At 40.7% G+C, this 57,671-nt stretch carries 54 protein-coding genes (2 of these 54 cut by a window edge); 23 read left to right on the top strand and 31 right to left on the bottom strand.

Features of this window, described 5'->3' with window-relative positions; translation table 11 throughout:
• From cysG to HYG93_RS08145, 14 genes are all read right to left on the bottom strand, one after another.
• On the bottom strand, nt 1-650 hold the 5' end (the start) of the coding sequence (gene cysG / locus HYG93_RS08210) for a siroheme synthase CysG (RefSeq protein ID WP_106984334.1). The gene continues 742 nt to the left of window position 1, outside the view; the window shows 650 of its 1,392 coding nt (coding positions 1-650); its start codon is at nt 648-650; the stop codon falls past the left edge of the window.
• A 34-nt stretch (nt 651-684) separates the two neighbouring features.
• On the bottom strand, nt 685-1,320 hold the full coding sequence (locus tag HYG93_RS08205; RefSeq protein ID WP_106984335.1) for an ATP-binding cassette domain-containing protein: 636 nt from the start codon (nt 1,318-1,320) through the stop codon (nt 685-687).
• A gap of 1 nt (nt 1,321) precedes the next feature.
• Nucleotides 1,322-2,005 carry a molybdate ABC transporter permease subunit gene (gene modB / locus HYG93_RS08200; RefSeq protein WP_106984336.1) on the bottom strand — a complete coding sequence of 228 codons (684 nt, stop codon included), beginning with the start codon at nt 2,003-2,005 and terminating at the stop codon, nt 1,322-1,324.
• A gap of 16 nt (nt 2,006-2,021) precedes the next feature.
• Nucleotides 2,022-2,777: a molybdate ABC transporter substrate-binding protein gene (gene modA, locus HYG93_RS08195; RefSeq protein ID WP_106984337.1), complete on the bottom strand. Its 756-nt coding sequence runs from the start codon at nt 2,775-2,777 to the stop codon at nt 2,022-2,024.
• A gap of 56 nt (nt 2,778-2,833) precedes the next feature.
• The gene (locus HYG93_RS08190) at nt 2,834-4,075 is read right to left on the bottom strand and encodes a molybdopterin molybdotransferase MoeA (protein WP_106984338.1); all 1,242 of its coding nucleotides are present in this window, start codon (nt 4,073-4,075) and stop codon (nt 2,834-2,836) included.
• Nucleotides 4,072-4,995: a bifunctional molybdenum cofactor biosynthesis protein MoaC/MoaB gene (moaCB, locus tag HYG93_RS08185; RefSeq protein WP_178962284.1), complete on the bottom strand. Its 924-nt coding sequence runs from the start codon at nt 4,993-4,995 to the stop codon at nt 4,072-4,074. The genes HYG93_RS08190 and moaCB overlap by 4 nt, the downstream gene beginning before the upstream one ends.
• 49 nt (nt 4,996-5,044) lie before the next feature.
• Nucleotides 5,045-5,617 carry a molybdenum cofactor biosynthesis protein MoaE gene (locus HYG93_RS08180; protein WP_106984340.1) on the bottom strand — a complete coding sequence of 191 codons (573 nt, stop codon included), beginning with the start codon at nt 5,615-5,617 and terminating at the stop codon, nt 5,045-5,047.
• A 5-nt stretch (nt 5,618-5,622) separates the two neighbouring features.
• The gene (locus HYG93_RS08175; protein WP_106984341.1) at nt 5,623-5,874 is read right to left on the bottom strand and encodes a MoaD/ThiS family protein; all 252 of its coding nucleotides are present in this window, start codon (nt 5,872-5,874) and stop codon (nt 5,623-5,625) included.
• A 4-nt stretch (nt 5,875-5,878) separates the two neighbouring features.
• Nucleotides 5,879-6,904, bottom strand: coding sequence for a GTP 3',8-cyclase MoaA (moaA, locus tag HYG93_RS08170; protein WP_106984342.1), 1,026 nt, complete (start codon nt 6,902-6,904; stop codon nt 5,879-5,881).
• Nucleotides 6,905-7,237: 333 nt separating this feature from the next.
• On the bottom strand, nt 7,238-7,864 hold the full coding sequence (locus HYG93_RS08165; protein WP_106984343.1) for a molybdenum cofactor guanylyltransferase: 627 nt from the start codon (nt 7,862-7,864) through the stop codon (nt 7,238-7,240).
• Nucleotides 7,861-10,641, bottom strand: a complete 2,781-nt coding sequence (locus HYG93_RS08160) for a nitrate reductase (RefSeq protein ID WP_106984431.1) — start codon at nt 10,639-10,641, stop codon at nt 7,861-7,863. Before HYG93_RS08160 ends, HYG93_RS08165 begins: the two co-directional genes overlap by 4 nt.
• A 212-nt stretch (nt 10,642-10,853) precedes the next feature.
• The gene (gene nirD, locus HYG93_RS08155; RefSeq protein WP_106984344.1) at nt 10,854-12,464 is read right to left on the bottom strand and encodes a nitrite reductase small subunit NirD; all 1,611 of its coding nucleotides are present in this window, start codon (nt 12,462-12,464) and stop codon (nt 10,854-10,856) included.
• 81 nt (nt 12,465-12,545) lie between these two features.
• Nucleotides 12,546-15,092: a nitrite reductase large subunit NirB gene (gene nirB / locus HYG93_RS08150; protein ID WP_106984345.1), complete on the bottom strand. Its 2,547-nt coding sequence runs from the start codon at nt 15,090-15,092 to the stop codon at nt 12,546-12,548.
• Between the two features lie 66 nt (nt 15,093-15,158).
• On the bottom strand, nt 15,159-16,508 hold the full coding sequence (locus HYG93_RS08145) for an MFS transporter (RefSeq protein ID WP_120365557.1): 1,350 nt from the start codon (nt 16,506-16,508) through the stop codon (nt 15,159-15,161).
• 443 nt (nt 16,509-16,951) lie between these two features.
• Between HYG93_RS08145 and HYG93_RS08140 the strand changes: the two genes are divergently transcribed.
• The 3 genes from HYG93_RS08140 (at nt 16,952) to HYG93_RS08130 (ending at nt 19,675) form a co-directional block, all read left to right on the top strand.
• Nucleotides 16,952-17,539, top strand: coding sequence for an ANTAR domain-containing response regulator (locus tag HYG93_RS08140; RefSeq protein WP_106984347.1), 588 nt, complete (start codon nt 16,952-16,954; stop codon nt 17,537-17,539).
• A gap of 9 nt (nt 17,540-17,548) precedes the next feature.
• Entirely contained in the window at nt 17,549-18,541 is a 993-nt protein-coding gene (locus tag HYG93_RS08135) for an ABC transporter substrate-binding protein (RefSeq protein WP_120365558.1), read from the top strand.
• 210 nt (nt 18,542-18,751) lie between these two features.
• Nucleotides 18,752-19,675 (top strand): LysR family transcriptional regulator, encoded by a 924-nt coding sequence (locus HYG93_RS08130; RefSeq protein WP_120365559.1) that lies wholly within the window; start codon nt 18,752-18,754, stop codon nt 19,673-19,675.
• Between the two features lie 110 nt (nt 19,676-19,785).
• On the opposite strand, the gene hpxO is transcribed toward HYG93_RS08130, so the two are convergent.
• Entirely contained in the window at nt 19,786-20,943 is a 1,158-nt protein-coding gene (gene hpxO, locus HYG93_RS08125; protein WP_106984350.1) for an FAD-dependent urate hydroxylase HpxO, read from the bottom strand.
• 208 nt (nt 20,944-21,151) lie between these two features.
• Here hpxO and alc point away from each other — a divergent pair, with 208 nt between their 5' ends.
• The gene (gene alc, locus HYG93_RS08120; protein ID WP_120365560.1) at nt 21,152-22,159 is read left to right on the top strand and encodes an allantoicase; all 1,008 of its coding nucleotides are present in this window, start codon (nt 21,152-21,154) and stop codon (nt 22,157-22,159) included.
• 12 nt (nt 22,160-22,171) lie between these two features.
• The gene (locus HYG93_RS08115) at nt 22,172-22,681 is read left to right on the top strand and encodes an ureidoglycolate lyase (protein ID WP_120365561.1); all 510 of its coding nucleotides are present in this window, start codon (nt 22,172-22,174) and stop codon (nt 22,679-22,681) included.
• Between the two features lie 215 nt (nt 22,682-22,896).
• On the opposite strand, the gene HYG93_RS08110 is transcribed toward HYG93_RS08115, so the two are convergent.
• From HYG93_RS08110 to HYG93_RS08090, 5 genes are all read right to left on the bottom strand, one after another.
• Complete coding sequence (locus HYG93_RS08110) at nt 22,897-24,258, bottom strand: nucleobase:cation symporter-2 family protein (RefSeq protein WP_120365562.1); 1,362 nt, start codon at nt 24,256-24,258, stop codon at nt 22,897-22,899.
• A 47-nt stretch (nt 24,259-24,305) separates the two neighbouring features.
• Entirely contained in the window at nt 24,306-24,626 is a 321-nt protein-coding gene (gene uraH, locus HYG93_RS08105; protein WP_120365563.1) for a hydroxyisourate hydrolase, read from the bottom strand.
• Nucleotides 24,623-25,126, bottom strand: a complete 504-nt coding sequence (gene uraD, locus HYG93_RS08100; protein ID WP_120365564.1) for a 2-oxo-4-hydroxy-4-carboxy-5-ureidoimidazoline decarboxylase — start codon at nt 25,124-25,126, stop codon at nt 24,623-24,625. Before uraD ends, uraH begins: the two co-directional genes overlap by 4 nt.
• 140 nt (nt 25,127-25,266) lie before the next feature.
• On the bottom strand, nt 25,267-26,232 hold the full coding sequence (puuE, locus tag HYG93_RS08095) for an allantoinase PuuE (protein WP_120365565.1): 966 nt from the start codon (nt 26,230-26,232) through the stop codon (nt 25,267-25,269).
• Nucleotides 26,233-26,463: 231 nt separating this feature from the next.
• A complete protein-coding gene (locus HYG93_RS08090) occupies nt 26,464-27,366 on the bottom strand; it encodes a LysR family transcriptional regulator (protein ID WP_120365566.1) in 903 nt (300 codons plus the stop codon).
• 104 nt (nt 27,367-27,470) lie between these two features.
• Here HYG93_RS08090 and HYG93_RS08085 point away from each other — a divergent pair, with 104 nt between their 5' ends.
• From HYG93_RS08085 to yddG, 3 genes are all read left to right on the top strand, one after another.
• Nucleotides 27,471-27,899, top strand: a complete 429-nt coding sequence (locus tag HYG93_RS08085) for a CidA/LrgA family protein (RefSeq protein ID WP_120363731.1) — start codon at nt 27,471-27,473, stop codon at nt 27,897-27,899.
• Between the two features lie 10 nt (nt 27,900-27,909).
• On the top strand, nt 27,910-28,602 hold the full coding sequence (locus HYG93_RS08080; RefSeq protein ID WP_120365567.1) for an LrgB family protein: 693 nt from the start codon (nt 27,910-27,912) through the stop codon (nt 28,600-28,602).
• A gap of 204 nt (nt 28,603-28,806) precedes the next feature.
• Nucleotides 28,807-29,739 carry an aromatic amino acid DMT transporter YddG gene (gene yddG, locus HYG93_RS08075; protein WP_178962282.1) on the top strand — a complete coding sequence of 311 codons (933 nt, stop codon included), beginning with the start codon at nt 28,807-28,809 and terminating at the stop codon, nt 29,737-29,739.
• Nucleotides 29,740-29,821: 82 nt separating this feature from the next.
• Here yddG and HYG93_RS08070 read toward each other — a convergent pair whose 3' ends face one another.
• Complete coding sequence (locus HYG93_RS08070) at nt 29,822-31,519, bottom strand: NAD-dependent malic enzyme (RefSeq protein ID WP_120365569.1); 1,698 nt, start codon at nt 31,517-31,519, stop codon at nt 29,822-29,824.
• A 648-nt stretch (nt 31,520-32,167) separates the two neighbouring features.
• Between HYG93_RS08070 and HYG93_RS08065 the strand changes: the two genes are divergently transcribed.
• Nucleotides 32,168-32,605: a DUF2147 domain-containing protein gene (locus HYG93_RS08065; protein WP_106984432.1), complete on the top strand. Its 438-nt coding sequence runs from the start codon at nt 32,168-32,170 to the stop codon at nt 32,603-32,605.
• Between the two features lie 95 nt (nt 32,606-32,700).
• Here the strand turns inward: HYG93_RS08065 and HYG93_RS08060 are convergent, their stop codons facing one another.
• From HYG93_RS08060 to HYG93_RS08050, 3 genes are read right to left on the bottom strand one after another with little or no spacing between them, the layout of a single operon-like run.
• Nucleotides 32,701-34,194 carry an NADPH cytochrome P450 oxidoreductase family protein gene (locus HYG93_RS08060; protein WP_120365570.1) on the bottom strand — a complete coding sequence of 498 codons (1,494 nt, stop codon included), beginning with the start codon at nt 34,192-34,194 and terminating at the stop codon, nt 32,701-32,703.
• Nucleotides 34,195-34,204: 10 nt separating this feature from the next.
• A complete protein-coding gene (locus tag HYG93_RS08055; RefSeq protein ID WP_120363727.1) occupies nt 34,205-34,795 on the bottom strand; it encodes a PepSY-associated TM helix domain-containing protein in 591 nt (196 codons plus the stop codon).
• A gap of 27 nt (nt 34,796-34,822) precedes the next feature.
• A complete protein-coding gene (locus tag HYG93_RS08050; protein WP_120365571.1) occupies nt 34,823-36,379 on the bottom strand; it encodes a DUF2271 domain-containing protein in 1,557 nt (518 codons plus the stop codon).
• A gap of 105 nt (nt 36,380-36,484) precedes the next feature.
• Between HYG93_RS08050 and HYG93_RS08045 the strand changes: the two genes are divergently transcribed.
• Nucleotides 36,485-37,378 (top strand): DUF4198 domain-containing protein, encoded by an 894-nt coding sequence (locus HYG93_RS08045; protein ID WP_120363725.1) that lies wholly within the window; start codon nt 36,485-36,487, stop codon nt 37,376-37,378.
• Nucleotides 37,379-37,566: 188 nt separating this feature from the next.
• Here the strand turns inward: HYG93_RS08045 and HYG93_RS08040 are convergent, their stop codons facing one another.
• From HYG93_RS08040 to HYG93_RS08025, 4 genes are all read right to left on the bottom strand, one after another.
• On the bottom strand, nt 37,567-38,454 hold the full coding sequence (locus HYG93_RS08040) for a DMT family transporter (protein WP_106984366.1): 888 nt from the start codon (nt 38,452-38,454) through the stop codon (nt 37,567-37,569).
• A 197-nt stretch (nt 38,455-38,651) separates the two neighbouring features.
• Nucleotides 38,652-39,023, bottom strand: a complete 372-nt coding sequence (locus HYG93_RS08035; RefSeq protein WP_137287928.1) for a hypothetical protein — start codon at nt 39,021-39,023, stop codon at nt 38,652-38,654.
• Between the two features lie 237 nt (nt 39,024-39,260).
• Entirely contained in the window at nt 39,261-40,889 is a 1,629-nt protein-coding gene (locus tag HYG93_RS08030) for a long-chain-fatty-acid--CoA ligase (RefSeq protein WP_120365572.1), read from the bottom strand.
• 368 nt (nt 40,890-41,257) lie between these two features.
• The gene (locus tag HYG93_RS08025) at nt 41,258-41,416 is read right to left on the bottom strand and encodes a hypothetical protein (RefSeq protein WP_165382470.1); all 159 of its coding nucleotides are present in this window, start codon (nt 41,414-41,416) and stop codon (nt 41,258-41,260) included.
• A gap of 182 nt (nt 41,417-41,598) precedes the next feature.
• On the opposite strand from HYG93_RS08025, the gene HYG93_RS08020 reads away from it, so the two are divergent.
• A complete protein-coding gene (locus tag HYG93_RS08020) occupies nt 41,599-43,014 on the top strand; it encodes a PLP-dependent aminotransferase family protein (protein WP_120365573.1) in 1,416 nt (471 codons plus the stop codon).
• A 101-nt stretch (nt 43,015-43,115) separates the two neighbouring features.
• Here HYG93_RS08020 and HYG93_RS08015 read toward each other — a convergent pair whose 3' ends face one another.
• The 3 genes from HYG93_RS08015 to HYG93_RS08005 form a co-directional block, all read right to left on the bottom strand.
• Nucleotides 43,116-44,408 carry a DcaP family trimeric outer membrane transporter gene (locus HYG93_RS08015; protein WP_171406600.1) on the bottom strand — a complete coding sequence of 431 codons (1,293 nt, stop codon included), beginning with the start codon at nt 44,406-44,408 and terminating at the stop codon, nt 43,116-43,118.
• Between the two features lie 123 nt (nt 44,409-44,531).
• Nucleotides 44,532-45,902: an MFS transporter gene (locus HYG93_RS08010; RefSeq protein WP_120365575.1), complete on the bottom strand. Its 1,371-nt coding sequence runs from the start codon at nt 45,900-45,902 to the stop codon at nt 44,532-44,534.
• A gap of 330 nt (nt 45,903-46,232) precedes the next feature.
• Nucleotides 46,233-47,147 carry a LysR family transcriptional regulator gene (locus HYG93_RS08005; protein ID WP_106984373.1) on the bottom strand — a complete coding sequence of 305 codons (915 nt, stop codon included), beginning with the start codon at nt 47,145-47,147 and terminating at the stop codon, nt 46,233-46,235.
• 115 nt (nt 47,148-47,262) lie between these two features.
• On the opposite strand from HYG93_RS08005, the gene HYG93_RS08000 reads away from it, so the two are divergent.
• From HYG93_RS08000 to pcaD, 12 genes are all read left to right on the top strand, one after another.
• A complete protein-coding gene (locus HYG93_RS08000) occupies nt 47,263-48,372 on the top strand; it encodes a muconate/chloromuconate family cycloisomerase (protein ID WP_106984374.1) in 1,110 nt (369 codons plus the stop codon).
• Between the two features lie 20 nt (nt 48,373-48,392).
• Nucleotides 48,393-48,683: a muconolactone Delta-isomerase gene (gene catC / locus HYG93_RS07995; RefSeq protein WP_106984375.1), complete on the top strand. Its 291-nt coding sequence runs from the start codon at nt 48,393-48,395 to the stop codon at nt 48,681-48,683.
• A gap of 110 nt (nt 48,684-48,793) precedes the next feature.
• On the top strand, nt 48,794-49,714 hold the full coding sequence (gene catA, locus HYG93_RS07990) for a catechol 1,2-dioxygenase (RefSeq protein ID WP_120365576.1): 921 nt from the start codon (nt 48,794-48,796) through the stop codon (nt 49,712-49,714).
• A 93-nt stretch (nt 49,715-49,807) separates the two neighbouring features.
• On the top strand, nt 49,808-51,205 hold the full coding sequence (gene benA / locus HYG93_RS07985; RefSeq protein ID WP_120365577.1) for a benzoate 1,2-dioxygenase large subunit: 1,398 nt from the start codon (nt 49,808-49,810) through the stop codon (nt 51,203-51,205).
• The gene (benB, locus tag HYG93_RS07980; RefSeq protein WP_120365578.1) at nt 51,202-51,711 is read left to right on the top strand and encodes a benzoate 1,2-dioxygenase small subunit; all 510 of its coding nucleotides are present in this window, start codon (nt 51,202-51,204) and stop codon (nt 51,709-51,711) included. The genes benA and benB overlap by 4 nt, the downstream gene beginning before the upstream one ends.
• An 86-nt stretch (nt 51,712-51,797) precedes the next feature.
• Nucleotides 51,798-52,814, top strand: a complete 1,017-nt coding sequence (benC, locus tag HYG93_RS07975) for a benzoate 1,2-dioxygenase electron transfer component BenC (protein WP_120365579.1) — start codon at nt 51,798-51,800, stop codon at nt 52,812-52,814.
• Nucleotides 52,815-52,853: 39 nt separating this feature from the next.
• Nucleotides 52,854-53,639: a benzoate diol dehydrogenase BenD gene (gene benD, locus HYG93_RS07970; protein WP_120365580.1), complete on the top strand. Its 786-nt coding sequence runs from the start codon at nt 52,854-52,856 to the stop codon at nt 53,637-53,639.
• Nucleotides 53,640-53,686: 47 nt separating this feature from the next.
• Nucleotides 53,687-54,919, top strand: coding sequence for a benzoate/H(+) symporter BenE (gene benE, locus HYG93_RS07965; RefSeq protein WP_120365601.1), 1,233 nt, complete (start codon nt 53,687-53,689; stop codon nt 54,917-54,919).
• A 13-nt stretch (nt 54,920-54,932) separates the two neighbouring features.
• Entirely contained in the window at nt 54,933-55,604 is a 672-nt protein-coding gene (locus HYG93_RS07960; protein WP_120365581.1) for a 3-oxoacid CoA-transferase subunit A, read from the top strand.
• Nucleotides 55,605-55,618: 14 nt separating this feature from the next.
• On the top strand, nt 55,619-56,269 hold the full coding sequence (locus HYG93_RS07955) for a 3-oxoacid CoA-transferase subunit B (RefSeq protein ID WP_120363714.1): 651 nt from the start codon (nt 55,619-55,621) through the stop codon (nt 56,267-56,269).
• Between the two features lie 126 nt (nt 56,270-56,395).
• Nucleotides 56,396-57,601: a 3-oxoadipyl-CoA thiolase gene (gene pcaF, locus HYG93_RS07950; protein ID WP_120365582.1), complete on the top strand. Its 1,206-nt coding sequence runs from the start codon at nt 56,396-56,398 to the stop codon at nt 57,599-57,601.
• 48 nt (nt 57,602-57,649) lie between these two features.
• Nucleotides 57,650-57,671: the beginning of a 3-oxoadipate enol-lactonase gene (gene pcaD / locus HYG93_RS07945; RefSeq protein WP_106984384.1), read on the top strand. 761 nt of this gene lie beyond the right edge of the window; only the first 22 of its 783 coding nucleotides appear in the window; it begins with the start codon at nt 57,650-57,652; the stop codon falls past the right edge of the window.

Raw genomic sequence — 57,671 nt, 5'->3', positions numbered from 1 at the left:
TCCCCTTTCGGTTTTTGCCAATGTTTTAAAGCTTCAGTAATCAGTTGATCTGCTTGAGCAATATTGCCACTAAAAACCTGTTCTCGTAGAGGACTAGCATACAAGTTTTCCCAAAAGATACGGCGTTCATCTGCGGTGTTTATTTTATCTTTTACAGCACTACGCCATTTTCCAGAAAATTCTGCTAAACGCCCAAGCTCATGCGGTATTGTTGATTCAAGTTGAGTGCGTATTTGTCGGGTGAGTACTGGGGAAGTCCCATTACTGGCCACTGCAATCATTAAAGGTGAGCGATCAATAATTGCAGGTAACATAAAGCGACAATGTGGAACGTCATCCACGCTGTTAACCAACACATTTTGGCATTCACTTAAGGCATATATTTCTGCATTTAATGCATGCAAGTTCGTGGCAGCAATCACCAACCGATATTCTGTAAGCGCAATATCGGCTTGAAATTCACGGGCAATATATTGACCTTTAGACGCGACTACTAATGCCAATAAATCATCATGTATCGTTGGTGCAATTACTGTAATAATTGCCCCTGCTTTCACCAAAAGTTGTGCCTTACGGTATGCAATGGCTCCGCCACCGACAATTAAACAAGGTTGATGTTGCAGTTTGAGTGAAATTGGTAAAAAGTCCATGTGTATCTGTCCAATTTTGAAATATTGATGTGTCTTAAGTTATTTTTCCGTGATCCATATACATCACCTGTGCATCCAAATAGCTGAGTTCTTCTAAATGGTGTGTGACATAAATTATTGGCAAGTTCGTTTGCGCTTTAATATTTTTTAAAAACGGTAAAATTTGGTCTTTTAATTTACGGTCTAAACCTGTTAAAGGCTCATCAAGCAAAAGTAAATCTGGTGAAGATAGTAGCGCTCGTCCGATTGAAATTCGCTGTGCTTCTCCGCCAGAGAGCTGATTGACACGACGCTTAAGGAGTGGCTTTATTTCGAGGAGTTCAACCACTTCATCAAAACTAAATTTGCATTCGGCAGTATTTTGAAAACGTAGTGAATATTGTAAATTTTGCATTACGTTAAGGTGCGGAAAGAGACACGCTTTTTGAAAAATTAACGCAATACGGCGTTGGTGCATGGGCACATGTAATTGGGTCTGTGCATCATCTAACAGATGTTCATTCAATTGAATAAAGCCCTCTTTGGGCTGTAATAATCCCACTATATTTTTTAAGAAAGTTGATTTTCCACTTCCCGACGGCCCCGAAATGCCCAGCAGTTGTGTTTGCATGTCTATTTGAGCGTGTAGATCAAAATTTGCATATTGAAAATGGAAGTCACATCGAAGCATGCTAGGCTCCTAACTTTCGTTGAAAGCGTTGTAAAATATAATAATTTGCAATTAAGGCAGACATGGCAATACAAACAGAAAGCACCACTAAACGCATGGCAGCTTGCTCACCATTGGGCTGTTGAATAAGTGAATAAATGGCAATTGGTATGGTGCGTGTTTCATCTGGAATATTGCCCACAAAGGTAATTGTTGCACCAAATTCACCTAAGCTACGGCTAAATCCTAAAATGCTACCCATCAAAATACCTGGTAAGGCCAAAGCCAAGCTAATGCTTTGAAAGACTTGTCTTGGATTTGCCCCTAAAGAACCTGCGACTTGCTCTAATTCTTGGTTGATCATTTGAAAAGACAAACGAATAGGTTGCACAATTAAAGGAAATGCAACAATCATGGAGGCCAAAACAGCACCCTTCCAGTTAAAGACCAACTGAATCCCCCAGTGCTGAAGCAGTTGCCCAACCCAGCCATTTGCACCAAATACAATCAGCAACATATAACCCAGCACCACAGGGGGTAAAACCATTGGTAACTGCAGTAAAGCTTCGACTAAAAATTTGCAATAAAAGTCATGCCGAGCAAGTACCCAAGCCAAGGCTATGGCAAAAGGCAGACAAAAAAGCGTTGCACACATAGCCACTTTGGCCGATAAATATAAGGCGCTCCACTCTTCAGGACTTAGCATTACATCACCCTAGCCTTTAGCGCTTAAAACCGTATTGTTTAAAAATGTGTTTTGCGGTTTCTTGTGTTTTTAAATAGTGATAAAACGCTACAGCATCTTTGTTTTGCATACCTTGTAGGGTTAAAGCGACAGGATACTCAATCGGATGGTGGCTATTCGCTGGAAACACACTGAGTATTTTCACTTTCTTGCTAATCATGGCATCTGTTCGATAGACAATACCCACGGTACATTCCCCACGCTCTACAAATGCCAATGCAGAACGTACATCATCTGTACCCACAATTCGGCCAGCCAAACTATTGAGCCAATTTAATTTAATTAAACTCTGTTTGGTATATTTGCCAACTGGCACAGATTCCATTTGACCTGTACATAGATGTCCCTGAAATGATTGTGCAAAGGCAAACTCTGGTACAGTTTTTATTTTGAGCGTACTTGTGCGGGGGCCAATTAAAACCAAATCATTAGATAAGAGCGTGTGAATGGAGTTTGCCTGTATTTTCTGTTTTTTGAGTAAATAACTCATCCAGTCTTGGTCTGCAGAAAAATAAATATCGCTGGGTGCACCTGCTTCAATTTGCTTGGCTAATGCAGAAGATGCCCCAAACACAGGAACAATTTTCACATCACTGTGCTTGGCTTGATACTGTGTTGCAATATCTGTAATTGCATTACTTAAACTTGCAGCAGCATATATTTTTACAGTTTCAGCGTGTGTGATATTCGACAGTACACACAACCCTATGATGAGAGTAGAAGGTAAACGCATTGGTAATTCCTATAGGATGAGTGAGCCCTTATACATAGCCATGATGTATTTAGAAATTAAATAAAAATGCCATTTAGACATTGCCCAATCTGTATGCTCTGGTTGGCAGGTACACGTACCAAACAATTGGCATACATTAGATTGCTTAACATATGTGATTGTTGCTTTGTTAAATTGCTTAAACGAAGGATGCCTTGTTCAAATTGAACAGACATACGTAAAAAACGTTCACGTGCATCAGGTTTTAGCGCATGGGTCATTTGCCCACTAAACCAGTTCGGTTGTTGTTGTTGATTTTGTAGCGCATTGAGTAAAGTGGATGCATAAATTTGCATGCCTACATAAACTGCAGCAGGGTTTCCAGGTAGACCGAGCAAGTAGCAATGATGCAAATTGCGCTCTGTATATTGCGCAAAAAACATGGGTTTGCCAGGTTTTTGCTTAATTTTCCAAAAGATTTGTTCAAAACCAACCTTTAGGGCCACAGGACGGACAAAGTCATAATCACCTACTGATACACCACCAGTCGTAATGATCAGGTCATATTGGTTTTTAAGTTGGTCGAATAAAGCTGAAACCGCGCCTTCATCGTCTGCTACATGAAATATGCTGACCTTTTGATTACGTGCTTTAAACCATGCTTGAATGAGCGGTGCATTGGCATCAAAGATTTTACCCGTAGCTAAATCGCTGGCCTCCATTGCAATTTCATCACCTGTAATCACCATTGCAACTTTCGGATAACGATAAACCTGTACATGCCTAACTCCCGCCATGCTTAAGGCTGCGATAGCACCGACGCTCAGCTGTTGACCGTGCTCTGCCAATCGCTGACCTTGTGCAATTTCTTCACCTATATCTCGAATATCGGTATGTGTGGCTAAATCATGGCTTAGCACAATTTTATCTGCATAGGCTTGTACAATTTCTTGCCGTGCAACAGTCGTTGTGTGCTGTGGAATTGCTGCACCCGTAAATATTCTTACAGCTTGACCTTCACGCAGGGAAATATTTGCCAATTGACCTGCGCGTAGTTCACCGACTAGTTCAAATTCTGTGTGTGCATGTACATCGCCTGTCGCACAAATTGCATAGCCATCGACAGCACTTTGTGAAAACATGGGTAAATTAAGACTTGAATATACAGCTTCCGCGAGAAAATGGTTTAAGGCATCAGAAAGAGCGACCGTTTCTGTACCTAGGCTTTGTACATTCTTAAAAATAAGTGCCAAGGCTTGATCAATTGAAATTAATCCAGCTTCCGCACCACAGGCTAAATGTCCGACCGATTGATTCATTGATATCCTCCTGCATGAGGGATATTTTTTTGCACATCAAATAAGTGAACCAAGGCGGGTAAAATGGCAATTAAAGATTCTTTAGTACCTTGACGGCTCCCTGGTAAGGTAATGACAAGGCTTTGATCAATATAGCCTGCAATACCTCGACTTAAAGCCGCATAAGGCGTCCGCTTTTGTCCAAAACTTCGCGAAGCCTCCATTAAGCCGGGAATTTCACGCTGTAACAGAGGCTGAAGTGTTTCTACAGTTAAATCTTTCGGACCTAAGCCTGTACCACCCACAGTTAAAATTAGCGGATATTGCGCTTTATGCTGTTCAACCAAAGCCAAAAGTTGTTCAGGACTATCTGATATAACTTGATAGCTGATGTTGCTAAAATTTGCTTCTTCTAAAATTTCTAAAACATTCTGCCCCGCCGTATCTGGCTTTTTACCTGCAGCAACAGTATCTGAAAGCACAATAATAGATGCGGACAAAGCTTCTTTAAGCACACGACTAAAGTGAGATTTTCCACCTTTTTTCTTCTGCAGCTTTACCTGATCCAAACATAAGTCTTCTGGTTCACAGTGCGGTTTGAGCATGTCATATAAAGTCAAACCTGCAAGGCTTACCGCAGTCAAGGCTTCCATTTCAACCCCAGTTGGGCCAATGGTTTCGACCACTGCACTAATTTCGACATGCGCTTCAAATAGTTGATATTCGACATCTGCACGGTAAATGGGCAATGGATGACACAACGGAATTAGTTCATCAGTACGTTTTGCCCCTAAAATACCTGCAATCCGTGCAGTTTTTAGCGCATCGCCTTTTTCGGTATTGCCATTTCTTAATAATTCAATGCAATGTGCCGGTGCATGAAGTATCCCTGTGGCAATTGCAGTGCGATAGCTTTCAGCTTTCATCCCGACATTTTTCATTGCATTTCCTCAATCTAGTTTTTTAAATATATTTAAAATTTTTATAAATTTATAAAGGCCATTGATAGAAAACGGGCACTTTGGCTGGTTCATCAATATCTTGGCTTAAATGGTGTTCATCATGCTGATGTGAGCAGTGTGTATGTGTCGCTGCGATTAAAGATCCTGTATGCGCGTTGGGGTCATGGTCTTTACGAATACAGCAACCTTCTACATATTGGCTACTGCCATCCATATAGAATTCTTCTTTCCACACGGGCACTTCATGCTTTACACGTTCTACTGCTTCTTCACAGGCTTGAAAAGCTTCACGACGATGCGCTGCATAGGCCATGGCAATAATTGCTGTATCGCCTATATTTAAAGCCCCAACTCGATGAACCACTCTGACATAAGACACGCCGTATTTTGTTTGAATGTCATGCTCAATTTGGCGAATCATTTTTTCGGCAACAGGTGCATAAGCGGTATATTTCAATGCTTTTACCGCTTTGCCCTCATGGTGATTACGTACAGTTCCAATAAATACTCCCACACCACCACATTCTGGAAAAGCATGGATTGTATCAAATAGCGCTTGGCTAAATAATTCACTTTGAATACGCGAAAAATCTTTGAGCATGAGTTTTAACCTCCTGCGACAGGTGACAACAACACAACAGTGCTATTTTTCGTTAAATGGTGTTGTCTAGAGATAATGTCTTCGCCGATTGCACAGGCACAGCGCTCTAGCATTGCTTCAACTTGCGGACAGGTCTGCACAATCATATTTAAGACCTCAGCAACTGTTGCATTCAAATCACACTCAAAAGTTAGCCCTTGAGGAAGTTGTTTTTCGATTGCACCAAAAGCTTCTATACAGATGTTTATGCTATGCATCGGCTTAGCCTCCAATCATGTGCATGCTAATTTTACGAAGACCGCTTGGCTGATTTTGTGCCATTAAGCTATGAAAGCCTTGTTCTTTTTGCCAAATATAAGAGGCCAATTTACTATTTAAAAGTGTGTCATTTTGCTGAGGGTAAAAACTTAATGACTCGATATCCTGCTTTAAATTCAACCCTTGCACTGAAAATAAACAATTATAAAATTCGCCTTGCGCATTTAGTCTCAAACGGTCACAGCGACCACAAAAGGAGTTTGTAATGGTGGAAATAATCCCCAAAGCTTGACCATTCACTAAGTATTGACGCGCAGGCTGTGCGCCTTGTCCTTCTAAAATCTGTACGTTAAATTGGCGGCTTAAGATTTCTAATATGTATTGTTCGGACACGACCTCTTGTTGAGTCCATTTTTTATCGCCATCTAAGGGCATAAACTCAATAAAACGTAATTCAACGTGTTGTTGCAAGGCCCATTGCACTAAAGGAATAATTTGATTGCTATTAAAACTCTGCATCAGCACAGTATTAATTTTGAGCTTCAATCCTACTTTTTTTGCTTCAGCAATGCCTTCTAGCACTGGAGTAATTTTTCTTTGCGTGAGCTGTGTAAATTGTGTTGCGTCTAAGCTATCTAAACTAATATTTAAGTCATCTAAGCCTGCTTGTTTTAAGGCCTGTGCATATTGCTTTAAATAATGACCATTAGTGGTCATAGAGATTCGTTTTAAACCCAAAGTTCTTAGTGCTTGTAGTTGTTGTACAAAATGAACAACTCCCTGACGCATGAGTGGTTCACCACCAGTAATACGAATTTGCTCAATACCGCGTTGTACCATAAATTTGCAAAATGCGTATAAAGCTTCAAAGCTGAGTAAATTATGTTTCTGCATCCATTCAGGGTGCTCAGGCATGCAATACACACATTTAAAATTACACCGATCTGTCACCGATATACGCAATTTACGCTTGTACCGCCCAAATTGATCTTGGAACGGAGTCGCTTGTAATTTTGTGATGCTATGCATACGTCTAATCCATTGCATTCAAATGCGCTGTAGATGAACAGCTCATTTGAGATGCCCTATTTTCTTGCAAGTTATTTAGCAAAAAGTGTTCCAACTTTGAGCGTTGTTTCTAAATTTTAAAAAATAAATTTTTATTGTTTAAAAACAGGGATATATTTTTGTAATTTTTGAAATGAGTACACTTCAAAACACTTTTGAAACAATGTCCCTTTTATTTTTAGCTACACACTATTCACATTAGTCATTACATGAGGGTGAGTACTTAAATATCGTAATTACAATCAAGCAGATTGCACAGAAAATGTGCGTAATTTAATCACGTGTATTTAATGTTTATAAAAAATTGAGCTGCTGATGTTGTTGTAACTCATCAAATGAATTAATGCTGTGAAAAAATAGTGCATGATTTTTAAAACGTGCCAATTGCATGTGCATTTCTGCAAAACAATGCTTTAAACTGCGCTGATTTTGTTCTAAATGCATGCATATTTTAGGCAAACTGCTACGTTTTAATAAGCAAAATGGAAATAATGCCTTGCCGTTAATTTCAACAACCGCAACTTCGCATAAAGGATGGCGTTGCATGGCCTGATGTAAGCGTGAAATGACTTTTTTAGGAATATAAGTCACATCACAGGGTACAAATAATACATAGTCAGCTTGTACGTATTGCCATGCACTTTTCATTCCCATCAAAGGCCCATGAAATCCAGCTTCATCATCTTTAAAAAACTGAATGGATGGAATTAAGCGCTCATAAATCGAATGATCGCGATGACTATTGACCCAAACTTGACCAACACGACTTTTTAAATGTTGATGAATTTTGATTAATTGAATTTCATCGTCAAATTTATGTAAGAGTTTATTAATCCCGTTCATGCGTCGGGCTTGACCTCCAGCCAAAATAACTAAGTCCGTTTGCGGGTATGTAACCTGTTTAAATATTTTCTTTTTCATTCTGCATACTCCATCTGACAGGCTTTAATGAGCCCTCGAATTTCTGCTAAACATGAACCACAGTTACCGCCTGCTTTTAAACAAGCTGTGACTTTTTTTTCATGACTAATGTTTTTTTCTTTGATGGTTTCGATAATGGTATTTTTGCCGACTTTGAAACAGCTGCACACCAAAGGCCCAGCACTGTTATTCATACTCATTGGCTGTCCTGCAAGTAAGGCCTTACGGTGCATGGCGCTTAAACGCTCACGTTTAAATAATCCCGCAACCCAATCACGATCAGGCAGCAATCCTTTAGGCGCAATATATAAACTTGCAATCAGATGACCGTCTTGCAGAACCACAGAATGGCTTAAATGTGCCGTTTGATCCTCTAAATTCAGCCATTCAAATGATTCGTCAGTAAATGGCAGCAAGTTTTTCAACTGCTGTGCCGTAGTACTGAATTTTTGACGGTCTGCAAGTTCATAGCGCGTTGCTTTTGCTGTGGTGACTTTAGTCCACCAAATTGTGTTTTGAATGGTAGATTGCACAATGTGTTCAAAGCCCTGACGCACGTACAGCACGCCTTGCCACTGTGTATAGAATGGCTGCACAAAAACAGGTGTATGTTTAAACTCAGGTTCGCCTGAAAGCGCATCAACCACTGGGTTAACCACTTTACCAATTCTCGCATCGGACGCTACCTGATCATTCCAATGAATAGGCGCAAAAACTTGCCCACGGCGTATATTGCTGCTGACTTGCGCACGTAAGATGCACAGCCCCCAATTGGATTTAACTTCAACCAATTCGCCATCTTTAACACCAAACTTCAAGGCATCTTGCGGATGAATTTCACAATATGGCTCTGCACGATGCGTACTTAGGTTTGCCGATAAACCTGTACGGCTCATGGTATGCCATTGGTCGCGAATACGGCCAGTGTTTAAAATTAAAGGATATTCGCCGCAAACTTGATATACAGGGTTAATTGCCGCTGTCGCCACAAATTTAGCTTTGGCATCCGCATGGCTGAATTGGCCTTGGGCAAACAAACGGCTAACAGCATCATCGGCTTGATCAGCTTGCCATACAGGCCACTGAGTCGGTACAAATTGGTTATAGTCTTCTAAGCTTAATTCAGTTAAACCGTGCAAGTTAAAATAACGGAATTGTTCTGCTGCATCTCTTTGCGACAAAGGCGCATTTTTATAAGCAGATAATTTCGCATGTTCTATAAAGATTTCATGAGCATTGTTAAAGTTAAACCCTGAAAAGCCCATTTTTTTCGCCACTTGCGCGACTGCCCACCAGTCTGCTTTTGCTTCCGCTGGCGCATCTAAAAAAGCCGATTGGCGTGAGATACGGCGTTCAGAATTGGTTACTGTGCCGTCTTTTTCACCCCAGCCCAATGCTGGCAGCAACACATCTGCATATTGTGTGGTATCTGTGTCTTTACAAATATCAGAGACAACTACAAATTCACATTGCTCAAGCGCGCGTTTGACTTGATCTGCATCTGGCAAACTCACGACAGGATTTGTCGCCATAATCCAAATGGCTTTGATTTTCCCGCTTTCGACAGCTTGAAATAAATCTACTGCTTTTAACCCAGCCTTGTTGGCAATAAATGGACTTTGCCAAAACTCTTGCACAAGTGTCTGATGCGCTGTGTTATCGACATCTAAGTGCGCAGCCAGCATATTGGCTAAGCCACCAACCTCGCGGCCGCCCATTGCATTGGGCTGACCTGTCATAGAAAATGGCGCTGCGCCTAATTTTCCGATTTTTCCAGTCAGCAAATGGCAATTAATAATACTGTTGGCTTTATCTACACCGCGCGAAGACTGATTCACCCCCATTGAAAATAGCGTCATAACTTTGTCAGTTTGAGCAAATTTTTCAAAAAACAGCTGTAATTTTTCTAAAGAAATACCTGTACGTTCTGCAACAGCTTCAATAGATGCTTCTGATTCACTTTGTTGCAAAGCCTGAGCTAAACCTTGTGTATGATTCGCTATAAACTCAAGATCACTATAATTATTTTTAACTAAGTACTGAAGTAAGCCGTTAAACAATGCAATGTCTTGACCAGGTAAAATTGGCAAGTGCAAATCTGCAGCTTCACATGTACTGGTAAAACGCGGATCAATCACGACAACAAATAAATCGCGTTCTTCTTTAGCTTTCATAATGCGTTGATACAGTACAGGATGGCACCAAGCAGTATTTGAACCCACCAAAACAACCATGTCAGTGTGTTCAAAGTCTTCATAGCTTGCAGGCACAAGATCTTCACCAAAAGCACGTTTATGTGCAGCAACTGCAGATGACATGCAAAGACGAGAATTGGTATCAATATTTGCTGTACCTAAATAGCCTTTTACAAACTTATTGACCGAATAATAATCTTCAGTCAGCAGCTGGCCAGACACATAAAATGCGATACTTTCGCGACCGTATTGATCAATGCATTGTTGGAATTTATTTGCAATTGCATCAATAGACTCATCCCATGTACTCACTTTACGCTCAGTTTTACGCCCCAGCATTGGGTAAAGCACACGAGTTTCTAAGCCGAGCGTATCTGCTAAGTTGCTACCCTTAATACACAGCTTGCCGTAATTTGACGGATGATTCGCATCACCTTTAGTAATTACTGTTTTACCTTGTGCTGTTTCATTTACTTCAGCAGTTATACCGCAGCCTACGCCGCAGTAAGGGCAAGTTGTTTGCGTTGTTTTAATTTTGTTTTCTGTGGAGCTTGGTAGTTCCACCATCGGGATACTATTCACTTCTGCTGGCTCCTTATTCACAAGTCTAACGAGGTGTTGCAATAATTTTTAATAATAGACTTCTTAATCATATCTATTTCAAATAAACACTTAATTCACAAAGGAAATTCCCTCTCCTTTTTAAGGATGAGGAACATAGTTCCGCAAGTGGGAGAGGATTTATATGAAAATCTCCCTCATCCTCTTAAGGAACATACAAAAATAGAGACGCATCACCCTGCTTTCTTTAATGCAAAATTCTTACCAAACAATAGTTTGTTTCGGATTGAACTAATTGGTGTTTCATCGGCAATCAATTCTGCATACCACGCACCGTCTTCTGTGTCACCAAAAAGAACTGCGCCAATGACTTTATCTTTTTGAATAATAATGCGTTTATAAATTTGACGCTTTTCATCATTCAAAATGATGTCTTCAAAATCATCCTGCGGTTCAAAGTTGCCAGCTGAAAATACGTCACATCCGCTTACTTTTAATTGTGTAGGCACTGTTGGCGCTTTAAAAGTTAAACTGCCATGTTCAGCCAAATGTGATGCACAAATGAAAGCCTGTCCCCAAAGCGGTTCAACCAGACCAAATGTTTGACTGCGGTGTTCAATACATTCCCCAACGGCATATATACTTGGGTCAAAGGTTTGCATGGTGTCATTCACCATTACACCGCGTCCGCAGCGAAGCCCTGCACTTTGTGCCAGTGCAATATTTGGGCGAATACCGACAGCAAATACTACGAGATCTGCATCTAATACCGTGCCATCCTGCAAACGTAATTGTGTCACATGACCATCTTGCCCTATTAACTCTTGGGTATTCGCTGCGGTCAAAATACGAATGCCTTTTTGCTCAATCGCTGATTTCAGCATCAGGCTGGCTTTTTCATCCAGCTGACGGTCCATAATACGATCCATCAAATGCAGTACCGTAACGTTCATGCCACGCTGTTTCAGACCATAAGCTGCTTCTAGCCCTAATAAACCGCCGCCAATCACCACTGCATTTTTCTTGGTTTTGCAGTAGTCCAGCATTTTGTTGACATCATAAATATCACGGAAGCTTAAAACGCCTTTTAAGTCAGTACCCGGTATTGGCGGAATAAACGGTTTAGAGCCTGTCGCTAAAATCAGACGGTCATAATCGATGACCAAGCCTTTTTCTGTGTAAACCTGCTTACGCGGACGGTCTATGCGTACCGCAGCATCACCTGCAACAAAACGGATGTTTTTACCTTCATACCATGCATGAGGATGCAGCATAATATCTTCAATCGTCTTATCGCCAGATAGCACTGGCGAAAGCATAATACGGTTGTAGTTCCCCCATGGTTCTTCACCAATGACCGTAATTTCATAACGATCAGGTGCCATGTCCAGCAAATCTTCTAAGCAGCGCATACCGGCTAAACCATTACCAACCAATACCAATTTCATCAGCTGGGACGATGGCGCATTGTTGGTAATATAAGTTTTTTGAGCAGTTGGGCTGATCAGTACACGGCCATTTTCAATTTTGCTTGGAAAAACCAGTAATTTTTGGTCTTTGTCTTCTAAGCAGCGGCCTGTAGCAAGGCTAAAATGCTGTTTATAAATAGGTGATGCAACAACACGTTCACCTTGCAAGTCACCAATGATACCGCGTGACATGACATAAGCTTGGCTAAACGGGTCTTGATTGCTCAGCGCATAAACCCGCTTTTCAGCACCTACTCGGAAAATCGCAATTTGCTGATCGCCAATTAAAGCACCTACACCTGTATTTGGCGTAATGTCATCCAAGGCACAAACATCAAACCATTCTAAATCATTCATTTCTTTTAAAATTGTCATATTCTTTATCCTTCCTGAACTTTTATTCCAAACCTTTAGAAATAGCTGTGAATGAAATAAAAGTTCCAATACCTAAATTTGTTATGCTTCTACTACTGGGATACGGTTTACATCACGCTCAGATTCTGTTTTTGGGCGAATCTGACCGCGTACAGAAGCAAACTGAATATGCGGGTCTTGCTGTGCTTCAGCCTTAGCATTAATGAAGGTTTTAAAGCGTTTACGTACCTCTGGGTCTTCCACTGCTGTACGCCATTCATCTTGGTAAGTACCAACCACATGGTTCATACGGCGCTCAAGTTCAGAAGCTAAGCCAAGTGAGTCATTCACAACGACATCTTTCAGATAGTCCAAGCCGCCTTCCATATTGTCACGCCATACCGAAGTACGCTGTAAACGGTCTGCAGTCTGAATGTAGAACATAAAGAAACGGTCGATATACTTAATCAAAGTTTGAGTATCTAAGTCTGAAGCCAACAATTCTGCATGACGCGGTTTCATACCGCCGTTACCGCAGACATATAAATTCCAGCCTTTTTCTGTCGCAATGACTCCGACATCTTTACTTTGCGCTTCAGCACATTCACGTGTGCAGCCTGATACTGCCATTTTCAATTTATGCGGTGAACGCAGGCCTTTGTAGCGGTTTTCTAGGAAGATCGCCAAACCTACTGAGTCGTCTACGCCATAGCGGCACCAAGTACTGCCGACACAAGATTTCACTGTACGCAATGATTTACCGTATGCATGACCAGACTCAAAACCAGCAGCAATCAATTTTTCCCAAATTTCAGGCAGCTGATGCACTTGTGCACCAAACATATCAACACGCTGACCGCCTGTCAGTTTGGTATATAGACCATATTCTTTCGCAATTTGACCAACAGCAATTAAACCATCAGGAGTAACTTCACCGCCCGCCATACGCGGCACGACTGAATAAGAGCCGTCTTTTTGTATGTTGCCTAGGTAGTAGTCATTACTGTCTTGCAAGCCTGCATGGCTTGGTTTAAGTACAAAGTCATTCCAGCAAGACGCTAAAATATTGGCAGCTGTCGGTTTGCAGATATCACAGCCCAAACCATGACCATGCTGCTGAATTAAATCATCAAAGGTTTTAATTTCATTCACACGTACCAAGTGATACAGCTCTTGGCGAGAGTAAGCAAAATGTTCACAAATATGGTTATTTACAGTCACACCTTGACGCTGCAGCTCAGACTTAAGCACTTGCGTCACCAATGGTGCACAGCCGCCACATGCAGTTGCAGCTTTCGTACATTTTTTAAGTGCGCCTAAAGAAGTCGAACCATCCGCAATTGCAGAACAGATATCCGCTTTAGATACGTTGTTGCATGAGCAAATCGTTGCGCTGTCTGGCAGCAGATCTACACCGCTACCGCCCGCTTTACCTGAAGCTTCTGCAAAGCCCGGCATAATCAGGCTTTCTGGGCTTTCTGGTACATCCAGATCATTCAGCATCATTTGCAAAAGATCGTTATATTCTTTTGCACAGCCCACTAGAACCGCACCTAGCAGTTTAGTTTTTTCAGCATTCACCACAATCTTTTTATAGACTTGCGCCGCTTCGTCTGCATAAAAATAGCTTAAAGCATTTGGTGTCATTGCATGCGCATCACCAACTGATGCAACATCCACACCCATCAGTTTCAACTTGGTGCTCATGTCTGCACCAGCAAATGCGTTACAGCTTTCATCCATAACGTGCTTTGCAGCTATACGCGCCATGTCATAGCCCGGTGCAACTAAGCCATAAATTTTATTCTGCCAAAGCGCACATTCACCAATGGCATAAATGTCTGGGTTTGAGGTTTGGCAATGATCATTAATCACAATACCGCCACGCTCGCCTATGGCTAAACCGCTTTGACGCGCTAATTCATCACGTGGACGAATACCAGCAGAAAATAAAATGATGTCGGTTTCAAGTTCAGAACCATCACCAAACTTCATCACGTGTTTAGCTTCCGCGCCATCTTCAATACAAGATGTTGCTTTTTGGATATGTACTTTTACACCTAAATTTTCAATTTTAGTACGCAGTACTTTGCCGCCTAAATCATCAATTTGCACTGCCATTAAACGTGGTGCAAATTCCACAACATGCGTTTCTAAGTTTAAATCACGCAGCGCTTTCGCTGCTTCTAACCCCAACAAACCACCACCAATCACCACACCTGATTTTGCATTCAAGCTTGCAGCACGGATAGCATCTAGGTCGTCAATGGTACGGTACACAAAACAGTTTTCGCGTTCATTGCCTGGAATTGGCGGTACAAAAGCGTATGAACCTGTAGCCAGTACTAATTTGTCATAAGAAAGAATATCACCATGATTCGTCGTTACCGTTTTATTGCGCTGATCAATTTCAACTGCTTTGGTGCTTAGGCGTAAATCAATACCGTATGCATCAGCAAAGTCACTACGGCAAAGGGTTAAGTCTTTTACAGATTTTCCGCTGAAATATTCAGTTAAGTGCACACGGTCGTAAGCTAGACGCGGCTCTTCAGCTAAAATGGTTAATTCAACATCATCACCTGCGTGTTCCAGTACAGATTCAATAAACTTGTGGCCTACCATGCCATGACCAATCATGATGATTTTCATATTCTTTCTCCGCAATATTTTCTTTTGCGCAGCCTAAGCCTCTTTGCGCTTAGGCTGCCATTTGTATTAGTTTTGAGCTTCAGCTAGATTTCGTTCATTCACAGCTTGTTCAAACAGACGCTGTTCTTTTTCTTTATGCTCTACAGAGAAGCGGATCATCAGCACACAGCTTGCAGCAATAACCACTAGACCGCCCAACACCATAAGCGTGGTTTGAATATCCAACATGCCTTTAAGCAAGAATCCTGCAGCTACCGCACCAACGTTACCGCCTGCGCCGATAATGCCTGCCACGCCGCCTAAAGCATCACGGTCAATGAATGGCACCAAGGCATAGGTTGCGCCGCACGCCATATGGGTGAAGAGTGCGAATACTGTCATGGCAAGAATGGCGAATATTGGTGTGCTCATTTGCGAGAACAGAATTAAAAATAGGCCTTCAAGTAGAATCATGGCAAACAGAACTTTGGTACGTCCGTCTAAGCCTTTTTTAGTTGCTACCTTGTCTGAAACAATGCCACCGAGCGCACGGGCAAACAGTGCCAAAAGTCCGAAAATACCTGCAGCCATGCCTGCTTCTTTTAAACCAAATTGGAAGTTGTCGACGTAATACAGCGCAATAATGTTGTGAATAAAGATTTCGATGCCAAAGCAAGCGGCATAGGCGCCAAATAAAATCCATACGCGATAGTTACGTGCAGCGTGCATGAGAATGGCCACACCGCCTTTTTTATCTGAACCAACCGCTACACCTTGTTCACGTAGTTCTTTAAAGTCACCTTGTGGGCAGTCTTGGGTAAATTTCCAGTACATTGCACCCACGATCAGCATCATCACACCAGGTACAATCAGTGCAATACGCCAGCCCATCGCTTGCTCTACACCAAACATAACGAGTGCACCAAGCAGTAATGGCATTAAAGCTTGTGTTGCACCACCGCCTGCATTACCCCAGCCTGCGGTTGCCGCATTGGCTGTACCCACCACATTAGGCGCAAACATAATGCTTGTATGGTATTGCGTGATGACAAAGCTTGCGCCGATCGCACCGATCAGCAAGCGGAAAAATAGAAAGGATTCATAACTATTTGCAGAGGCCACGCCAAAGACAGGGATACTGCCGATGATTAATAATGCTGTATAAGTTTTACGTGGACCGTATTTATCACATAAAGGCCCAACGATCAGACGGACTAAAATCGTGATTGCAACTGCGGCAATATTGATATTGGCAATTTGATCTTTCGTGAGGTGAAATTCGCCTGCAATCACTGGCATCAAAGGCGCACAGGCAAACCAAGCAAAGAAACAAACAAAGAATGCGAGCCAACTCATGTGGAAGGCCCGCATTGCTGATGAAGAAAAATTAAATAGACTTATTTTTGTGGCTTTTTTGGCATTTAAATTTGAAGACATAGCTTCCAACTCCTGAACTGAACGTATACAAGTTGCTGATATGTAGTGACATAGCAGAAACGATCAGAACGGACATCGTTGGCCGTCTTACAAATTTTATTTAAGTCGTCTTTGACTTTCTTGAGTATATGCACTCATCATGCCAAGTTTGGCTTTGTAATTTTAAGTTACTGTTAAATATTAATTTATTTTTAACTGTGTGTGTAAGTGTTTTGATAAAACTTAATTACAATATGTAATTTTGCATTTTCCCCAAAATTAACATTTGCTTAAATAGCTTAATCTTGATGCATCATTGCATTATAAAGGTGCAGGCATGTATAAGCTGTGGCATAAAAGCTTTGAAAATTCATATAATTTTCAGTTTGTACTGACTTTTATCACTTGGCATTTAAATTGCTTGTCTTATTAAATTTCATTTCAGGACGGCCCTGAGTTTTTGCATGCCAAAACTAAAAATAGCACTCATCGATGATGATGTAGAACGTGCATCTTTTATTAAGTCCTCTTTAATCGAACATAGTTTCGAAGTTGTGGCTTGCCTGATGATTGATCATTTGAATACTACAGATCTACAGACCTTACATGCCGATGTCATTCTTTTAGATATGGATCACCCACAGCGTGACATTATTGAAAGTTGCGTAAGTCAGTTTGATTTACCCACTGTGCTTTTTACCAAAAATTCGCATAAGGACACCATTAAAAATGCCATTGAAGCTGGTGTAACGGCTTATATTGTAGATGGCATTGATCCTGTAAAATTAGACAGCATTTTAGAAATTTCGATTGAGCAATTTAAAAAGCATAAAAAACTACTCAAAGATTTAAATGAAACAAAATGCAAATTAGCAGACCGTAAAGACATTGAAAAAGCCAAAGTGATGCTGATGCAAATCCATCACATTGAAGAAGATAAAGCATTTGCTTTGCTCAGAAAAAATGCCATGAGCCAACGTATGACCATGGGTGAAATGGCACGTCGATTAATCGATGCGCAGGCCTTACTTCAAACTCAATTTAAAGACTAAAGATCGACCATGAATGATTTAGAAAAAACGGATATTCAGCTCGGCTATATACCTTTACTGGATTGCACTGCAATACTTTGGGCACAGCATCAGGGCTATTTTAGCGAGCAAGGTCTCGAAGTAACTTTGGTTAAAGAAGCATCATGGGCCAGTCTACGTGATCGTATGGCATTTGGCTTATTGGATGTGACACATTGTTTGTCGGCCATGCTTCCTGCAGCTGCAACAGGAGATGATCATTTAGGTATTCCGCTACAAACTTCACTGGTGTTAAGTACAACACGTGCTTTTATTAGTTTAAGTCAGCAGTTGTGTTATGAGTTGAATATCGCATCTACAGATACACCTGCAGATTCTGCCAACAAAATTACCCAAGCCATTCAGGACGGTAAAAAAATACAATTGGCACATGTATTTAAGCAGTCTATTCATCATTACTGCTTACGTGAATGGCTAGCTCTGGCCAATACTGAATTGGCCCAAAACTATCGCTTAGCGACTTTACCACCGCCGTATATGGTTGAAGCCATTGCTGCACAGTTAGTTGATGGTTTTTGCGTAGGCGAACCGTGGAACATTCAGGCACAGATTCAGGGCTATAGCCAAATTATTGCGGAAAGTCGCCAGATTATTCCCGAAGTTGCCGATAAGGTTCTTGCCACAACACAAGAATGGGCGTTGCAACATCCCAACACACTTATAGCTGTGAAGAAAGCAATACAGAAAGCACAGCACGATTTAACGCATTTAGATCGACTGGACGAGGTATGGAAAATGCTCGAAGCCAGTGAAATTATTCGTTTTAGTTGCTCTGATCATTTGCATGTTGAAAGTTTTTATAAGATTCAAAATATTATTCGTAGCTTTGGTGTGCAAAAAGCACCTCAAGTTGATAATTTTAAATGGATTGTGCAACAAATGTGCAAATGGGAACAATTAGAATTAAGTCTGTCAGACATAGAGCAGATTGCTCAGCAGTGCGTGGGTCTAACTAATGCGTAGAACTGTTAAATTCTCAATTCGCCTATGGTTTTTGTCATTATAGAATGCAAATTTCCAAAATTGCTTTCTCATTTTTAGAATTAAATTCGAATAAACCATTCAAAAAACTCAACATGGCACAAAAATCGCTTATGTATCATTAGCCCTGTACAGAGCGTATAGATGATCCTAAGCGATATGCCAAGTGCATGAATTTTGAGACTGATTTTTATGTCGATTACTTTTTCAAGGTTTTCTGAATATTTTATAGCTGTTGCGAAGTCTGGAAGCTTACGAAAAGCAGCAGAACAACTTTTTATCTCCGTTTCAGCAGTACATCGACAAATTGTATTGGCTGAAGAAGAACTAGGCGTCGCATTATTTGAAAGACTGCCACAGGGTTTAAAGCTTACGCTTGCAGGTGAACTACTCTATGCAGACCTACTTAAATGGCAAAAGGAATTTCAATTAACACGGATACGTTTTGATGAAATTCAAGGTTTGAATCGGGGTAATATTCATATTGGTTTTATTTCTGCGCTCAACGACAGTTTTGTATTGGACAGTATCCAAGATTTAACTCAAATGTATCCATGGATTAACATGAACATTTGTATTCACAATAGTGAGGTTATTTCTAAAAAAATTATTGATGCTGAGCTCGATTTTGGCATTATTTTAAACCCACAAAGTCACCATCAATTAGAAATTCTCTCTTTTATTGAAATTCCACTGGGCTATACCCTTTCACCCTCGCACCCATTGGCCACAGCAGAAAAAATTTATTTATCTGATACGCTGAGCGAACGTCATATTATGCCCAGCGAGCCTTTAGTGATTAGTGAATATGTGCATACTTTGTATAAACATCATAAATTTACACCCATACAAAAAATTGAATGTAATGATATTCGTATGATGAGTGCTTTAATTAAGCAGAATTTAGGCATTGGCTTAATGTCTTATATGGATGCCTTACCTTTAATTAAAACAGGCGAATTAATCTTTAAACCCCTGCATGAAAAAGGGATTCACCGTTTAACGATTGCACTATGTGTAGCATCAAAGCGTCAAACCACTAAAATATCTAAAATTATGATTAATCAAATGATCGAACAAATCGAAATCATTAAAAATCAGCTCAAGGTTATATAAAATAACGTTTTATTTAACTGGTGAACGAATTAAATCCACTTCATAAAAATTTAAAAAAATCATAAAACCAGTATCAAGTACTAGTTTTATGATTCATTTCGGTCAGAGCATCAATCTAAAGGATTACCGACAATATTACTAATAATCCCTTTCATAATGTGCTCACCTTGCTCTTGTTTTAAGTCTTCATACCATTGACGGGTAATGGCTTCGTCTTTCATGTGGGTCACATCACAACGCTTACGTGCACGTAATACCAATTCATTGGCACGTTCATTTCGTTTATTTTGATAGCGTCTTAAGGCATCTTGTAACCCCAAAGTATTAATTTGCAAGGCACGCGCCAAGTAAATCGCATCTTCCATGGCTTGGCAGCCACCTTGGCCAATGTCTGGCGTCGTACTATGTGCGGCATCCCCCACAATGACCACACGGCCTTTATAAAAATCTGCAAAAGGTTCAATATCGTGAATTTCAACGCGGTTGGTTTTTTGCTCATCCACTGCCTCAATCAGCTTTTGTACGGGCTCACACCAACCTTTAAAATATTCTTTAAACAAGGTTTTATATTGGCTACGGTTATTTTCTAAACCCACTGGCAGTGGCACATCAAAAAAGAAATAGAAACGATTTTCTGCAACGGGCATCAGTGAAACACGTTTACCTTCACCGACAAAAGTTGTCCACTGATCTGCAGCTGCAAATTCTTCTGAAATATTGACCAAACCATTCCAATTAACATAACCGGCATAGCGACGATCAACCTGTGCACCTAATACATAAGCACGAGTAATGGAGTGTGTCCCGTCTGCCCCGACCAATAAATCGCAACTGGTTGTGCTTCCATCTGCAAACTGAATTTTGACGGTGTCGTTGTGCTCGGTAAAAGCCGTCATTTTTTTGGCCAAATGAATATCTTCGCGACCAAATTCATCCATCAGCATATTTTGTAAATCTGCGCGAGACACAGGATATGGACGCTGACCGACTTCTTCAATCAGTGGATACAAGCTGAACTGCGTCATGGTATCGCCACTGAGGCCATCAATATAAGCCAAATAGTCCATTTTACCGCCAAGCTTTTCTACTTGTTCCGTTAAGCCAAGGTAATTTAAACACTTTACACCATTTGACCATAGGGAAATTGCGGCACCAATTGGTAAGATCTGTTCAGCTTGTTCATAAATACTGACTTGATGCCCAAATTTTTTCAGTGCAATGCCTGTGGTTAACCCCGCCATACCTGCACCAATAATTGCAATTTCCATCTATAACTCCCGTATTTATTTCATCATCTGAGTCATAAAAAGCGAAAAGCGTGCCATTTTTTTTAAATCAGATTAAAAAAAACAAAAAGTTGGCACAGGCTGTGCTTCTAAACACCTTGTAAGGCTTGTTTTTATCGAATGTTCAAAATTCATCAAGATGATGCAAGTGTGATGTTTAAAACGATCAAACCTGAATGGATTTTTATAAATGGCAACATTATTCGCCCCTATTTTTGATATTCCTGCACAATTACAAACACTAACGAACTTAGCAGATGCCCGTATTGGTGCAAAAATTGTGGAATGTTCCGATGATTTTTTTGCAGAAGCTAAGCGTATGCTTCAATTTGAAGCACCCATATTTGTAGAAGATAAATTTGACGACAATGGCAAATGGATGGATGGTTGGGAAACACGCCGTAAACGCCACAGTGGTTATGATTGGGCGATTGTGCAATTAGGCGTTGCCGGTCGTATTCAAGCCTTTGATATCGACACAACCTTTTTTACCGGTAATTATCCAGCTTCAGCTTCGGTCGAAGCCTGCTATGCACCAGATGGCGACCTGAGTCAGGCAGAATGGGGGAGCCTTTTAGATAACTCTGTTTTAGGGCCGAGTCAGCATCATGTATTCGCTGCTAAGTCACAGCAGCTATTTAGCCATGTACGTTTAAATATATTTCCAGATGGTGGCGTGGCACGTTTTAAAGCCTATGGCACAGTTGAAGTGCAGCTACAAGATGTAGAACAAACGATAGATTTGCTGGCGCTTGAAAATGGCGGTCGCGTCATCGCATATAGCGATGCGCATTTTGGTCACCCACGTAACTTAATCAATCCTGGTCGTGGCATTAATATGGGTGATGGTTGGGAAACAAAACGCCGCCGTGCACCAGGGTTTGACTGGTGCATATTGGCTTTAGGCCAAAGTGGTTCTATTGAAAAAATTGACATTGATACTGCACATTTTAAAGGAAATTATCCTGCGCAAGTTTCAATTCAAGCAGTGTATATCGAAGATGCAACAGATCCGCAGTTGATTCCGCAAAGTATGTTCTGGCCTTTCCTGCTGGAAGCGCAAGACATGCAGATGGATCATATCCACACTTTCCTTTCAGAAATTTTAGAGCATGAAAAAATCTCCCATATCCGTGTGAATATGATTCCAGATGGCGGCATTAGTCGTATACGTCTTTGGGGCAAAATTGCGGGATAAAAAGTGATGAACATGACTTTTGATCTTCAAACAATTCACATCGAACCACTCACAAAGGCCAACTTTGCCGCTTTTGGTGAAGTCATCCAATGTGCAGAGCAAGATTTCTTCCATATCAATAATGCACATACAGAGCGCTATCATGCGATTGCTGTGACCCAAACAGACCAAGCTCAATCGGGCATTAGTATTTTTCGTAATATCAAATCTACGGTATTACCTTGTACAATCTGCATGTTAGAGCGCCATCCCTTAGGGTCTCAGGCTTTTATTCCTATGCATGGACAGATTTTTTTAATTGTTGTGGCCCCTGCTTTAGATGCCAACCAACCAGATCTAAGTCAGTTGCGTGCGTTTATCAGTAATGGTGAGCAAGGGGTCAATTATCATGCAGGTACATGGCATCATCCTCTTCTGACGCTTGAAGCACCCAGTCAGTTTGTGGTGATTGACCGTATTGGTACAGGGCAGAATTGTGATGTGATTCAATTTGCTACTCCAATTCAGCTCTGTACTACTTAGTAGCAAGAGCAAGGTTTTTTAAATTTATTCGTCATCTAAAACAAGCACTTTAGTGCTTGTTTTTTTATCTCAATTATCAGTTTTTAAAATATCTGTCGTTCTACGGCATCAACGTTACATATTCTAAAGTGCCTACCCAATTTTAGAACTCATAAAAAGCCCACAAAATGTGGGCTGTATTAAAGTGTTCGTTATGAATCTAGCGTATGACTACTTTAATATGGTGTTTTCACCAATGTTTTAGACACATTCACAGTCGCTTTGGGTTTAAAAAGACTGAGGTGGTTAAACACAATGTTCAGTAAAATTGCCATTACGCAAGTAGAGCTGATCCCTGAATGAAATAAGGTTTGCACCCATTTTGGAAAATTTGCATAGAAGGAATGATCAATAATTGGAATCATCCCTGCTGCAATTGCGGTCGCGACAATAATCAAATTCTTTTGTTCATTGTAGTCAATTTTAGCTAAGGTACGAATACCGCTGGCCGCTACTGTGCCAAACAGCACTAGGCCTGCACCGCCTAATACAGGCACAGGAATAGCTGCAATAAGGCGCCCCATAATAGGTAATATCCCAAGTACAACAAGAATTAGGCCTCCTGCTGCTACAACGAAACGGCTTTTTACTCCAGTAATAGCTACCAAGCCGACATTTTGTGCAAATGCGCTTTGCATAAATGACCCAAAGATTGGTGCGGCAGCACTCGACAACATATCTGCACGTAAACCATTGGTAATACGCTCTGCATCCACTTTTGTATCTACAATTTCCCCAACAGCAATAATGTCTGCAGTGGTTTCCGTCATAATCACCAAAGTGACAATCAGCATGGCAATAATCGCACTGAGTTCAAAGGTTGGCATGCCGAAAGCAAAGAAACTTGGGAACTGAATCCAACTGCCGCTTGCAACTTTAGAAAAGTCACCAAAACCAAAGGCATAAGCTAAAACTGTCCCTAAGATAATCGCCAGTAAAATAGATAAGCGACGAATAGTCGCATTACACGTTAAATTCAGCGCAATTACGATCGCTAAAGTTAAAAACGCTAAGCTAATGTTTTCTGCACTTCCCCATTCAGGCGCTTTGTTGTTGCCGCCCATCATCCAACGTACGGCAACGGGTAATAAAGACAGGCCAATGACGGTAATCACACAACCAGTCACAATAGGCGGGAAAAAACGGATAATTTTTGAAAAATACGGCGCTAAAAAGAAACCGATAAGTGAAGCGACAATCACTGCGCCATAAACTGCAGAAAGTCCACCACCCGTTGTCACAATCGCAATCATGGTGGCAACGCCCGCAAATGATACGCCTTGTACCAAAGGAAGCTGTGCGCCAATGTATTTCACGCCTATGGTTTGCAGTATGGTCGCCAAGCCACCGACAAACAGCGCAGCTGCAATCAATAAGCCGATTTGTGCCGCTTCTAAGCCCGCTGCAGTACCAATAATCAATGGTGGCGCAATAATACCTCCATACATGGTCAGCACATGCTGTAAACCGTATGCCAGGCTTTTGCCTGCACCTAAATATTCATGTTCTGGTGAAATGCTTTTTTCGTGTTCTGTCATTGTTATATTCCCCTATATTTTTCAACATTTATTTTCAATTGAAGCGCTTAACTGCCACGGTAAGTTGAATACGCAAATGGGCTGATCAGCAAAGGAATATGAAAATGCTGTGAGGCATCTTGTACATCAAAATGAATGACCACTTTTGGAAAAAAGGTCTGCAGTCCTAAAGCTTGAAAATAGGTTGCTGTAGAAAACTCTAAGCTGTAAGTGCCGGCGCTAAATTCGTTTAGTCCGAAGTCTGTAACCCGTCCATCTGCATTGGTGAATGCAGCGCCTAAGAGCTGCCCAGCGCCATTAAAAAGTTCAATTTTTACATTGGCTGCCGGTTTGCCCAACGTTGTATCTAAAATGTGGGAACTGATCATGCATTGAGCTCCTGCGTTAATCTTAATAAGGCAATTTCAGTCAGCTGCTGATGCACAATGCGCTTCTCTGTATCTGGATCATTCATTAGCCGGTAACGCAGTGCGTGCAGCACATCTTCACTGTTCAGGCCAGTAGCTTTAATTAAAAAAATGTAGCCGTACTTTTTTTCATAAGCGATATTGCCGGCCAAAAGCGCTTGCTGCATTTCTGCATCGTTGCAAATGCTGGCCTGCTCACGCTTAGAAAAATCCTGTTCTTGATCGCTTAAAGTGGCCTGTGCCTGTTTTTCACCTATACGCGGATGATTGTCTAAAGCGCTCTTAATTTCAGACCACTGCCAAGTTTTTGTCTGTTGTTTTGCCTGTATCAACAGGTCTTCAACAGATGCATAAGGTCGCTGCGCTGTTAGTTCACTGACCCAGCTTTTAATTTGCACACAGTGCTTTAAAAAAGATTTTGCATCCGATTCAGATGCTTGATTAAATTCAGCAAGTTGCACTGTTAAATCGCCTAAAAATTGAATATTTGTTCAAATTTTTATTTTGCAATATCAATGCCAAATCAGTTAAAAAATGAAATTTTGCTTTTTTAAAGCAAAAAAAATAGGAGCTAAACTCCTATTTTTTTAAATACTTATGATTAATTTTGGCGATGCGTTTTCTGCCAATGCAAAGCAATATCCCCACGTTTGCAAATCCACACTTTTTCGTGAGACTGTACATAATCTAAGAACCGTTGCAGTGCCTTAAAGCGCCCAGGCCGCCCTAAAAGACGGCAATGCATGCCAATCGACATCATTTTTGGAGCAGTTTCACCTTCGGCATACAACACATCAAAACTGTCTTTTAAATATTGATAGAAATGCTCACCCGTATTGAAACCGCCCGCTGAGCTGAACTTCATATCATTGCATTCTAATGTATACGGTATGATCAAATGCGGACGGCTTTGCCCTGCACTGTTCGTTAAGGTGCTCCAAAATGGCAGGTCATCGCCATAGTGGTCGCAATCATATTGAATTTGCGGAAACTCAGCCAGTAGCTGACGGGTATTTGGGCTGTCACGTCCGGTGTACCAGCCAATCGGTGCTTGACCAAACAGTGCTTCTAACACACTTATCGCCTGATCCATGTGCTGACGCTCAATCTCAATCGGCAGGTTTTGATAGTGTAGCCAGCGCTGCCCATGCGACACCACATCATAATTGGCTTCCTTAATCGCTTGTACCACATGCGGATTACGCGCCAGCGCCATGCCAACGCCAAAGATGGTCATGGGTAGCTGACGCTTTTGAAATTCTTCGTGAATACGCCAAAATCCAACTCTTGAACCATACTCATACATTGAATCCATCGACATGTGCTTGGCTGGAAAGCTTGCTGCACCAACAATTTCAGATAAAAACTGTTCTGAACCAGCATCTCCATGTTCGACGTGATTTTCGCCACCTTCTTCATAATTTAAAACAAACTGCACAGCAATGCGGGCTTGATCTGGCCACTGTGCAAGGGGGGGGGTTCCATGATAGCCAATTAAGTCTCTGGAATAGTCCTGCTGCTGAATTTCATCAATGAGCGCTTGTCCGCGCAAATAAGGTACTGACACTGGTATTTCCTAATTATCTATATCAAATAGTAAAAAATATTTAACTGAGTGCTAGCAATTAGTGCGCCAAGAATTCAATTTGCGTGATATGAATGCATCTTCTTAATCAGCAAGCTCGAAATAAGTGCTTTCTATGCATCAGAAAATTTCATGCCTCAAAATAAATCAAAGCATCTGCATCACTAATGCATTTCAGCATCAAAGGTAGTGCTATAAAACTGTATTCAGCCTTTAGAAAAAACTAATTTGTTCTAAATTTTCTTCGACTATTTCCAGCCATGCCCGCACAGCTGGGGTCATCGGAACAGTTCTGTTCCACGCCATGCTTAAAGTCCAGTTAATATGTGGCTCTTGTAAAATACTATAATTAAACTTTTCAGCACTGAGCTGTTCGCAATACTTTTCTGGCAGTAATGCAATTCCGACATCGGAATCCACCAGTTTGCTGATAAAGTCCCATTGACTGCTTTTACACACGACTTTGGGTTCAAAGCCCACATCATTGGCTGCTTTTAAAATAATTTGATTCAGCCTAAACGTATCATTAAATAGTAAAAAAGATTCTTCTTTCAGTTCAATTAATGACACGGTTTTCCGTTTGCCCCAGCCGGACTGCTTACGCGAGAGCAGACACATCGGGGAATCTACAATTGGAATACCGCTTAATGCAGGTTTGAGATGGCCTAAAATAATCCCAACATCTACTTTTCTAGCCAAAATAGCCGTTTCAATACTGGTTGCGCCGACTTCAAAAAAACTCAGTTCGATATTGGGATACAGCTTATGAAATTTTGCAATTAATCTACTAAACATAGATGAGCCTATCGGTGGTAAACCGATGCTTAATGAACCTTGTTTGAGTTGCTGGATGTTGGCGACAGATGCATACATTTGTCGCTGTTGCTCTAGCATCGACAACGCATGTTTATAGATTTGTTCACCAATGGCCGTTAAAGCGACATCACGTTTACGCCCAGCCTGCCCCTTGTGAAATAAAGATCCGCCGATTTCTTCTTCTAAGGCATCAATGATTTTACTGACCGTCGGCTGACTGACAAAAGATTCATCGGCTGCTTTTGAGAAACTTTGCAACTGCACAATATTCACAAAAACATTCAGGCTTTTCATGTCCATAATTAATTATTCAAAATATGCATAATTATTTTTCAATTATTCATAATTTGCCTATCTGGTCAATTTTAAAATAGTCCTCAGTTGTTTAGTACAGTCTGATCTCTATGTTTAATTTAGCTAAAATTCAGCATGCTTCTATTATTGCACTGCAGTTAGGACTGCTGACTGCGATTTGGTGGCTTGGCGCATGTATTCAGCAGTGGCTGAATTTGCCCATCTCTGGCGGCGTGATTGGATTACTGCTGGTTTTAGTTGCCTTGCTGTCAGGTGTAATGAGGCTAGATTGGATTAAAGCAGGTTCCAGCTTTATTTTGGGCGAACTGGTGCTGCTATTTATTCCTTGCGTTGTCGGCATTATGAAATATAAAGACTTATTTATTAGTCAAGGCTGGCAACTCGTTTTGAGTGTTGTCATTGGTACCATCATTGTGATGACCATTACTGCGCTCACTGTTGCATGGGGCTTTAAGATGGAAGCTGCTTGGACGAACAAACGCAGTGCTTTAAAAACACAGCCACAGCAAGGAAAATAAGGTTGATCACATGAATACTGTTTCAATTGTTTGCCTTTTTGCCACCATTGCAGGCTACTTATTGGGTAAAAAGTTTTATAAAAAATACCCACTGATTATTTTTGCACCTGGCATTTTTGTCCCTACGATTATTATCATTGTATTGGTGATGAGTGGCGTGAGTTATGAAACCTATATGCTGGATGCGAAATGGTTGATCTGGATGCTCGGCCCTGCAACGGTGGCCTTTGCACTGCCCATTTATGAATACCGAAAGCTAATTCAAAAGCATGCCTTTGCAATTTGTTTAGGCATTATTGTGGGTATGCTGGCGGGCATTGTGAGTTCTTTTTATTTGGCCAAATTATTCCAGTTTGATGCTGCCACATCTTATAGTTTAATGGCGCGCTCAATTTCAACGCCATTCGCGATGGAGCTGACCTCAAATATCGGTGGCTCAGTCGAATTGGTAATCGTATTCACCATGATTACCGGCACTGCTGGTGTGATGCTGGGTGATATGATTTTGGCAGCGCTAAAACTGAAATCACACTTTGCGCAAGGCGCATCTTTAGGAAATTCTGCGCATGGCTTTGGCACCAGTCACGCCTTTTCCCGTCATGCTGAAGAAGGTGTAGCAGCTTGTTTAACCATGGTGCTCGCTGGGGTATTTATGGTGCTGGCAGGGCCATTTTTAATCCGCTGGACAGTAGCTTTGCTCTAAGCAAAGATAATCAACTTTCATTTAAAAACTGTAGCATTTTATTTATATGTTGCAGTTTTTTTTAGTGATTATTTTTTTCAATATGTCTGTCCTTAAGTTAATCCACATCTTCTAAGCGCTTATTAGCCCAGCCCTCTGCAATTCAGCGTATACTGTTTGATTAAATTTCATATTTTTTGCGCATAGCGCAGCCTTGAGCAAGCAATGTCTAAAAATCTAGCTACCCTCATCGGTTTTAGTGCCATTTTGCAATGGTCTTCGATTGTCGGTCTGTTAAAAACAGTTAGTTTCAGTATTGGCCCAGACCTTGCCGTCACGTTTATGTACACGTTCAGTACTGTCATTTTGCTTTTGCTATTTCGTATTCCAAAACTGAAAGACATTCCACGTGGTTATTTAATTTCTGCAACGTTGCTCTTTCTGATCTATGAGCTGTGTTTTTCTTATGCGATTGCCTTAGCGCAAACAGCGCAACAAGCCATAGAAGTCAGTCTGGTCAATTATTTGTGGCAAAGTTTAACCATTGCCGCATTAATTGCCTTTAAAGAATTGAAATTCAATATTTTTGTAATGCTTGGCTTGGCAATTAGTCTCGGCGGTATTGTCGTTATGCAGGCGGGTGCGGGTGATTTTTCATGGGTTGCGGTTATTCAAAACGTGCAGACTAATCCTGCGAGTTATATTTTAGCGTTTATCGGCGCCAGCTTATGGTCTATTTATTGTGTTATTACCAAAAAATACAGCCAAGGCCACAATCCAATTGCGTTATTTTTCTTGGCTATTTCTATTGTGCTATGGCTAAAAATGTTCTTATTTCATGATTTTCAAGGGATTCCAGAGATTCATTTATCTACGGGTATTTGCATGCTACTGGTTTCAATTGTCACGGCATTGGGCTATGCCGCGTGGAATATCGGCATTATTAAAGGCAATATCACTTTATTGGTAACCCTTTCCTATTTTAGTCCGCTGTTTTCTTCCTTGCTGTCTATGCTGATTTTAGATACTGTGCTGTCCAATGAATTTTGGCATGGCGCCATATTGGTTACAGCTGGGTCATTTGTCTGCTGGATTTCAACAAATTGGGCAGATCTAAAACGAAAACTCAACTTTAAATCTAAAGCATTTAAAATTTAAGACATAAAAAAACAGCCATGATTTCATGGCTGTTTTTTATGATTGTGCATAGCAAGATATGCATCACAATTCAAAATTTTACTTAATAAGTCACGCGTTTGTATTCTCGATATTCTGGTGTCCAAAAATTTGCTTCAATTTTTTCACGAATCGTTTCTTCACTAACCCGTGGCGCAACACCATCATCCATAGCGGCAAGTGCAACACGCAACGCGATTATTTTAGAAATTTCTTGCAACTGATCTAAGCTTGGCAGTAAGTCTGCTGTTGGGTCTTGTAACTTTGGTGAGCATTCAGCCAAAGCATTACTGGTTGCCATGAGCATATTATCTGTAACCCGCTTAGCACGTGAGGCAATCACGCCAAGACCAATACCAGGGAAAATATAGGAGTTATTACACTGAGAAATATTAAATATTTGATCATGATAATTCACTGGTGCAAATGGACTGCCTGTAGCAATCAGTGCGCGCCCTTCAGACCATTGAATCACATCGGATGGAACTGCTTCTACCTGAGAAGTTGGGTTTGAAAGCGGAAATACAATTGGATTTTCACAATTGGCTGCCATTGTTTCAATAATTTCTTTAGTAAATAAGCCAGCTTGCCCAGACACCCCAATGAGCACAGTAGGTTTTGCATGTCGCACAACATCGAGCAAAGAAATCACATCGTCAGCTTGCGCCCAATGAGCAATGTGTTCAGGTTGCTGCGCCAATTTACGCTGGAAATTCAATAAATTTGGCTGATTTTCTGTAATAAGACCAAAACGGTCTACCATAAATACGCGCTGGCGAGCTTCAGCATCACTCAAGCCCTCTGCACGCATTTGTGCAACAATTTGTTCTGCAATACCACAACCTGCCGAACCTGCACCTAAAAATGCGATGGTTTGATCTTTCAATTTTTTATTTGATGCATGTGATGCTGCAATTAAGCTTCCGACAGATACTGCTGCAGTGCCTTGAATATCATCATTAAAACAACAGATTTTATTTCGATATTTTTCCAATAAAGGCATCGCATTTTTTTGTGCAAAGTCTTCAAACTGAATTAATGCTTCAGGCCAACGCTGTTGAATCGCATGAATGACCTTATCTACAAATTCGTAATATTCATCACCACTAATGCGCGGATGACGTAGGCCCATATACAATGGATCATTCAGCAATTGTTCATTATTGGTGCCCACATCGAGTGTGATCGGCAAAGTATAGGCTGGACTGATGCCACCACAAGCTGTATATAAAGACAACTTTCCAATAGGAATACCCATCCCACCAATGCCTTGATCGCCTAAGCCTAAAATGCGTTCACCATCTGTAATTACAATGACTTTTACATTTTTTCGATTTACGTTATGCAAAATTTGATCAACATGTTCACTGTCTGGATATGAAATAAAAACCCCGCGATGACGGCGGTAAATATCCGAGAAATGTTGGCAGGCATCGCCTACTGTTGGTGTATAAATGATCGGCATCATTTCTGTTAAATGATTTTCAATCAGATGATAAAACAGCGTTTCATTGGTATCTTGAATGTTACGCAAATAAATGTGTTTATTGATTGGGTCGCTAAAAGAACTGTATTGTTGATATGAGCGTTGGCTTTGTTCTTCAATATTTTCAATTACATGTGGCATAAGGCCATGTAAGTTAAATGCTTCACGTTCTTGCTCTGAAAAAGCTGAACCTTTATTAAGAAGAGGTAACTCAAGCAAAGTATTTCCAGCGTATGGAATATATAAAGGACGTTTGTTTCGATCTACACTAGACATTAAAAAAGCTCTTTTGAATCAACTTTAACAACTGGGTCAAAGTATCGCGGTTTTATCGTTTATTTGTATAGGATAGCTTAAAATAAGCGAACTTAGTCATTCATTAAATAAATACCTATTTGTCATTAATTTAACCGTCGAATAACGGTAATATTTTATTCTTCTATACCATTTATATTGGCCAAAGGTCTTTCATATCCTTAAAATAATGGGTTTTATGCTTTTTTATGCATACGATTTATAGTTATGAAAAAAATAACAATATATACCTTATTGTTATGTTTTGAATATAAACAATACAGCAACATTTTTGTCATAAATGTAGAACTATCTGTTTTAGCTATTATTATTTCTTGATAACAAGTTGTTAACTCACTCAAATACCACTCCAAGCTAAACAATATAAGTTAATGTTTAAGCTCAATATTTTAAAATATGAATGCCTACATTCCGCTACAATGTGTATAAATTTTGCAGAAGCCTTACACATATATATGTGTAATATTCATATTTAATCCCACTTTATTTTAGAAAATTAGGACTGTACTAGTTGCCCTAGCATATATTTACACTCTTCGATTGAAGGCTTTAAATTCTCTGGCTTGGGCAAATAGCCATCTTCAAGGAATGTATGAGGTTTTAATGATGATAAAAAAAATAGCCACTCTTCTTGGTTTATCTGCAATTTCAGCAATGACTTTGGCAGCCGATCCGCTCCATGGTACTAAATGGAAAACTATTGACGATCAAACCAAAAAGCCACTCTCTATTGTAGAGTTCCGCGAAGCACCAAATGGCGCACTTACAGCTAAAATTGTAGATGTGTTCACCCCAGGTGAGGCTGAAAGTTGTGCGAAATGTGTAGGGAAATTTCACAACAAACCCTTGAAAGGGGTTCAAATCGTTTCTGATTTAAAAAATACCGGTAAGAATAGCTATGATGGCGGTAAAATTACTGACCCTAAAAATGGTAAAACATATAGCTTTAATGCCAAACTTTCAAATGATGGCCAAACATTAAATGGCCGTGGTTATATTGGTGTTTCTGCGCTAGGGCGTAGCCAAACTTGGGTTCGTGCGAATTAATCCTTCAGCACATAAAAAAATGGCTCTGATGAGCCATTTTTTTATTTTTAAGCCTTATATTTGCTTAAGTACTACTCGCCTGAATTAGGCATTAGTTAATAAACATCACGTTTATAGCGTTGCTGTTGTTTTAACTGTGCTAAACCTTCTACACCTAGTACCTCAATTAATGCTTGTTCTACACCTTGCGCCATCCCATGTAAACTGCCACAAATATATAGCGTTGCATCCTGCTCGACCCAATTTTTGAGTTGTGTCGACTTTGCAATAATTACATCTTGTACATAAGATTGCGCTTCCCCGTCCCGAGAATAAACCCGATCAAGTTGTGGTAAATAACCTGCATCTTCTAAAGTACTCAATTCTGCATTGCAAATTGCATCATACTGTTGTTGTCGTTCACCAAAAATCAACCAATTTTGCTGATAACCCCACGCTTGACGCTGTTGTAAATGTGCCATTAAACCTGCTAAGCCAGAACCATTCCCAATAAAAATGCATGGTGTATCTTGCATCTTCAAATGGAAACTTGGGTTGTGACGTATAGATGCTCTAAGCGTTTCATCAACTTGTAAATCTTGCGTTAATAAACCTGATCCCAGACCTAAACCTTGATTTCCTATTTCTTGGCGGACAATTAAATCTAATGTCCCATGTGTTGGAATACTGGCAATTGAGTATTCGCGAATGGGTAAATCTATAAGATGATTAATCCATGACTCGATACTTTGTTTTGTACTTTGCTCTGTCGTTTGCAAAACATAGTTAGGAGCATTTTTAAGATTTTTAAATCGTAAAGCTTCAAGATGTGTAGCATTTAAATGCGACTGTTCATTTACAAAGGATTTTAAGGCTTGATTGCTATTTGCACATTGAATTTCAATAATATCACCTGCATGCCATTCAACCTGCTGAGCGACTTGGAAGCTTAAAAAATATAATCCAGTGCCTTGACTGCCTGCATTGAGTAAAGATCGGGATTTAAGATGTATATCAATCCAGACTTTTCCCGTTGCCGTATGTTTTAGCTCGGTTTGTGTAAATTGACTTAACTGTGTATGCCATGCAGTTAAATCTGCATTTGCCAATTGATCCACACAAACTAAATCAAAAGCAGGCTGAGCTTGTTGCTGATTCAACCACGTTTGCACGCGTTGGCCAAAAGCACAAAAATTACGATAACGACGGTCACCAAAAGCCAGAATTGCAAAAGTTTGATGTGATAAATCTAAAGTCAGTTGGCTTAATTGATGCTGAAAGCTTTGAGCACTATCAGGAGCATCACCTTCGCCATAGGTGCTGACAAACCATAAAGTTTGCTGTACTTGTTTCAGTTGATCAGCTGTTAAATCTTGAATATTAATACAAACACAATGTTCACCCGCTTGTTGTAGCTGTTCAGCAGTATGTTTTGCATAATTCTCAGCATGACCAGACTGGCTAGCATAGATGATTAAATAAGTATGATCATGAATCTGATCGGCTTTCGGCTGTGTAAGTCGGCTATAAATCAACACACAAATATAGACCAAACATAACAATAACAAGCAAGTCAAAATTGTTAGAAGCAGTGCTACTGCAGAAGTCATCACACTGTCCTTAAATTGCAGTCCATATTAATAAGATAAACAACGCCAAACTACTCGCAGTTAACAGCAAGTGTGTGAGCAAACGCGTTTTAATACTTAAAAATAAAATAAAGCCGGCAATGGACAATAATAAAATAACAACCGAAGCAACATCGATAAACCAATGCCATGCTGTGCCTGCATTTTTACCGCGGTGTAAATCATTAATGAGAGATACAGTTGATGCAGGCTTTGAAGTGACTTCTACTTCGCCAGTGTCTAAGATTGCCCAAACATCCGTTTCGCCAGCAGGACTTTCGAGACGGATCATCACTTCACCATCCATCACTTCGCTACTTTTATAACGTCCGACGACAGTACTGTGTGCACGAACATAGTCCAATAGTGCGGTACTTGGGTTTTCTTGATCAAGCAATTGTTGGCTTACAGTATTAGGTAACTGTAATTTGACTGGTGCTTCTTCTGGTGCGGGTTTAAACCAATCTGGATTATTTAAAAATAAGCCAGTGAGAGCAAAAAAGAAAAGTGCAATAAATGCAAATGCAGAAAGCCAGCCATGCACATAGCGTGCATGGCGGTAAAAATCACGTTGTTGGTACACTGTTTAAAACCTTAAACTCAATCCGCGTTAATGCGCTTTTTGGAAACTCATTTTGACTGCGCCAATTTCGGTTTGAGCAGGCAAAGATTGTGTAGATGCTTTAGATTTTACATTCAAATCGAGTGTTTGATAACCATGGTCACCATGTTCACGTGAGGTTTCAATATGAACAATATAACTACCAGCAGCTACAGTTTTTCCGTGGTCATCTTTACCATCCCAAGCCAGTTTGTAGTTACCTGGTTGACGTGAAGGTTTAGCAACTGCATCCAAATTTGTCATTTGACGACCATAACGGCGCCACCAAACATAGTTTGAATTAATCCACTTCTCATCTTTGCCCCATACTGCAAGGGTACGGACTAATTTTTTATTTTCATCCGTCACCCAAACAGATACGTAAGGCATACGATATTTTTCAACATTAATTTTTGGAATTGTTAAGTCAATTAAGGCTTGATAACCTGCTGGCCATTTTGCTGATGCGCCTGCAGCAACTGTCAACATTTCAGGGCGAGTATCGGTTTGTAGCAAGTGATTCCAGCCTGCACTTTGATAAAACTGACCATTACTCATGGTGAGCTTAGCTTCATAGCCAACAAGGCTTTCCACCAAAGCCATACCATCTTCAGGTGACATCGCAGTCAATGCTGTTGCCAACGCATCAGCGTCTGCAGCACATGTACCAACAACCACACATTGTTCAACGTGTTGCAGTGCTAAACCAGTATTTGGGTCTAATAAATGGCTTTGACCAGCGACATCACGATAGCCCTTACCACTGAAGGCAACAGCATGATCACGTAGTTTTAAAACTTCTGATGGAACGGCTAAATCATGATGATTAAACGCATCTTGTACACCAATGCTCCAACCATCTTTTTGTGGCGCATTACCCCACACACGCATGTCACCACCAATATCAATCAAAAGACCTTCAATATTGGGCACTTTGCTACGTGCTGCCAGCATTGCACGGTCAATGATATAACCTTTTGCATAGGCATCTGGTGCAAATTTTACAGCGTGTTGAATAGCAACAGTCTGTTGTGCTGCATCTAATGTTACGCTGTCTGGTTTCATTAATTCGCTAGTAATGGCTACGCGAGTTGATTCGTCAACTTTATGAATGCCTTGGGCTTTTTCCCACATTGCAATCAGTTCACCTAGTCGTGCATCAAATGCACCACAGCTTTTGGCACGCCATGCTTCACAAGCTGCAATCACTTCAAATAATTCAGGTGAAACTTGCGCCGATTTTTTTGCATTTAATGCAGATATTTCGCTGTCAGAACGCCATACAGAAAGTTTTTTATCTAACTGTACAATTTCTGCTTCAATGGCATCTAAAGCTAATTTTGCATCTTGTTTATTCGTTCCTGTGACAACAACATCAAGTGATGTGCCCAGTACATAGTCACGATGAAAACGATGTGTTTGTGATACATCTGGCTGGTTCAGTTGGGGGCTTTGCACCAGATCTGTTGCGTTGGTCTGCAGTGGAGAAATCAGGGCCAGTGCCATAACCAGTGGGGTTAGATTAAACACTTTTTTATGCAGTTTTTTGTTCTCAGCGAATGGCATGCTGAATCTCCAAAATATTTTTATAGCATCTTATTGATATTGATAACGGTTATCAAGTAGATTAGCGCACATTGAAGATAAATAATTTTTAAACTGGAGAATTCGATGAATAATTGGTTAAAAATCGCTTTAGTTGCGTCTTTACCTGTACTTGCGAACGCACATACAGCAAGCCCGTTTTTACTTCCTGACACATTTGATACAACATCATCGAATGTAACTTTTCAAAGTGCAATTACCATCGAAAAATTCTTTGCACCATCTATGAATTTTAAAACGACTTACGTTGTGACCAATCCAGATGGCAAAACAGTTGCGATTAATCCAGCAACAAGCTTAAAACGCTTCAGTATTGCGGAATTTGATTTACCATCTGAAGGTACATACCGTATTCGTACACAAGACGCGACTGGCAATAGCACAAAATATGCATTGATTGATGGTCGTTGGTTACGTGTCCGTCCAGTGCGTAATCCACAAAATGCACCTGCTCGCCCTGCGCCAGAAAAAGCGCCTGAACAAGCAAAAGCACCTGCAACTACACCAGCTCAACCACCTCGTATGATTGCCGCAGATCAAGTGCCAGAAAATGCACAAATTTTAGAAGCAACGAACACATTTATTGCTGAAAGCTTTGTGACTAAAGGTAAACCAACAGCAATTCCAGCCGTGACCAACAAAGGCTTTGAAGTTAAACTTATTACTCATCCAAATGAATTATTTTCAGGTGAATCCCTAAAAGCACAAGTGCTCTATAACGGCAAAGCTGTACCAGATTTAGAAGTTGATGTGTACAAAGGTGCAAGCACTTACGAGCCTAATGCAAAACGTGAATTACCTCATGTGCTCACCAATAAAAAAGGCGAATTTGAAATTAAATTTGATAAAGCAGGTATTTATTTAATTTCAGCATCTCATCCTGAAGCAAATACAGATAACACCAAAAAACCAAATACTGAAAATTTCACTTATGGTTTAACTGTTGAAGTTGCTGAATAATTTGTACATAGCACCTTAATTTCAAAATATAAAAAGCACATCTTTCGAGATGTGCTTTTTCTTTGCTTTCATAAAATAAGATTATTTACTTAGCACTTTTAATTTCAAAATGTATGGCCTTTCTTAGCTCAAATAGCTTTTGACTAAGGACTTATCCACCATAACTATATGGAGCCAAATAAATAGACTTAGGCCCATATCACCATGATGGCAGCAATCACGACCAATAAAAGCCCCCAGTGATCTGTACGAGCAAGCTTTTCTTTAAAGAAAAAGGCGGAAATAAGTAAGCTAAATAGCACTTCTATTTGCCCAAGTGTTTTAACAATCGCCACTGACTGCATACTCATGGCTGTAAACCAACCTAGCGATGCCAAAAAGCTACACACACTAACTTTAAATGTCAGTCCAATTCGCTCATACATGGCCACTAGCGTTTTTCGACTAAACAAAACCAAATACAGCAACATAATTAAACACTGAAAACCGATCACACATAGCAAAACCCAAGAAGCGCGATGTAAAAATGGTAAGGCTGTCAGTTCTAAACTGGCTTCGCGGACTAACAACGATGTAATGGCAAAACATAAACCACTGCCAACACCAATGAGCAAAGTAGGTACAGATAAGCTTTTTAGCCCCTGACCTTTACTGAGTAAAAATACGGCAATACCGCCTATGAGTACGCCAATCCATGCAAAAAAACTCAGATATTCCTGTAAAAATATCACGCTAATCAGTGCTGCTAATATAGCTTCGCTTTTAGCCAGACCAACACCAATCGCATAATTTTTTTGCTTAAATAGCATGACCATTAAAATGGTGGCTAAAATTTGGCTGCAACCTGCAAAAAAGATATAGAGCCAAAATTTAGAGGTAAATTCCGCATGTACAGTGATGGGATGGGCTTGGTACAACCAAAAGATATACGCGCCAGCAAAAGGAAAACCAAATAAGAAACGTGCCAGTGTCACGCCATAAACATCTACAGTACTGCTGAGTTGTTTTTGAAATGCGTTACGCCAAGACTGCATAAATGCAGCCATTAAAGTAAAAAGGATCCAGCTGGAGAACATGAATATTCCAATGGCGGGAGTGTTTAAAGAGAGTCTTTAATCTACGCCTATTTACACCAATTTTCGAGTTGCAACGGCTATTTAACCTATTGAAGTTTTTTATTGATTGCTCAAAATATCGTTATTATTCATGCTTCATTTGAATAACTTAAAACTTAAACCTAAGGTTTCTATCGCCAGCTCATTATCGAAATGTATTATTTGGGGAAACGAATAACACTGTTATCTACATAGACTTCAATTTCAGTAATATTTCGCGTGTAGCACCCACCCATCATGTATTTTGAAATTTGGCCATAAGTATAAAGTTCAACGGGTTTGTTGTCAGGCAGTACCAGACATGCCCCCTTATTGATGACAACTTTATGAATCAATATAGGTTTTTCTGAGATAGATTGTACTTCTATCATAGAATTTGGGCTAAACGAATACTGTTTTTGAAGGTCATAGGCATGAACAATAATGGGGTCCTGTTTGGTTTTTGCTTTTGTTTTAGCAAAACTTGATGTACTGATACAGACAAAACAGCACATCATGATGAGTTGCGAAATAGTATTGAAGTAATTCATATTTTTATTCTTAATTTTAGTTATCTGAATATACATTGAATTGGAAAATCAATTCTTTATGCTTTTAACAGTAGGTTTAGATCTTACAATAAAATTTAAAATTTAAACTTTAAAAAAACTGCAAACTTCACCAAGCCTAATTCAATAATTTTCATGGTGAAATATTAATAAATCACAATGCCATACCAAGGGGTATAGCATTGTGGGCTTAGATTAAATGCGTAATTTTGGCACTACTTAAGTACTTAGTAGCACTTTACCAAACTGCTCACGCAAATCTTTTTTCAGCATTTTTCCAGTACCACTTAGTGGAATGCTCTCTACAAAAATTACTTTATCTGGAATTTGCCATTTTGCTACCTTATCGGCATAAAAATCAAGAATCTCTGATTCATTTAAATCTACATCCGGCTTTTTAATTGCAATTAAAATAGGTCGTTCATCCCATTTTTCATGCTCTGCCGCAATCACAGCCGCCATCGCAATTTTAGGATGCCCCATGGCTAGATTTTCTAAATCAACAGATGAAATCCATTCACCACCAGATTTAATTAAATCTTTAGAGCGGTCACTAATTTTAAGGTAGCCATCTTCATTTAAGGTTGCAATATCACCCGTATCAAACCAACCATCACTAGTTAAGACACTGTTTTCTTTAGCAAAGTAGTTTTTGATAATCCAATGACCTTTGATTTGTAAATTGCCTGTGGTTTCACCATCACGGCTGACTTCATGGGTCCCATTTTCTTCATCGGTAATTCTTAAATCGACACCAAATGGTGGACGACCTTGAGAAAGACGAACCTGCAATTTTTCTTCGTCAGATAAGCCCATATGCTTGGCTTTAAATTGGTTGGCAGAACCTAAAGGACTGGTTTCCGTCATTCCCCAAGCATGGATGGTTTCACAGTTAAACTGATCTTTAAATGCTTTTAGCATCGCAGGTGGGCAAGCCGATCCCCCCACCACATTACGGCTTAAGCTTGTAAGCTGGCTACCTGATTGTTGCGCTGCATTAATGAGACCTTGCCAAATGGTTGGTACGCCTAAGGCAACACTCACTTTATAGCGATCAATTAAACCCACTAAGCTTGCACCGTCTAAGCCTGGCCCTGGCAGTACCAAGGTACAGCCTGCCATCGCGGCTGCATAAGGCGTTCCCCAAGCATTGACATGAAACATTGGCACAACTGGCATCATGACATCACGTGCAGAGATATTTAAGGAATCTGGCATGCTAATCGCGTAGCTATGTAATACAGTTGAGCGGTGGCTATACAGTACGCCTTTTGGATTACCTGTAGTGCCTGATGTGTAGCACAATGAGCTGGCGCTAAGTTCATCAATCACGGGCCATGTAAATTGTGCAGAATGACCTGCAATTAACTCATCATAAAATAAAACATCTGGAATGGCTTCACGTACAGCATCATCAGGTGCATCTAAGCAAATATAATGTTCTACACTTTTTAGTAAGGGCTTAACGGCTTTAATCAGTGGTAAAAATGTTTTATCAAATAAAAGCGCTTTATCAGCTGCATCATTAATAATAAATACCAATTGCTCTGGGAAAAGTCGTGGATTAATGGTGTGACAGACCAACCCACTCCCCGAAATGGCATACCACGATTCTAAATGTCGATGGTTATTCCATGCGATCGTAGCGACACGATCACCTAAAATAAAACCAAAGGATTGTAATACTTGGGCAAAGCGTTTGGAGTTATCGTGTATTTGTCCCCACGTCGTTTCAGTAATACTTAAATCGGTATTTTTTGAAATGACTAAACTGTCCGCATGATAACGTCCAGCATGTTCAATCATGCTACTAATCAGTAGTGGCTGAAACATCATATTTCCAAGCATGCTGTGCTCCTTATGCTATGTTGTTATTTCCATTTGCCCATCATTGGGTTTTATATTTCAGTGATTTTTATATAAGTTCGTCAGTCAAAATACGTCGCTATGCATTTTGCTCAGTTTTATATTTAACTTAGTTTATTCATTTTGACTAGCTTTTTTGCAAAAGTGTGCAAGTGCTTATTTGCGTAACTATTTTTAAATTAGAATAGAGCGTTTGAAAATGATCTTTTACACCAATTTAATGTCTGAAAATCTCATTGAGTAAAAAATTTAGCTAAAAATAGGCAACTAAAAAAAAGCTCAACACTATTGAGCTTTTTTAGCAGAATGAGAGCACGTTAAAAATGATTATGCAGGCTTAATGGTTTTGTTTAGCCCATATTAATTTTGTCTGCATTCACTGCAATCGCAACACCAAGGCAAAATAAACCTGCATAAATCGCAAACCAAATAATCATATTTTTAAAAGCTTTGTCTGAAAGACTGCTATCCGCATACTGTGGTGCTTTATCTTGGGGCTTTTGATTCATAGACTCACCTGTAAACTCAATGAAGTGATAACTCATTATGAAAGCCAACAATCCCTTGGGCTAGATACAGAAATACATTAAAAAAATATAACAGTTAAGTTTAATTGGCATTAAATCCCTTTAAATATATTAAAAATAAGTTATTTTAGTTAAATTATAGATACAGATATTTAGGCTGTAGCATGTTTAAGTCTGAAAAATTAGCCCATAGCATTGAGCAATTTATTGAAAATGGTCAGTGGAAAACCCACGAGAAACTGCCTTCTTTACGTGAGCAAGCCCAACTTTCGGGTTATAGCCTTATTACTGTTTTAAATGCTTATCAAATACTTGAAGCTAAAGGCTTAATTTATGCCAAAGATAAGTCGGGATACTATGTTTCTCAGCCTAAATCTGTCATACACCCACCGCTTACTCAGATGCAACACAGCAAACAAATTCAGATTAACTCTACGGTTTTTCGTTATTTAAAAAGTATACAGCACAGCGATATATTGCCTTTTGGTTCAGCCTTTCCAAACCCTGAGCTTTTGTATAACCCTAAATTTATGCAACTTTTAGCACAGCATGCAAAACGTAAGCATAGCTATTTAAACAGTGACAATATGCCACCAGGCAATCATGCATTACGTCAAATCATTGCAAATCGCTATATTTTACAAGGTGTGCAATGCGAAACAGATGACATTGTCATTACATCAGGAGCTTTAAACGCTCTTAATTTGGCCTTAGAGGCTCTCACACAGCCTGGGGATTTTATTTTATTACAAGACACCGTGTTTTATGGTGCATGGCAAGCAGCTGAACGCTTAGGTCTAGAAGTGGTCACCATTCCTACAGATGCCGAACATGGTTTTGATCTTGTTGCCTTTGAACAAGCGCTAAAACAGTACCCGATTAAAGTCTGCTGGCTCATGTTGAATGTGCAAAACCCAGTGGGCTATACAGTGCCAAATTCGATTAAGCAAAAAATTGCAGATCTTTTACATCACTATCAAGTGTATTTGATTGAAGATGATGTCTATGCAGAATTAAGCTACGGCAAACATAAACCTTTACCCATGACTTATTTTGATCGACATCAACGTGTATTACATTGCTCTACTTTTTCCAAAACACTCGGTATGGGCACACGTGTAGGCTGGGTTCATGCTCGTCAATTTTCAGATGCGATTCAACATTTGCAACTTATGAGTACAGTTTCAGTGAGTCCCTTGGTGCAAAATGCCTTAGTCGACTTTTTGTCACACCATCATTATGAAAAACATTTACGTCATTTGCGTAGTCGTTTAGCTCAGTACAAACAAGTATTTTATGATTATTTAGCGCAGCATTTACCTGTAGATTGCCAAATTCATTTTTTTGCCAGCGGTTATTTCCTCTGGATTGAACTAGCCCAACACTGTGACAGCTTTAAAATTTATGAAAATCTTTTAAAACAAAATATTGGCATAGCACCTAGTGTTTTGTTTCGGCTAGAAAAAAGCACACAAAATTATATCCGTCTGAACTGTTCCTTTGAATGGAACGATACGATGAAATATGCTATGCAACAATTATGTCTATCCATACATCAACATAGTGAATTGCGTTCCTAAATTTTGACTTAAAAGCTAAAAAGCCTGCATCAATACAGGCTTTTTATATATTTAGATTTTTTATTGTAAAACTATAGGCTTAAGCTAAGCGATTAAATCGACTAGAAGTTATACATTGCGACAGCATTTACTCGATTGTCTGTGCCTGTTTGACTACCATTTGGTGCGGGAGCAAAGGCTTCTCTTTCACCATAAACATATTCTAGTCCTAAACTGATCGGTTTAATTGGGCTATAAAAAAGATTGGCCCAAGCTTGCCATAAGTCTTTATTGGCTTTGGTTTTATCCGTTAATGCATTGATATACGCATCATTTTGATCAGCCTTCATATAACCATAACCGAGTGTGCCTCGTAGTTGTGGACTAAATTGCTGTGTAATACCTAAAGTGATCGAGTCAAATTCATTCCTAGCAATGATGTCTTTATTGGCATTCGTAACAAAACCTTGGTTACTCCAAGACACAAAACTACTATCGCCCTTCACATGGTAATAGTCTGCCTTAATCATCGTTTTGTCGGTCACATCCCATTTTGCACCTAAACCAACACCCCATGCCATTTCAGCATCGGTATCCGTTTTTTTCTCTGTGCCCATTGCACGTGCACTGAGTTGTACGCGCTCATTCAGTTGATGGTTTAAGCGTGCAGTTAAAGCAGGTAAACGCATATTTGAACTTTCATCCTTTGCATCTTCAGCCGCCAATACAACATTGGTGATTGGACTGAATTTGTGGCTATAACGGACTTGTGGAGTTCGTTTGACTGCACCACCAACATACCCTAAAGCATCTATTGTTTCAGGCATATAATCAGGTACGGCAAAGTTTGACCATGTTTGACCAATTAACCAATTGCCATAATTCATATAGGCATGACGAATACGAAGTGCATCATTGGTACCTAAAAAGTCGACCTCAAGTTTAGCGTTAATATCTTTGCCAGATGTAGCCGTTTTAAAGTCTAAGCCTAAACGTGTGGCAGCAAGCGAAGCTTTTAAGCGATCTGAACTTTCATTATTACCCGTTAATGGCACTGTATTTATTTGATTGTATAAACGCGCTGCGCTACCGCCTTCCGATTGGTATGACGCATCGGCTCGCACATTGCCATAAAAGGTCAATTCTGCACCTGCTTTGGTTTTGAGGCGCGTTCCTTCCACTTTTAATGCGGGTGTATTTTCAGTATTTATTTTAGTCGTGCTGGCTTGTATCTGTTGCAAGCTTTGTTGATTGCTCTGTTGTTGCTGCGCATATTGCTGCATTAATAGCTTTAAAGCTTTTACTTCGTCACGTAGCTGTTGGATTTCGGCATCGGTAGTTGAGGCTGCAAAGCTCATTATTGGGAAACTACACGCACATGCTATGACAAGTCGGTTTAATTTGAAACTTAACATTTTTTGATTCATCCTGAGTTTGGGTATAACCCCATTTTCCATTTCATTGACACATTAAACCCATGATTTTTACCTTTCAAATCAATGTATAAACTTAATGTGTCATGTCAGTGTGTATTTAAATTAATGTACGGTACTTTTGATTGGCGTGGCTTTTTCTGATGAAGTATGCGTACTCGTTACACCATCTACAGATGCCTTTAAGTTCACACAAAATATGGCAATTGCAGCAATTGCACCTGGTATTGCAATCGCAAGAAAATTCATTTGATGTGGTAATTCTAAGGTGAGTAATGCCCCAGTCAGTACAGGCCCGACAATTGCACCAATACGACCAATACCTGATGCCCAACCCATACCCGTCGAACGGACTGCAGCTGGATAGAACTGTGCCACAAAGGTATAAAGTAAGATTTGCGAGCCAATAGTCGCTGCTCCTGCAACCGCAATGAGCAAATACAATACAAATTGAGGACTATTAAAACCAAGTAACACCAGCGCAATCGCACCAACGGTAAACATAATGCTTAATACAGGTTTTAAGTGGAATTTATCTGCCAATGTGCCGCCACCAATTGCGCCTACCATGCCACCGATGTTGAGTGCAAATAAGAACAGCATGCTTGCACCAAGTGAATAGCCTGCTTGAATCATGAGTTTAGGCAACCAACTACCAAGTGCGTACACCATGAGTAAGCACATGAAAAATGCAATCCAAAACATGATGGTACTAAAGGTGCGACCTTGCTGGAATAAGGCTTTAAATGGTGCTTCATTGCTATTGCTTTCATTTAATACAAACTGCGTTTGTGCTGTGACAGCTTGTTCGGGTGCAATTTTTTGCACAATTTCTGCAACTGCTGTTGTTTGGCCTTTTTGGGTCAAAAACATCAGCGATTCGGGTAGAAACTTCCAAATCAAGGGTAAAGCTAAAAATGGAATACATGCGATATAAAACATGATTTTCCAGCCATAATCGGCAATCAGCCAAGCCCCGAGTAATGCAGAAGCCATACCACCAATGGCATAACCACTAAACATGAGTGCAACTAAGGTACTGCGGATACGTTTAGGTGCATATTCAGTCATGAGTGCAACCACATTCGGCATTACACCACCAATGCCAAGGCCAGCTAAAAAGCGCAGTAGGCCAAACTCAATGGGATTAGAGGCAAATGCACCCAAAAAGGTAAAGCCACTAAATAGTCCAACGCAAATCATAATGGTTTTTTTGCGTCCTAATTTATCTGACAAAGTCCCAAATGACATGGCGCCAAACATCATGCCAAAGAGTGCTGTACTGGCCAATAACCCTGCTTGTACTGCACTGAGCGACCATTCTTGCATCAAAAGTGGTAAAGCGACGCCATAAATGACCAGATCATAACCGTCAAAAATAATAATCAGTAAGCACCAAATTAATACGCCCCAATGAAATGGGCTAAACTTGGCTTCATCTACAATCGAATTGATATTGAGTTGTTGTGTATTCACGCTAAGCCTCCTGCTTGTGAATTTTTTATTCACAAAAACAATGAAGCAAAGGTGTTTTTATGTCCAAAACTGATGAGCTCTATATTTATACCTTTAAAGTAAAGCCTAAATTTCTTTCTTTGAAACAAATAATTAAGTCACTAAAAGCCATAAAAAATAGCATAAAAATATTTTTAATTCGAAGTGCTTTACTAAACTGATTCATAAAAAAAGCAAATCTAAAATCAATATTAGATTTGCCTTAAAATATATATTTCACGTAATTAAAAAGGTATTTACGGTTTATTTTTAATTATTTTAATATAAGCATTCTATACATTTTCTCAATGATTAAATGGTTGCTCTGTCGTAGCTAATCGCTTCTAAGTCATATACTTGATAAATACAATCAAATAAGGAGCGAATATCATCGCTTTCATCCATACTTCGAATAGCAAGAAAAATAGGACTCACCGCCGAATCATCAAGGATAGGTAAATAATGTAAATGCGGAAATTTAATGGTTTGTGCACTTTCAGGCACTACACAGCAACCTTCTCCTGCTGCCACCAACCCTAGCGCCAACTGAATTTCACGGACTTCCTTTAAATTTTTGGGGTCTAAACTATGTTCAGCAAACAAATGTCTGACTTGTGTGGAAAAGTTGGGTTTTGGATGGCTTGGATATAAAAACATATGTTCATCGACAATATCTGCCAAATACACGCCTTGTGCTTGCTCGGCTAAAGGATGGCTGGCATGTACGGCCAACATTAAAGGTTCTTCTCTTAATAAGACCCGACGCACAGCTGAATCTGAAATTCTTAACCGTCCAAATCCAACATCAATACGCCCCTCTTTTAAAGCCGAAATTTGGTCTTTGGTGCTCATTTCAATGAGCTCAATTTTCAAATTTGGATGTTGCTTGCGAAACAAATACACAATTTTGGGCAATAAACCATAAAGCAAAGAGCCTACAAAACCCATTGTCACTGTTTTTTCGACCAGTCCAATACGCTGTGCCATGGTTTTTATTTCTTCAGCATTAGACAAAAGTTTAACAGCATGCTGATAGAAAAATTGCCCTGCTTCCGTGGTCTTTAATGGGCGGCTTCCACGCTCAAAAAGCTGTATACCAAGCTCTGCTTCAAGGTTCTGAATTTGACGGCTCAAAGGCGGTTGAGCAATAAATAATTTTTCAGAAGCTTTGGTAAAGCTTTGCTCCTCTACAACTGCAACAAAATAGCGAAGGTGTCTGAGTTCCATTCAATTCCATACCTTTTATGTATATAAAAATGCAAATTTGATCTTCGACAGTCAAATTTTATTCTTTTAAGGTATATCACAAGAGCCATGAAACGCAAGTTTGCGAAGAGTAAACATGTACAAATCAGTCGAAACACTTTTAGTCGAAATCCCGACCATCCGCCCACACAAAATGGCGGTGGCGACGATGCAAACCCAAACTTTGGTTCTAATTAAAATTACCACTGAAGATGGATTTGTCGGTTGGGGCGAAGCAACCACCATTGGTGGCTTAGGTTATGGTGAAGAAAGTCCTGAAAGCATCAAAACCAATATTGACACTTATTTTTCACCATTACTTAAAACTTTAAAAGTACACAATATTGCGCAAATTATGCGCGTGTTGAAAAAAAATATTAACGGTAACCGTTTTGCGAAATGCGCCATTCAAACTGCACTTTTAGATATTCAAGCACAGCGTTTGAATCTACCGCTATCGGAGTTATTGGGTGGCCGTTTACGTGAAAGTGTACCTGTGCTTTGGGTGTTGGCTTCTGGTGATACCAGCAAAGATATTGCCGAAGCGCAAAAAATGATAGCGATTAAACGTCACAACACTTTCAAACTCAAAATTGGTTCACGTCCTGTAGAAGCAGATGTTGAGCATGTGCTTGCGATTAAACAAGCTTTAGGTACAGATATTTCGATTCGCGTAGATGTAAACCGTGCGTGGTCAGAACTTGATGCCCTTAAAGGCATACAGCTTTTACAAGATGGTGGTGTTGATCTCATTGAGCAACCTTGTGCAATTGACAATATTGATGCCATGCAACGCCTAAGTCGCCGTTTCGATATTGCCATTATGGCGGATGAATCTTTAATGGGTCCAAGTTCGGCGTATCGCCTTGCACGTACCAATGCCGCCTCCGTATTTGCAGTCAAAGTTGCGCAGTCTGGTGGACTTTTAGAAGCTAAAGATGTTGCCACCATTGCCAATTTGGCAGGAATCGATCTTTATGGCGGCACCATGTTAGAAGGCCCTATCGGGACAATTGCATCTGCGCATTTATTTTCAACCTTTGAAAATTTGGCCGCAGGAACAGAACTTTTTGGCCCGTTGTTGCTTACCGAAGAAATTTTAAAAACCCCTTTGCAATATCAAAATTTTGAACTTGCTGTGCCAAAAACATCAGGTTTAGGCATTGAGTTAGATCAAGACAAACTTGATAACTTGCGTCGCAAATAAACTTCAATCAGGAGCTTCACATGCTTTTTCAAGTACGAATGGACGTGAATATTCCTCTGGACATGCCAGCGGAAAAAGCAAATGAAATTAAGGCTGTAGAAAAAGCCTATTCACAAGAATTGCAGACTCAAGGTAAGTGGCGTCACATTTGGCGTATTACAGGCCAGTACTCGAACATCAGTATTTTTGATGTGGAAAGCAATGAAGAACTGCACAACATTTTGCAGGGTCTACCGCTATATCCCTACATGAATATTGAAGTAATGGCTTTAAACCGTCATCCATCTTCTATCCGAGACAATGACAGTTAATTAAAACAGTCAATCACATCCAAAGGGTTATTTAACAAGGAATGTGGCAGCCAAGTGAAATTATAAAAATCACATCAGCCACCAAAAATACATACTTAAGGAGCAATAGTATGAACCGTCAAGACATTGATACTTTAGTCAAAACAATGAATGTAGATACAGCAACCAAACCTGTAGATGCACGTGTTCAGCAAGTTGTTGTACGCCTTTTAGGTGATTTATTTCAGGCCATTGAAGACTTAGATATTTCACAATCAGAACTGTGGAAAGGTTTGGAATATTTTACCGATGCAGGTCAGGCCAATGAATTAGGCTTATTGGCAGCAGGCCTTGGCCTAGAACATTACCTAGACTTACGTGCCGATGAAGCAGATGCCAAAGCAGGTATTACAGGCGGTACGCCGCGTACCATTGAAGGCCCGCTTTATGTTGCAGGTGCACCTGAATCTGTTGGCTTTGCTCGTATGGACGATGGTACTGAAACAGATAAGATTCCAACTTTATTTATTGAAGGTACAGTGAAGGATACTGCAGGCAATATCATTGAAGGTGCAAAAGTTGAAATCTGGCATGCCAACAGCTTAGGTAACTACTCTTTCTTTGATAAGTCACAATCTGACTTCAATCTACGTCGCACAATTTTTAGTGATCAAGACGGCAAATATATTGCACAAACAACGATGCCTGTTGGCTATGGCTGTCCGCCTGAAGGCACAACACAATTTGTATTAGACAAACTTGGCCGTCATGGCAACCGTCCATCTCATGTGCATTATTTTATTTCTGCACCAGGCTACCGCAAGCTAACGACTCAATTCAACATCGAAGGTGATCAATACCTATGGGACGACTTCGCTTTTGCAACCCGTGAAGGTCTCGTTGCAACGGCTGTTGATGTCACTGACGAAGCTGAAATTACCCGCCGTGGTTTAAACCAACCGTTTAAACACATCACGTTCAATGTTGAGTTGGTGAAAGAGCAAACAGAAGCTCCATCAACAGAAGTTGACCGCCGTCGCGCTAGCGCTTAATACCCATAGATTAGGAAACTCAGATGTCTGCAGGATGACATTGTCATGACATCTGTGTGACTTCCCCCAAATTTGGAAAGTTGGAGAAAGGATATGCCACGTATTGCAGTCATAAATACCAGCCACCTCGATCGTATAGATGAATTACTTGTAGACGATTTTGAAAGTGGTGAATTTAAACTTCATCGTTCTGTATTTACAGATCAAGCCCTGTTTGACCTAGAGATGAAATACATCTTTGAAGGCAACTGGGTGTACTTGGCACACGAAAGCCAAATTCCAAATAATAACGATTTCTACACCACCTATATTGGCCGTCAGCCGATCATCATTGCGCGTAACCGCCAAGGTGAACTGAATGCCATGATCAATGCTTGCTCACACCGCGGCGCACAGCTTTGCCGTCATAAAAAAGGCAACAAAGCAACTTACACTTGCCCTTTCCACGGCTGGACATTTAACAACTCAGGAAAATTGCTGAAAGTCAAAGATCCATCTGAAGCAGGTTATTCAGACTGTTTTAACCAAGATGGTTCGCATGACTTAAAGAAAGTTGCACGCTTTGAAAGTTATAAAGGTTTCCTATTTGGCAGCTTAAACCCTGATGTGCCTTCACTAGAAGAGTACTTAGGTGAAACCAGCAAGATTATCGACATGATCGTCGGCCAATCCGAACAAGGCCTTGAAGTGCTGCGCGGTTCATCAACTTATACCTATGAAGGCAACTGGAAACTGACTGCCGAAAATGGCGCAGATGGTTACCACGTGTCTGCGGTGCATTGGAACTATGCAGCAACCACACAGCACCGTAAAGAAGCGCAAGCAGCCGATAACATTCGTGCCATGAGCGCAGGCTCTTGGGGTAAACAAGGCGGCGGTTCATACGGTTTTGAACATGGCCACATGTTGCTTTGGACACAATGGGCAAACCCAGAAGACCGTCCAAACTATGTTAAAGCTGAAGAATATACCGAGAAATTTGGCGCACCGATGTCGAAATGGATGATCGAGCGTTCACGTAATCTTTGTTTATATCCAAACGTGTATTTGATGGATCAGTTTGGTTCGCAAATACGTGTGCTGCGTCCAATTTCAGTGAATAAAACTGAAGTAACGATTTACTGTATTGCCCCTGTGGGTGAAGCGCCAGATGCTCGTGCACGCCGTATCCGTCAGTATGAAGATTTCTTCAATGCCTCAGGCATGGCAACACCAGATGATCTAGAAGAATTCCGTGCCTGCCAAGCCGGCTATGCAGGCATTGAACTGGAATGGAACGATATGTGCCGCGGTTCAAAACATTGGATTCAAGGCCCAGATGAAGCCGCCAATGAAATTGGACTCAAACCAATCCTCAGCGGTATTAAAACTGAAGATGAAGGTTTGTATCTTGCACAGCATCAATATTGGTTAAAAATGATGAAGCATGCCATTCAAGCGGAAAAGGAATTGGCAGAAATTGAAGCTTCTGCAATGGGAGAAAGCGCATGAATGCAGCCGTTCAACAAGATGCGATCACGCTCGAAACTATTGCACAATTTCTCTACCGAGAAGCACGCTTTTTAGATGATGAACAATGGGACGATTGGATCAAGTGCTATGCCCCATCGGCCTCATTTTGGATGCCAGCTTGGGACGACGACGACAAATTAACGACCGACCCTCAGTCTGAAATTTCATTAATTTACTACCCTGACCGTCAAGGTTTAGAAGACCGCGTTTTTCGAATTAAGACTGAACGCTCATCAGCAACCATGCCTGATACCCGTACCAGTCACCACATTAACAATATCGAAGTCATTGAGCGTGATGGCACTAAAGTCACTGTGCGTTTTAACTGGAACACCTTGAGTTTCCGTTACAAAACCAATTACAGCTACTTTGGCATGTCACGTTATGAAATCGACTTTTCAGCAGAACAGCCGCAAATCTTAAGTAAATACGTGGTGCTGAAAAATGATTACATCAATCAAGTCATCGATATCTATCACCTCTAAGTATAGACAGCAATGTCACCTTTCAGCCAGAAGGATATTTGGCTGAAAGGTCTCAGTTACACCGATTTTTAAAAGGATATTCAGCCATGTCAAACCACAATGTTGCACTTCAATTTGAAGATGGCGTTACGCGTTTTATTTCAGTTGCACAGGGTGAAACGCTTTCTGATGCTGCTTACCGTCAAAAAATTAACATTCCGCTAGATTGCCGTGATGGCGCATGTGGTACTTGCCGTGCATTCTGTGAATCGGGCAGCTTTGATATGCCTGAAGAAACCTATATTGAAGATGCCCTTACACCTGAAGAAGCGGCTGAAGGTTATATCTTGGCTTGCCAATGTAAACCGACTTCTGATGCAGTTTTCCAAATTCAAGCCACTTCAGATGTCTGTAAAACTGAAATTAAAGCCTTACAAGGTACATTGATCAGTGTAGACAACCTATCTGACTCGACCATTACATTTGATATTCAACTCGATGAAGGTCAGCCTGATATCAACTTCCTTGCGGGCCAATATGTCAATGTCGGCATTCCTGGAACGACTGAAACACGCTCTTATTCTTTTAGCTCAAAACCGGGCAACCGTCTGACAAGTTTTGTGGTACGTAACGTGCCGAACGGCAAGATGAGTGACTTTTTAAGCGCCAATGCCAAAGCGGGCGACAAAATGACTTTTACCGGCCCTTTTGGCAGTTTTTACTTACGTAATGTGGCACGCCCTGTATTGATGCTTGCAGGCGGCACAGGTATTGCCCCGTTTATGTCTATGCTGCAAGTTTTAGAAGAAAAAGGCGCAGAACACCCTGTTCGTTTGGTCTTTGGTGTGACCAATGACTTCGATCTTGTTGCCATAGAAAAACTCAATGCCTTAAAAGCAAAGTTCAATTGGTTTGACTACCGCACGGTAGTGGCAAGCCCTGAATCTAAGCATGAACGCAAAGGCTATGTGACCAACCATATTGAAAACGAATGGTTAAATGCGGGTGATGTTGATGTCTACCTATGTGGCCCTGTGCCAATGGTAGAAGCTGTACGTGGTTGGTTAGATGGTGAAAACATTAAACCTGCTAGTTTCTTATTTGAAAAATTCTCTGCGAACTAAGCATCTGACTACGTTAGACATATAGAGGTAGAGACATAAATGAACCATAACAACCGTTTTGAAAATAAAGTGGTCATTGTGACCGGTGCAGCACAAGGTATTGGCCGTGGTGTCGCTTTACAAGTTGCAAGCGAAGGCGCTCAAGTTATATTGGCCGATCTTTCTGACTATGTGGAAGAAACACTTGCTGAAATTGAAGCGCATGATGGCGATGCCATTATTGTTAAAGCCAATCTTGAAACTTTTACAGGTGCAGAATCCGTCGTAACCCAAGCCATTACAGTCTATGGCCGTGTTGATGTGCTCATCAATAACGTTGGCGGTGCAATTTGGATGAAACCATTTCAGGAGTTTTCTGAAGATGAAATCATCAAAGAAGTGAACCGTTCACTGTTTCCAACAATGTGGTGCTGCCGTGCGGTATTACCTGAAATGATCAAAAATCAGCACGGTACGATTGTCAATGTGTCGTCTATTGCGACACGTGGAATTAACCGTGTGCCCTATTCCGCCTCCAAAGGTGGCGTAAATGGCTTAACGGCTGCACTTGCTTTTGAACATGCTCAAAATGGTATTCGTGTGAATGCTGTGGCAACAGGCGGTACAGAAGCGCCGCCACGTAAAGTCCCACGCAATGCCAATCCATTATCGGATGATGAAAAGCAATGGATGCAGCAAGTGGTGGATCAAACCATTGACCGTACTTTCCTCGGCCGATATGGCACGATTCAAGAGCAAGTGAATGCAATCCTATTTTTAGCATCCGATGAATCATCTTATATGACCGGAACTGTCGTACCAGTAGGTGGCGGTGATCAGGGCTAAAACTGATCGAGTTCAGGATCATTTTTGAAAGCATGGAGGCAACAACAATGGCGACCCTGTTGAAAACATTAAAAGAAGATTGGTCACTTTCAGCGACTGTTGCAGGATTTTTAGCTGTGCTGATTTCCTATTCAGGGCCATTAATTATCTTCTTTCAAGCTGCACAGAAAGCAGATGTTGCACCTGAGATAATGATTTCATGGATTTGGGGCATTTCTATTGGTGCAGCGGTTGCAGGTATTTTTTTATCCATTAAATACAAAGTACCTGTGATTACGGCTTGGTCTGCGCCGGGCACTGCACTTTTAGTCACGCTTTTTCCCAATATCAGTCTGAATGAAGCCGTCGCCGCCTACATTACTGCAGCAATTGTGATCTTAATCATTGGTTTAACAGGTTATTTCGACAAACTTTTAAAATGGATACCGCAATCCATCGCTGCAGGCATGATGGCAGGTATTTTATTTCAGTTTGGGCTTGGTCTGTTTAATGCCACTGACAGCATGCCATTGATTGTATTTGGCATGCTGATGGTATTTTTAGTGTCGAAACGACTCAACCCGCGCTATAGCATGCTTTGGGTACTCGTGACAGGCGTAGTGCTTAGTTTAATCTTTGGCAAAATGAACCCTGTCGACATCCACTTCAGTTTAGCCATTCCGCAGTGGATTAGCCCTGAGTGGACACTCAACAGCTTACTTAATTTAGCCCTTCCCCTGATTTTAGTCAGCCTTTCAGGCCAATTTTTACCAGGCATGGCCATTATGAAACTCAGCGGTTATGACACACCTGCCAAACCCATTATTACCGTGACCAGCTTAGCGTCATTAGCTGTCGCATGTGTCGGCGGAATCACCATTGTTCTCGCATCCATCACTGCTGCTTTATGCATGGGCAAAGATGCACATGAACTCAAAGAAAAGCGCTACATCGCAGGAATTGCCAACGGCATTTTTTACATACTAGGCGGCCTATTTGCCGGAAGCATTGTTTTGCTCTTTAGCTTATTGCCCAAAGAGCTCGTTGCAGCCCTTGCCGGACTTGCGCTTTTAGGCGCAATTGCCACCAATGTATCCGTGGCGATGAAAGATGAAAACCAAAGAGATGCGGCGCTCATTACATTTTTAGCAACAGCTTCAGGCATGCATTTTATGGGGTTGAGTTCGGTTTTTTGGGGGATTTGTATCGGGATTATTGCGCATTTGCTTTTAAGTAAACCGTGTACAAAAACAGCCTCTCAAACAGCTATGACAGGCTCAACAGATTCTAAAACTTTATAGTATAGGTACGTATATGATCGATAAAAGTCAGACTTCATTAACTGAAGTACTTTCACAAATCAAAAATGGCTCAACCATTATGATTGGTGGTTTTGGTACGGCAGGACAGCCAGCAGAACTGATCGATGGCCTGATCGAACTGGGTATTAAAGACTTAGTGATTGTAAATAATAATGCAGGTAATGGTGATTACGGCCTTGCCAAATTGCTCAAAGCCGGTGCTGTACGCAAAATTATTTGTTCTTTTCCCCGTCAATCTGACTCTTGGGTTTTTGATGAATTATACCGTGCCGGAAAAATTGAGCTTGAGCTGGTTCCTCAAGGTAACCTTGCCTGTCGTATACAAGCTGCAGGTATGGGACTTGGGCCAATTTATACACCTACAAGTTTTGGGACTTTACTTGCCGAAGCTAAACCTACGCTGAACTATGAAGGCAAAGATTATGTGCTAGAAAATCCAATTAAAGCCGATTTTGCACTGATTAAAGCCTCTCAAGGTGACCGTTGGGGTAATTTGGTTTATCGCAAATCTGCCCGCAATTTTGGCCCAATTATGGCAATGGCCGCGGATATTACCATTGCCCAAGTATCTGAAGTGGTTGAACTTGGTGCTTTAGACCCTGAACACATAATTACCCCAGGCATTTTTGTTCAGCATGTTGTTGCTGTCACACCTGCACAGTAATTGGAGATTTTTATATGAGCTATACCAAATTAACTCGCGACCAAATTGCTGAACGTGTGGCGCAAGATATCCCTGACGGTGCTTATGTTAACTTAGGCATTGGTCTCCCGACTAAAATTGCCAACTACTTGCCTTCAGATAAGGACGTATTTTTACATTCAGAAAATGGTTTATTGGCCTTTGGTGAAAAGCCCGAGGTTGGACAAGAAGACCCTGAACTGATTAATGCAGGCAAAGAATTTGTCACGATGCTGACAGGTGGTGCATTTTTCCATCATGGTGACTCATTTGCCATGATGCGTGGGGGGCATTTAGACATCGCAGTTTTAGGAGCATTCCAAGTTGCACAAAATGGCGATCTTGCCAATTGGCACACCGGTGCACCTGATGCGATTCCTGCTGTAGGTGGTGCAATGGACTTAGCTGTAGGCGCAAAAAAAGTCTTTATTACGACCGATCATGTCACTAAAAAAGGTGAACCAAAGATTGTTGCAGAACTGAGCTACCCAGCGACAGGCTTGAAGTGTGTAGACCGAATTTATACTGATTTATGTGTGATTGATGTGACTTCAGAAGGCATGAAAGTTCTTGAAAAAGTTGAAGGTCTTTCTTTTGAAGAATTGCAGTCGCTAACGGGTGCGAAGCTGATTGATGCGACTGCTTAAAGCAAAATATTCCCTCTTTTTTAAAGGGGGGTTTTAGGGAGGATTAATAATAAAAATTAACTTCCTGTAAATCCCTCCCAACCTCCCTTTTACAAAGGGAGGAGCTGTGTTTCTAGGATTTAAAAAATGAAAAATGCCTATATTATTGATGCTATTCGTACACCTTTCGGCCGCTATGCAGGTGGTTTAGCACCAATTCGTGCAGATGATCTCGGTGCTTTGCCAATCAAAGCCATTATGGAACGCAACCCAACTGTAAATTGGGAAAAAGTAGATGACATTATCTTTGGCTGTGCCAACCAAGCCGGTGAAGATAACCGTAATGTCGGCCGTATGTCTGCGCTACTTGCAGGCGTCCCTTACCAAGTCCCTGCTACCACAGTAAACCGCCTATGTGGGTCATCTCTTGATGCAGTAGCTATGGCTGCACGTGCGATTAAATCGGGTGAAGTAGATCTGATTATTGCTGGCGGTGTAGAGTCAATGTCACGCGCACCTTTAGTTATGGGTAAATCTGAAGCAGCCTATGGTCGTACTCAAAAAATTGAAGATACCACTATGGGTTGGCGCTTTATCAACCCTAAACTCAAAGAAATGTATGGTGTCGAAACCATGCCACAAACGGCAGAAAATGTCGCCGAGCAATTTAAGATCAATCGTGAAGATCAAGACAAATTCGCATTGAATAGTCAACTACGCACTGCAGCAGCCCAAGCACGTGGTTTTTTTGCCAATGAAATTATTCCCGTACACATCGCTCAGCGTAAAGGCGAGCCTGTTGTAATTGATACGGATGAACACCCTCGAGCATCAACCACACTTGAAGCTTTGACAAAACTTAAACCTGTGGTGAAAGCAGATGGAACAGTGACTGCAGGTAATGCTTCAGGCATTAATGATGGTGCGACCGCTCTACTCATTGCATCTGATGAAGCCGTTACACGCTATGGTTTAAAACCACGTGCCAAAGTGATTGCTGCAACAGTAGTTGGGGTTGAACCTCGGATTATGGGCTTTGGCCCTGCACCTGCGATTAAAAAACTACTTTCGCAAACTGGCTTAACACTTGCACAAATGGATGTAATTGAACTGAATGAAGCTTTTGCAGCCCAAGCACTTGCAGTGACACGTGACTTAGGACTTGCTGATGATGATGCTCGCGTCAACCCGAATGGTGGTGCGATCGCCATTGGACATCCACTCGGTGCATCAGGCGCACGTTTAGTTACCACTGCTTTGAATCAACTCGAAGCAATCAACGGCAAATTCGCGCTTTGTTCGATGTGTATTGGTGTCGGTCAAGGGATTGCTTTGATCATAGAAAAAATTTAACTAATTTAAAATCCACTCCCTTTATCAAGGGAGTTTGGGAGGGATTCAATGCCAACATTCAATTCAAATG

This window comes from Acinetobacter sp. SwsAc6 (assembly GCF_013391565.1).
GTDB lineage: Bacteria > Pseudomonadota > Gammaproteobacteria > Pseudomonadales > Moraxellaceae > Acinetobacter > Acinetobacter cumulans.
The sequence above is the reverse complement of the archived record's forward strand: the minus strand, read 5'-3'. Positions and strand labels throughout refer to the sequence as shown.

Bases quoted from the DNA above. Each gene is read 5' to 3' on its own strand.
- nirB (WP_106984345.1), bottom strand. From the start codon at position 15,092: ATGAAAATCATCATGATTGGTCATGGCATGGTAGGCCACAAGTTTATT.
- yddG (WP_178962282.1), top strand. From the start codon at position 28,807: ATGTCTAAAAATCTAGCTACCCTCATCGGTTTTAGTGCCATTTTGCAA.
- modB (WP_106984336.1), bottom strand. From the start codon at position 2,005: ATGCTAAGTCCTGAAGAGTGGAGCGCCTTATATTTATCGGCCAAAGTG.
- HYG93_RS08070 (WP_120365569.1), bottom strand. From the start codon at position 31,519: ATGTCTAGTGTAGATCGAAACAAACGTCCTTTATATATTCCATACGCT.
- nirD (WP_106984344.1), bottom strand. From the start codon at position 12,464: ATGACAATTTTAAAAGAAATGAATGATTTAGAATGGTTTGATGTTTGT.
- HYG93_RS08045 (WP_120363725.1), top strand. From the start codon at position 36,485: ATGAATAATTGGTTAAAAATCGCTTTAGTTGCGTCTTTACCTGTACTT.
- HYG93_RS08130 (WP_120365559.1), top strand. From the start codon at position 18,752: ATGTCGATTACTTTTTCAAGGTTTTCTGAATATTTTATAGCTGTTGCG.
- HYG93_RS08005 (WP_106984373.1), bottom strand. From the start codon at position 47,147: ATGGAACTCAGACACCTTCGCTATTTTGTTGCAGTTGTAGAGGAGCAA.
- modA (WP_106984337.1), bottom strand. From the start codon at position 2,777: ATGCGTTTACCTTCTACTCTCATCATAGGGTTGTGTGTACTGTCGAAT.
- benE (WP_120365601.1), top strand. From the start codon at position 53,687: ATGGCGACCCTGTTGAAAACATTAAAAGAAGATTGGTCACTTTCAGCG.
- moaA (WP_106984342.1), bottom strand. From the start codon at position 6,904: ATGCATAGCATCACAAAATTACAAGCGACTCCGTTCCAAGATCAATTT.
- HYG93_RS08110 (WP_120365562.1), bottom strand. From the start codon at position 24,258: ATGACAGAACACGAAAAAAGCATTTCACCAGAACATGAATATTTAGGT.
- HYG93_RS07955 (WP_120363714.1), top strand. From the start codon at position 55,619: ATGAGCTATACCAAATTAACTCGCGACCAAATTGCTGAACGTGTGGCG.
- benD (WP_120365580.1), top strand. From the start codon at position 52,854: ATGAACCATAACAACCGTTTTGAAAATAAAGTGGTCATTGTGACCGGT.
- hpxO (WP_106984350.1), bottom strand. From the start codon at position 20,943: ATGGAAATTGCAATTATTGGTGCAGGTATGGCGGGGTTAACCACAGGC.
- catC (WP_106984375.1), top strand. From the start codon at position 48,393: ATGCTTTTTCAAGTACGAATGGACGTGAATATTCCTCTGGACATGCCA.
- HYG93_RS08190 (WP_106984338.1), bottom strand. From the start codon at position 4,075: ATGAATCAATCGGTCGGACATTTAGCCTGTGGTGCGGAAGCTGGATTA.
- alc (WP_120365560.1), top strand. From the start codon at position 21,152: ATGGCAACATTATTCGCCCCTATTTTTGATATTCCTGCACAATTACAA.
- benA (WP_120365577.1), top strand. From the start codon at position 49,808: ATGCCACGTATTGCAGTCATAAATACCAGCCACCTCGATCGTATAGAT.
- HYG93_RS08085 (WP_120363731.1), top strand. From the start codon at position 27,471: ATGTTTAATTTAGCTAAAATTCAGCATGCTTCTATTATTGCACTGCAG.
- HYG93_RS08080 (WP_120365567.1), top strand. From the start codon at position 27,910: ATGAATACTGTTTCAATTGTTTGCCTTTTTGCCACCATTGCAGGCTAC.
- catA (WP_120365576.1), top strand. From the start codon at position 48,794: ATGAACCGTCAAGACATTGATACTTTAGTCAAAACAATGAATGTAGAT.
- HYG93_RS08060 (WP_120365570.1), bottom strand. From the start codon at position 34,194: ATGACTTCTGCAGTAGCACTGCTTCTAACAATTTTGACTTGCTTGTTA.
- moaCB (WP_178962284.1), bottom strand. From the start codon at position 4,995: ATGAAAAATGTCGGGATGAAAGCTGAAAGCTATCGCACTGCAATTGCC.
- uraH (WP_120365563.1), bottom strand. From the start codon at position 24,626: ATGATCAGTTCCCACATTTTAGATACAACGTTGGGCAAACCGGCAGCC.
- HYG93_RS08115 (WP_120365561.1), top strand. From the start codon at position 22,172: ATGACTTTTGATCTTCAAACAATTCACATCGAACCACTCACAAAGGCC.
- HYG93_RS08165 (WP_106984343.1), bottom strand. From the start codon at position 7,864: ATGAAAAAGAAAATATTTAAACAGGTTACATACCCGCAAACGGACTTA.
- benC (WP_120365579.1), top strand. From the start codon at position 51,798: ATGTCAAACCACAATGTTGCACTTCAATTTGAAGATGGCGTTACGCGT.
- HYG93_RS08030 (WP_120365572.1), bottom strand. From the start codon at position 40,889: ATGCTTGGAAATATGATGTTTCAGCCACTACTGATTAGTAGCATGATT.
- HYG93_RS08000 (WP_106984374.1), top strand. From the start codon at position 47,263: ATGTACAAATCAGTCGAAACACTTTTAGTCGAAATCCCGACCATCCGC.
- HYG93_RS08140 (WP_106984347.1), top strand. From the start codon at position 16,952: ATGCCAAAACTAAAAATAGCACTCATCGATGATGATGTAGAACGTGCA.
- HYG93_RS08040 (WP_106984366.1), bottom strand. From the start codon at position 38,454: ATGTTCTCCAGCTGGATCCTTTTTACTTTAATGGCTGCATTTATGCAG.
- HYG93_RS08145 (WP_120365557.1), bottom strand. From the start codon at position 16,508: ATGTCTTCAAATTTAAATGCCAAAAAAGCCACAAAAATAAGTCTATTT.
- HYG93_RS08205 (WP_106984335.1), bottom strand. From the start codon at position 1,320: ATGCTTCGATGTGACTTCCATTTTCAATATGCAAATTTTGATCTACAC.
- HYG93_RS08020 (WP_120365573.1), top strand. From the start codon at position 41,599: ATGTTTAAGTCTGAAAAATTAGCCCATAGCATTGAGCAATTTATTGAA.
- HYG93_RS08035 (WP_137287928.1), bottom strand. From the start codon at position 39,023: ATGAATTACTTCAATACTATTTCGCAACTCATCATGATGTGCTGTTTT.
- HYG93_RS08025 (WP_165382470.1), bottom strand. From the start codon at position 41,416: ATGAATCAAAAGCCCCAAGATAAAGCACCACAGTATGCGGATAGCAGT.
- HYG93_RS08180 (WP_106984340.1), bottom strand. From the start codon at position 5,617: ATGCTCAAAGATTTTTCGCGTATTCAAAGTGAATTATTTAGCCAAGCG.
- HYG93_RS08175 (WP_106984341.1), bottom strand. From the start codon at position 5,874: ATGCATAGCATAAACATCTGTATAGAAGCTTTTGGTGCAATCGAAAAA.
- benB (WP_120365578.1), top strand. From the start codon at position 51,202: ATGAATGCAGCCGTTCAACAAGATGCGATCACGCTCGAAACTATTGCA.
- HYG93_RS08135 (WP_120365558.1), top strand. From the start codon at position 17,549: ATGAATGATTTAGAAAAAACGGATATTCAGCTCGGCTATATACCTTTA.
- HYG93_RS08050 (WP_120365571.1), bottom strand. From the start codon at position 36,379: ATGCCATTCGCTGAGAACAAAAAACTGCATAAAAAAGTGTTTAATCTA.
- HYG93_RS07960 (WP_120365581.1), top strand. From the start codon at position 54,933: ATGATCGATAAAAGTCAGACTTCATTAACTGAAGTACTTTCACAAATC.
- pcaF (WP_120365582.1), top strand. From the start codon at position 56,396: ATGAAAAATGCCTATATTATTGATGCTATTCGTACACCTTTCGGCCGC.
- HYG93_RS08015 (WP_171406600.1), bottom strand. From the start codon at position 44,408: ATGTTAAGTTTCAAATTAAACCGACTTGTCATAGCATGTGCGTGTAGT.
- HYG93_RS08090 (WP_120365566.1), bottom strand. From the start codon at position 27,366: ATGGACATGAAAAGCCTGAATGTTTTTGTGAATATTGTGCAGTTGCAA.